Source organism: Caballeronia calidae, assembly GCF_900044055.2.
In the GTDB taxonomy this organism is placed as follows: Bacteria; Pseudomonadota; Gammaproteobacteria; order Burkholderiales; family Burkholderiaceae; genus Caballeronia; species Caballeronia calidae.
The window spans coordinates 56847-114517 of sequence record NZ_FCOX02000022.1; the positions used below are offsets into that span (position 1 = coordinate 56847).

Annotated in this window: 43 protein-coding genes and 1 pseudogene (2 of these 44 cut by a window edge); 28 read left to right on the forward strand and 16 right to left on the reverse strand. The window is 60.5% G+C overall.

Annotated features, from left to right (window positions below; translation table 11 throughout):
• Both AWB78_RS20565 and asnB read left to right on the forward strand, forming a co-directional pair.
• A protein-coding gene (locus tag AWB78_RS20565) for a glycosyltransferase family 4 protein (protein WP_062607568.1) crosses the window boundary here: on the forward strand, positions 1-327 show its 3' portion. The gene continues 807 nt to the left of window position 1, outside the view; only the last 327 of its 1134 coding nucleotides appear in the window; its start codon lies beyond the left edge, outside the window; the stop codon is at positions 325-327.
• Positions 328-373: 46 nt separating this feature from the next.
• Positions 374-2395: an asparagine synthase (glutamine-hydrolyzing) gene (gene asnB / locus AWB78_RS20570; RefSeq protein WP_062607570.1), complete on the forward strand. Its 2022-nt coding sequence runs from the start codon at positions 374-376 to the stop codon at positions 2393-2395.
• 377 nt (positions 2396-2772) lie between these two features.
• On the opposite strand, the gene AWB78_RS20575 is transcribed toward asnB, so the two are convergent.
• The gene (locus AWB78_RS20575) at positions 2773-3915 is read right to left on the reverse strand and encodes an MraY family glycosyltransferase (RefSeq protein WP_062607571.1); all 1143 of its coding nucleotides are present in this window, start codon (positions 3913-3915) and stop codon (positions 2773-2775) included.
• A gap of 787 nt (positions 3916-4702) precedes the next feature.
• Here AWB78_RS20575 and AWB78_RS20580 point away from each other — a divergent pair.
• The 10 genes from AWB78_RS20580 (at position 4703) to AWB78_RS20625 (ending at position 18296) form a co-directional block, all read left to right on the forward strand.
• The gene (locus AWB78_RS20580) at positions 4703-6943 is read left to right on the forward strand and encodes a polysaccharide biosynthesis tyrosine autokinase (protein WP_062607573.1); all 2241 of its coding nucleotides are present in this window, start codon (positions 4703-4705) and stop codon (positions 6941-6943) included.
• Between the two features lie 100 nt (positions 6944-7043).
• Positions 7044-8321: a Vi polysaccharide biosynthesis UDP-N-acetylglucosamine C-6 dehydrogenase TviB gene (tviB, locus tag AWB78_RS20585; protein WP_062607575.1), complete on the forward strand. Its 1278-nt coding sequence runs from the start codon at positions 7044-7046 to the stop codon at positions 8319-8321.
• Positions 8322-8473: 152 nt separating this feature from the next.
• On the forward strand, positions 8474-9685 hold the full coding sequence (locus AWB78_RS20590; protein ID WP_062607577.1) for a glycosyltransferase family 4 protein: 1212 nt from the start codon (positions 8474-8476) through the stop codon (positions 9683-9685).
• Entirely contained in the window at positions 9678-10748 is a 1071-nt protein-coding gene (locus AWB78_RS20595; protein WP_062607580.1) for an SDR family oxidoreductase, read from the forward strand. Before AWB78_RS20590 ends, AWB78_RS20595 begins: the two co-directional genes overlap by 8 nt.
• Entirely contained in the window at positions 10745-11908 is a 1164-nt protein-coding gene (locus AWB78_RS20600; RefSeq protein ID WP_062607581.1) for a glycosyltransferase family 4 protein, read from the forward strand. The genes AWB78_RS20595 and AWB78_RS20600 overlap by 4 nt, the downstream gene beginning before the upstream one ends.
• A 13-nt stretch (positions 11909-11921) precedes the next feature.
• Entirely contained in the window at positions 11922-13085 is a 1164-nt protein-coding gene (locus AWB78_RS20605; protein WP_062607583.1) for a glycosyltransferase family 4 protein, read from the forward strand.
• Complete coding sequence (locus AWB78_RS20610; RefSeq protein ID WP_062607585.1) at positions 13085-14104, forward strand: hypothetical protein; 1020 nt, start codon at positions 13085-13087, stop codon at positions 14102-14104. Before AWB78_RS20605 ends, AWB78_RS20610 begins: the two co-directional genes overlap by 1 nt.
• Positions 14105-14151: 47 nt before the next feature.
• Positions 14152-15237, forward strand: a complete 1086-nt coding sequence (locus AWB78_RS20615; RefSeq protein ID WP_232477768.1) for an EpsG family protein — start codon at positions 14152-14154, stop codon at positions 15235-15237.
• Positions 15238-15242: 5 nt separating this feature from the next.
• Positions 15243-16253, forward strand: a complete 1011-nt coding sequence (locus tag AWB78_RS20620) for a polysaccharide deacetylase family protein (RefSeq protein WP_062607590.1) — start codon at positions 15243-15245, stop codon at positions 16251-16253.
• 93 nt (positions 16254-16346) lie between these two features.
• A complete protein-coding gene (locus tag AWB78_RS20625; RefSeq protein ID WP_062607592.1) occupies positions 16347-18296 on the forward strand; it encodes an acyltransferase family protein in 1950 nt (649 codons plus the stop codon).
• 431 nt (positions 18297-18727) lie between these two features.
• Here AWB78_RS20625 and murJ read toward each other — a convergent pair whose 3' ends face one another.
• Positions 18728-20113: a murein biosynthesis integral membrane protein MurJ gene (murJ, locus tag AWB78_RS20630; RefSeq protein ID WP_062607595.1), complete on the reverse strand. Its 1386-nt coding sequence runs from the start codon at positions 20111-20113 to the stop codon at positions 18728-18730.
• Positions 20114-21330: 1217 nt separating this feature from the next.
• On the opposite strand from murJ, the gene AWB78_RS20635 reads away from it, so the two are divergent.
• Positions 21331-22539 carry a glycoside hydrolase family protein gene (locus AWB78_RS20635; RefSeq protein ID WP_062607598.1) on the forward strand — a complete coding sequence of 403 codons (1209 nt, stop codon included), beginning with the start codon at positions 21331-21333 and terminating at the stop codon, positions 22537-22539.
• Between the two features lie 69 nt (positions 22540-22608).
• Here the strand turns inward: AWB78_RS20635 and AWB78_RS20640 are convergent, their stop codons facing one another.
• The 3 genes from AWB78_RS20640 to AWB78_RS20650 all read right to left on the reverse strand — a co-directional run bounded on the left by AWB78_RS20640 (position 22609) and on the right by AWB78_RS20650 (position 27110).
• Positions 22609-23784 (reverse strand): GDSL-type esterase/lipase family protein, encoded by a 1176-nt coding sequence (locus AWB78_RS20640; RefSeq protein ID WP_062607601.1) that lies wholly within the window; start codon positions 23782-23784, stop codon positions 22609-22611.
• A gap of 328 nt (positions 23785-24112) precedes the next feature.
• Positions 24113-26500 carry a penicillin-binding protein 1A gene (locus AWB78_RS20645; protein WP_062607603.1) on the reverse strand — a complete coding sequence of 796 codons (2388 nt, stop codon included), beginning with the start codon at positions 26498-26500 and terminating at the stop codon, positions 24113-24115.
• Between the two features lie 82 nt (positions 26501-26582).
• The gene (locus tag AWB78_RS20650; protein WP_062607606.1) at positions 26583-27110 is read right to left on the reverse strand and encodes an Lrp/AsnC family transcriptional regulator; all 528 of its coding nucleotides are present in this window, start codon (positions 27108-27110) and stop codon (positions 26583-26585) included.
• Positions 27111-27263: 153 nt separating this feature from the next.
• Between AWB78_RS20650 and AWB78_RS20655 the strand changes: the two genes are divergently transcribed.
• A complete protein-coding gene (locus AWB78_RS20655) occupies positions 27264-28280 on the forward strand; it encodes a 1-aminocyclopropane-1-carboxylate deaminase (protein WP_062607665.1) in 1017 nt (338 codons plus the stop codon).
• Positions 28281-28284: 4 nt separating this feature from the next.
• On the opposite strand, the gene AWB78_RS20660 is transcribed toward AWB78_RS20655, so the two are convergent.
• The 4 genes from AWB78_RS20660 to AWB78_RS20675 all read right to left on the reverse strand — a co-directional run bounded on the left by AWB78_RS20660 (position 28285) and on the right by AWB78_RS20675 (position 31663).
• Positions 28285-29157 carry a nucleotidyl transferase AbiEii/AbiGii toxin family protein gene (locus AWB78_RS20660; RefSeq protein ID WP_062607608.1) on the reverse strand — a complete coding sequence of 291 codons (873 nt, stop codon included), beginning with the start codon at positions 29155-29157 and terminating at the stop codon, positions 28285-28287.
• Positions 29135-30148, reverse strand: a complete 1014-nt coding sequence (locus AWB78_RS20665) for a type IV toxin-antitoxin system AbiEi family antitoxin (RefSeq protein WP_062607610.1) — start codon at positions 30146-30148, stop codon at positions 29135-29137. The genes AWB78_RS20660 and AWB78_RS20665 overlap by 23 nt, the downstream gene beginning before the upstream one ends.
• Positions 30149-30231: 83 nt before the next feature.
• On the reverse strand, positions 30232-30552 hold the full coding sequence (gene ppnP / locus AWB78_RS20670; RefSeq protein ID WP_061178916.1) for a pyrimidine/purine nucleoside phosphorylase: 321 nt from the start codon (positions 30550-30552) through the stop codon (positions 30232-30234).
• Between the two features lie 259 nt (positions 30553-30811).
• Positions 30812-31663: a class II aldolase/adducin family protein gene (locus AWB78_RS20675; RefSeq protein ID WP_062607612.1), complete on the reverse strand. Its 852-nt coding sequence runs from the start codon at positions 31661-31663 to the stop codon at positions 30812-30814.
• A gap of 766 nt (positions 31664-32429) precedes the next feature.
• Here AWB78_RS20675 and AWB78_RS20680 point away from each other — a divergent pair.
• From AWB78_RS20680 to AWB78_RS20700, 5 genes are all read left to right on the forward strand, one after another.
• Positions 32430-33161, forward strand: coding sequence for a Crp/Fnr family transcriptional regulator (locus tag AWB78_RS20680; RefSeq protein WP_062607614.1), 732 nt, complete (start codon positions 32430-32432; stop codon positions 33159-33161).
• Between the two features lie 623 nt (positions 33162-33784).
• A complete protein-coding gene (locus AWB78_RS20685; RefSeq protein ID WP_062607616.1) occupies positions 33785-35050 on the forward strand; it encodes a flippase in 1266 nt (421 codons plus the stop codon).
• Positions 35040-36128, forward strand: a complete 1089-nt coding sequence (gene glf, locus AWB78_RS20690) for a UDP-galactopyranose mutase (RefSeq protein ID WP_062607618.1) — start codon at positions 35040-35042, stop codon at positions 36126-36128. The genes AWB78_RS20685 and glf overlap by 11 nt, the downstream gene beginning before the upstream one ends.
• A gap of 124 nt (positions 36129-36252) precedes the next feature.
• A complete protein-coding gene (locus tag AWB78_RS20695) occupies positions 36253-37140 on the forward strand; it encodes a DUF707 domain-containing protein (protein ID WP_062607620.1) in 888 nt (295 codons plus the stop codon).
• A gap of 36 nt (positions 37141-37176) precedes the next feature.
• Positions 37177-37887 carry a TylF/MycF/NovP-related O-methyltransferase gene (locus AWB78_RS20700; RefSeq protein WP_062607621.1) on the forward strand — a complete coding sequence of 237 codons (711 nt, stop codon included), beginning with the start codon at positions 37177-37179 and terminating at the stop codon, positions 37885-37887.
• A 434-nt stretch (positions 37888-38321) separates the two neighbouring features.
• Here the strand turns inward: AWB78_RS20700 and AWB78_RS49565 are convergent, their stop codons facing one another.
• A complete protein-coding gene (locus tag AWB78_RS49565) occupies positions 38322-38564 on the reverse strand; it encodes a galactose oxidase early set domain-containing protein (RefSeq protein ID WP_332460110.1) in 243 nt (80 codons plus the stop codon).
• A gap of 1266 nt (positions 38565-39830) precedes the next feature.
• The gene (locus tag AWB78_RS46655; protein ID WP_157697581.1) at positions 39831-41270 is read right to left on the reverse strand and encodes a glycosyl hydrolase; all 1440 of its coding nucleotides are present in this window, start codon (positions 41268-41270) and stop codon (positions 39831-39833) included.
• Positions 41271-42791: 1521 nt separating this feature from the next.
• Between AWB78_RS46655 and AWB78_RS20715 the strand changes: the two genes are divergently transcribed.
• From AWB78_RS20715 to hldE, 8 genes and pseudogenes are all read left to right on the forward strand, one after another.
• A complete protein-coding gene (locus AWB78_RS20715) occupies positions 42792-44330 on the forward strand; it encodes a mannose-1-phosphate guanylyltransferase/mannose-6-phosphate isomerase (protein WP_062607625.1) in 1539 nt (512 codons plus the stop codon).
• Between the two features lie 329 nt (positions 44331-44659).
• Positions 44660-45268 (forward strand): annotated as a pseudogene (locus AWB78_RS20720) (sugar transferase); the annotation flags it as partial.
• A gap of 49 nt (positions 45269-45317) precedes the next feature.
• A complete protein-coding gene (locus AWB78_RS20725) occupies positions 45318-46358 on the forward strand; it encodes a glycosyltransferase family 4 protein (RefSeq protein ID WP_062607629.1) in 1041 nt (346 codons plus the stop codon).
• Between the two features lie 139 nt (positions 46359-46497).
• Entirely contained in the window at positions 46498-47637 is a 1140-nt protein-coding gene (locus AWB78_RS20730; RefSeq protein WP_062607630.1) for an acyltransferase family protein, read from the forward strand.
• Between the two features lie 188 nt (positions 47638-47825).
• Positions 47826-49097 (forward strand): flippase, encoded by a 1272-nt coding sequence (locus AWB78_RS20735; RefSeq protein ID WP_062607632.1) that lies wholly within the window; start codon positions 47826-47828, stop codon positions 49095-49097.
• 81 nt (positions 49098-49178) lie between these two features.
• Complete coding sequence (locus tag AWB78_RS20740) at positions 49179-50282, forward strand: glycosyltransferase family 9 protein (RefSeq protein WP_062607634.1); 1104 nt, start codon at positions 49179-49181, stop codon at positions 50280-50282.
• A gap of 22 nt (positions 50283-50304) precedes the next feature.
• Positions 50305-50889, forward strand: a complete 585-nt coding sequence (gene gmhA, locus AWB78_RS20745) for a D-sedoheptulose 7-phosphate isomerase (RefSeq protein WP_062607635.1) — start codon at positions 50305-50307, stop codon at positions 50887-50889.
• Positions 50886-52223, forward strand: coding sequence for a bifunctional D-glycero-beta-D-manno-heptose-7-phosphate kinase/D-glycero-beta-D-manno-heptose 1-phosphate adenylyltransferase HldE (gene hldE, locus AWB78_RS20750; RefSeq protein ID WP_062607637.1), 1338 nt, complete (start codon positions 50886-50888; stop codon positions 52221-52223). The genes gmhA and hldE overlap by 4 nt, the downstream gene beginning before the upstream one ends.
• A 281-nt stretch (positions 52224-52504) precedes the next feature.
• Here hldE and AWB78_RS20755 read toward each other — a convergent pair whose 3' ends face one another.
• The 4 genes from AWB78_RS20755 to AWB78_RS20770 form a co-directional block, all read right to left on the reverse strand.
• A complete protein-coding gene (locus AWB78_RS20755; RefSeq protein WP_062607639.1) occupies positions 52505-53395 on the reverse strand; it encodes a polysaccharide deacetylase family protein in 891 nt (296 codons plus the stop codon).
• Positions 53396-53610: 215 nt separating this feature from the next.
• Positions 53611-54801 carry a glycosyltransferase gene (locus tag AWB78_RS20760; protein WP_062607641.1) on the reverse strand — a complete coding sequence of 397 codons (1191 nt, stop codon included), beginning with the start codon at positions 54799-54801 and terminating at the stop codon, positions 53611-53613.
• A 389-nt stretch (positions 54802-55190) separates the two neighbouring features.
• The gene (locus AWB78_RS46660; RefSeq protein ID WP_157697582.1) at positions 55191-55715 is read right to left on the reverse strand and encodes a hypothetical protein; all 525 of its coding nucleotides are present in this window, start codon (positions 55713-55715) and stop codon (positions 55191-55193) included.
• Positions 55716-56162: 447 nt separating this feature from the next.
• On the reverse strand, positions 56163-56360 hold the full coding sequence (locus tag AWB78_RS20770; protein WP_157697583.1) for a hypothetical protein: 198 nt from the start codon (positions 56358-56360) through the stop codon (positions 56163-56165).
• Between AWB78_RS20770 and AWB78_RS20775 the strand changes: the two genes are divergently transcribed.
• Positions 56359-57612, forward strand: coding sequence for a hypothetical protein (locus AWB78_RS20775; RefSeq protein ID WP_157697584.1), 1254 nt, complete (start codon positions 56359-56361; stop codon positions 57610-57612). The two genes, AWB78_RS20770 and AWB78_RS20775, sit on opposite strands and share 2 nt — an antisense overlap.
• 54 nt (positions 57613-57666) lie before the next feature.
• On the opposite strand, the gene AWB78_RS20780 is transcribed toward AWB78_RS20775, so the two are convergent.
• Positions 57667-57671, reverse strand: partial view of a glycosyl hydrolase gene (locus tag AWB78_RS20780; RefSeq protein ID WP_062607649.1) — the 3' end only. 1111 nt of this gene lie beyond the right edge of the window; only the last 5 of its 1116 coding nucleotides appear in the window; the start codon falls outside the window, past its right edge; it ends in the stop codon at positions 57667-57669.

Consider the following 57671-nt stretch of genomic DNA (forward strand, 5'->3'; position numbering starts at 1 on the left):
TGTCTCTCGGCGATGGACGTGTTCTGCCTGTCCTCGCGCACCGAGGGATTCCCGAACGTGGTCGGCGAAGCGATGGCGATGGCGCTGCCGTGCGTCGTCACCGATGTCGGCGATGCGGCCATGCTCGTGGCGAACACGGGCGTCGTCGTCGAAAAGGAAAACAGCGACGCGCTCGCGGCGGGACTGTCCCACGTGGTCGACATGACATCCGACGAGCGCGTGCGCCTCGGTCAGATGGCGAAGGCGCGCATCCATGCCGAATTCACGATGATGCGCGCGCGCGAGCGTTTCGAAGATATCTACCTGCGGCTCGTCGCAGAAAAATGAGCATCGCATAAGCGTGGCCTCTGGCCGCAATCGAAGGAGAACGAACATGTGCGGTATCGTCGGCTTTCTGGGTGGTCGCGGCATCGGACCCGGCGACTCGAAGACAACGGTCCGGAAGATGGCGCTCGCCATCGCCTATCGCGGACCTGACGACGCGGGCGACTGGACCGATGACCTGCGCGGCATCGCGCTGGGACATCGCCGGCTGGCGATTCAGGATCTATCGGCGGCGGGGCATCAGCCGATGGCGTCGGCCAGCGGACGTTATGTCATCGTCTTCAATGGCGAGATCTACAACCATCTCGATCTGCGCGAGCAGCTCGAGGACGCGCAGCGCGCGCCCGTGTGGCGCGGCAGCTCCGACACCGAAACGCTGATGGCCGGCTTCGACGCATGGGGCATCCAGGCGACCATCGAGCGCGCGGTCGGCATGTTCGCATTCGCCGTGTGGGACAGGCAGGAATGCCAGCTCACGCTCGCCCGCGACCGTATCGGCGAGAAGCCGCTCTACTACGGCTGGCAGGGCCACGGCGACGAAGCCGCGTTCGTGTTCGGCTCCGAGCTCAAAGCGCTGCGCGAGCATCCCGCGTTCGAGAACAACGTCGATCGCGGCGCGCTCACGCTGCAGATTCGCCACGGCTGCGTGCCCGCGCCGTATTCGATTTTCGAGGGCATCTACAAGCTGGAGCCGGGCAAGATCCTTTCCGTGTCGATGGAGCGGCGCGAGCCGCGCGTCTGGTCCTACTGGTCAGTCGTCGAGGCGGCCGTCAACGGCACCGCGCGCGGCTTTGCGGGCAGCGCGGAAGATGCTGTGGACGAACTGGAGCAACTGCTCAAGGACGCGATCCGCCAGCAGATGTTGTCCGACGTGCCGCTCGGCGCGTTTCTGTCGGGCGGCGTGGATTCGTCGACGATCGTCGCGCTGATGCAGACGCAGTCGTCGCGCCCGGTGAAGACGTTCACGATCGGCTTCAACGAAAGCGACTTCGATGAAGCGAAGCTCGCGAAAGCCGTCTCCACCCATCTCGGCACCGAACACACGGAACTGTATGTGACGGCGCGCCAGGCGCTCGACGTGATCCCGCGGCTGCCCGAACTGTATGACGAGCCTTTCGCCGATTCATCGCAGGTGCCGACCTTCCTCGTGTCGCAACTGGCGAGGCAGCACGTGACGGTTTCGCTGTCCGGCGACGCCGGCGACGAGCTCTTCTGCGGCTATCAGCGCTATCGGACCGCGCCCGGCATGTGGGACAAGATGACCGTGCTGCCGGCGCCGCTGCGCAAGCTGGCGGCATCGGGCATCGTCGGGATTTCGCCCAAGCGCTGGAACAGCATGGCGGGCCTCATGGAGCCGATTTTGCCGTCGTCGCTGCGCGGCGTGAAGGTCGGCGACAAGCTGCACAAGGGCGCGCAACTGCTGTCGTGCAAGACGCGCGACGAGGTGTATCTGCATCTCATGTCGCAATGGAACGACCCGGCCGCGCTCGTGATCGGCGGCCGCCAGCCGCCCACGCTGATGACCGGCAACGCGCCGGCCTTCACCGGCCTCGACGACGTGCAGCGCATGATGGCGCTCGACATGATCACCTATCTGCCCGACGACATCCTCACCAAGGTCGATCGCGCCGCGATGGGCGTGTCGCTCGAAACGCGCGTGCCGTTCCTCGATCATCGCGTCGTGGAGTTCGCGTGGCGGCTGCCGCAGTCGATGAAGGTGCGCGACGGGCAGACCAAATGGGCGCTGCGCCAGGTCCTCTACCGGCATGTGCCGCGGGCGATGATCGAGCGGCCCAAGCAGGGCTTCGGCGTGCCGATCACGCACTGGCTGCGCGGCGAGCTGCGCGACTGGGCGGAAGCCTTGCTCGACGCGTCGCGGCTGCGTCGCGAGGGCTTCTTCGATGCGGACATCGTGCGCGCGAAGTGGCAGCAGCATCTGTCGGGCGAGCAGAACTGGCATCGGCAGCTGTGGAACGTGCTGATGTTCCAGTTGTGGCTGGAGCATCAGCAGGCTTCGTCGATTCCTTTGTTCACGTCCCGCTCGGCCGATCTCGCGGGCGTGGCGAGCTGAGACGCCGCACGCTGCAACTCAAGCAGGACAGCGAAGGCCCTGGTCGATCAGACCAGGGCCTTTTGCTTTGCCTCGTGGGTCTGCGTCGCGGCGTCGCCGCGTCGCGCGATACTCGCTGTCTCGCCGAAGCGGCTGGCTCACATCGAGGTACAAAACGGCCTTGATCGCTCGCGAACAAGGCCATTCATTCAGCGCCGATGCATCGTCGCGTATCGGGCCGGATTCGGATCATTTTCTCCCGCTGCGAATGCAGAGCCGATATCCGCGCACGTAACCGCACATGCGAAAGACAAGGATGCAAAAGACAAAGGCCCCGGTCGTGCTGACCGGGGCCTCTTTTCGGGTTTTACCAATCACCGGCGCGCGCCGCGCCGGAATTACGACCTTTCGGATTGCTTGTGATGGGTCTGCTCGGGAACGGGGGCGGTGACGATGCCCTGACTGCTGACGAGCCAGCGCGGCGTTCTGAACCGCACGATCGCCGTGTACAGCCAGACGTACGCGACGACGAACACGACGGCCGTGACCGCGAGCACCACCGGGTTGTGCCAGAAGAGCGAGGCGGGCACGATGCCGATCATGCTCAGCACCCACAGATACGGCGACGTGCGCGCGTTTCTGCGCTGACGCTGACGCGGGTCCGTGCCCTTGCGCACGACGCGCTTGAAGATCAGCGTGTGAAGATGGATGCCGTCGGGCGCGCCGACCGGCCGGCCCCGCACGATCCTGCGCCGATAGATCGAGAACAGCGTTTCGAAGGCCGGATAAATGGCGACGACGATCGGATACCACGCGCAGATGTTCGGGTGCCTGGCCACGAGCAGCACCAGCAGTTCAGCGATCGTGAAGCCGATGAAATAGGCGCCGCCGTCGCCGAGGAAAATGGATGCCGCCGGATAGTTCCAGATCGCGAAGCCGCCGATGGCGCCGATCATCGTGAGCGCGACGCTCATCACGAGCCAGTCTCCGACCTCGTGCGCGACATAACCGATCGAGCCGAAAATCAGGATCGATACGACCGCGGCGAGCCCGTTGAAACCATCGATGATGTTGACCGCGTTGGTGAGCCCCGCGACGGCCAGCACCGTCAATCCGATCGCGATGGGCGCGACGGACAGGATCGGATCGATGAGCGGCAGGTCCACGCGGCCGATCACGCCGTTCAGCAGAAACACGCCCACGAGCGCCGCCAGCATCGCGCTCAAAAGACGCGCCCTGACGCTCACGCGCTTGGTCAGATCCTCGATCACGCCGCTCGCGAACGCGGGCGCAGCGCAGAGCAGCAGCAACATGGACTCGCCGAGCGGATTTCCGTCGAAGACCGTGCCGCCGAGCGTGAAGGTCACGCAGGCCGCGACCATCAACGCTATTCCGCCGATTCTCGGAACCGGATAGGAATGATTCTTTTGAACACCTTTCAAATCATGATCCAGCGAGAGCGCCCCGTAGCGTCCCCCGAATCGAACAATAAGTAGCGTCATGCAGAAAGAACTGATGAAGCCAAGCGCAAGGTTTAACATTTTTCTCACTCACGAAGAGGGCGCATCTCTTTTCGAATATCAAAACCCGAAAACGTATGTTAGGTACAACCCCAGTCATTGTCCACGGGTTTATGGCGCTTTAATGTGTGAAACCGAGCCAAGTATGATTATATTGGGATTTCCCCCGATTATTCATACAAACGGCATTTAAAATCGAAGAGAAATATCGCTTCCAGAAACGAGTTTCTGAAATTCGTGATTGATAAACCGTAATTCGTCGGTGCGCAAACACACCTTCGGCTGCGGTTTTATCGAGTGTCGGTACGTTCTGCTGTGGGAGCCGTGCTGTCAGCCCTTTTCTACCGCCAGCAAGGGTCTGAAGCCTGTTGTCTGGCAGCGAAAAAATGTCCGGAAACCGCCTGCAGGCTGAACTGGCTTTCTTCTAATAATTAGCAGGCCGATTAACAGCGATTATATGTGCGGTGCCGCGCATACAACAAGGTGCGCTGTGATAATTTTCGATCTGGTCAAATGGCCCGCATACTCGACGGATTTTCAAAAGCGCGCAAATGAGCGGGCGCTTGCGCTGAAAGGTTCGTTAAACAACAAAAATCGTCTGGTGGTATTTCTCTTTTTTTGAGTCGTGTGTTTCAATACGACTGCAATGCCGGGGCGGGATTTTAACGGCTCCGAATGGCAGCTCAGAAGTCATCAATACAAATATTGGGTTTGCGCTTTTCTTGAAAGGCGCGCTGCTGGTGTTTCGATCCGCATCCGGTGTGCTCTTCGCGCGCCGGTCCCATAAGAGCCAGTAACGAGACGTTCCATGAAAGTTAAAAATCAGGCGTCAGTCTTAACGGCCGAGACCGACAACGAGATCGAGCTCACCTCGATCCTCGAAACGCTAGGCCGCCACTGGAAGATGATCGCGGCGACCGTGGCGATCGTTTTCAGCCTCGGGGTGGTGTACGCATTCTTCTCATCGCCCATCTATCAGGCCGGCATGCTCGTCAAGGTCGACGAATCGACCGCCGCGCCGCAGGGCGATCCGCGCGACATGGTGAGGACGGCCGCGTCGATGTTCGATCAGCGGGCGACGGCCGAAGGCGAGATCCAGGTCATGGGCTCGAAGTTCGTGCTCGGCCCCGTCGTCGATGCGCTCAAGCTCTATATCCAGGCCGCGCCGCATCGCTTCCCGATCGTCGGCGGCATGATCGCGCGCATGAGCGACGAAACGTCCACGCCGGGCCTCTTCGGCCGCGGCGGCTACGCGTGGGGCGCCGAATCGATCGACGTCTCCGCGTTCGACGTGCCGCGCAAATACGAAGGCAAGGAATACACGCTCCGCTATCTCGGCAACGGCCAGTATCAGGTGCGCGGCCCGGGCGTCGAGACGGGCGTCGGCGGCCAGATCGGCGCCGTGCAGCGCTTCGATACCGATGCGGGCCCGATCTCGCTGCTCGTGAGCTTCATCCACGGCGAGAAGGGCGTCGAGTTCGATCTCACGCGCAACTCGCGCACGTACGCCATCGACCGGCTGCAGAACTCGCTGCTGATCGCCGAGCAGGGCAACAAGTCCGGCGTGATCAGCACGACGCTCGAAGGCAAGGACCCGGTGCTCGTGGCGGCGACGATCAACGAACTGTCGCGCATGTACGTCAAGCAGAACGCCGATCGCCGCGGGATCAACGCCGAGAAGTCGCTCGAGTATCTGGAGCAGCAGCTTCCGGACGCCAAGCGTCAGATGGAAACGGCGGAGGACAATTACAACGCCTACCGTAACAGCCGCACGCTGTTCAACCCGGACGAGGAAGGCCGCATCGTCATGCAGCAGGCCTCCCAGGCGGATGCCCAGTTGCTCGACCTCAAGCGTCGTCGTTCGGACCTGGCGATCCACTTTTCGGCGGCGCACCCGAGCGTCGTGGTGATCGACCAGCAGATCGCGGCGACCGAGAAGTACATCAACGACCTCGCGGCGCGCGTCAAGGCGATGCCGGCGGCCGAGCAGGGCGCGCTTCGCCTGCAGCGCGACGTGCGCGTGACGACCGACGTCTATTCGGCTCTGCGCAACAACATCGAGACGATGCGTCTCATCAAGGCTGGCCGCGTGCCGACCGTGGAACTGCTCGACCGCGCCGAAGTGCCCGAGCGTCCCGTCAAGCCGGTCAAGGCGCTGGTGCTCGTGATGGCGGCCGGCATCGGCCTCTTCCTCGGCATCGTGCTGGCCTTCGCTCGCGATTTCCTGTTCAAGGGCGTGCTCGATCCGAAGGAACTGGAATCGAAGACGGGTCTTTCGGTATTCGCGACCATTCCGGACAGCGAGCGCCAGAAGGAGCTGGCGAAGCGCATCGCCGACAAGGCACCGGAGCAGCTCGCGCTCGCCTCGCGTTATCCGACCGACCCGGCCGTGGAAGGGCTGCGCATGATGCGCTCGTCCCTGCACCACGCGCTGATGGACGCGCCGAACAACGTCGTGATGCTGGCCGGCCCGCTGCCGGGCATCGGCAAGTCGTTCGTGTCGGCGAACCTGGCGACCCTGCTGGCGGCCGGCGGCAAGCGCGTGCTGCTCGTCGATTGCGACCTGCGCCGCGGCCACCTGAACCAGTACTTCGGCCTGCCGCGCGGCAAGGGGCTCGTGGATATCGTCAACGGCTCCAGCACGCTCGAAGAGACCGTGCACCGCTCGGTGCTGAACAACCTCGACTTCGTGCAAGCCGGCTTCTATCCGCCGGACCCGGCCGAGCTGCTGCTGTCGAACGCGTTCACGGAATCGGTGAACCGTGCATCGGAGGACTACGACATCGTGCTGCTCGACGCACCGGCGATCCTGGCGGTGTCCGACACGGCGATCATGGCGCCCGTCGCGGGCTCGATCTTCCTCGTCGCGCGTTATGGGGATACGCGCTCCGGGGAAATCTCGGAGTCCGTGAAGCGGCTGGAACAGTCGGGCGCGAGCGTCACCGGCGTGCTGCTCAACGGCTTCAAGGTGCATTACGGCAACTACGCCCAGGCGCGTCAGTACGGGGGCTACGCCTACGCTGCCTACAAGGCCGACAAGGAAGACTAGAGGCTGACTCATCGGGCATCCGCTCCTGTTGGACTCTGAATCAAAAAGTACTACTAATCAAACCAAACGTCCTGAGTGTGTAAAACGAGGAGAAGTGAATATGTTCTCGCCGCATGAGTTGAAACTCGGCATTGTGGGTCTGGGCTACGTGGGCCTGCCGCTCGCCGTGGAATTTGGCAAGCGCCATCCTGTCGTCGGATTCGATATCAACCGCGCGCGCATCAACGCGCTGCGCGAAGGCCGCGATGTCACGCTCGAAGTCGACGACGCCGAGCTGGCCTCGGCCACCCTGATGCAGTACAGCGCCGATGTCGAGGATCTGCGTAGCTGCACCGTGTTCATCGCCACGGTGCCGACGCCGATCGACCACTACAAGCGTCCGGATCTCTCGCCGCTGATCGGCGCGTCGACGACCATCGGCAGCGTGCTGAAGAAGGGCGATGTGGTCATCTATGAATCGACGGTTTATCCCGGCGCGACCGAAGAAGAGTGCGTGCCGGTGCTCGAAAAGATGTCGGGCCTGAAGTTCAACGAGGACTTCTTCGTCGGCTATAGTCCGGAGCGGATCAACCCGGGCGACAAGTCCCACCGTCTGCCGGACATCAAGAAGGTCACGTCCGGTTCGACGCCCGAAGTGGCCGATTTCGTCGACGAGCTGTATCGCGGGATCATCGCGGCGGGTACGCACAAGGCGAGCAGCATCCGCGTGGCGGAAGCGGCCAAGGTGATCGAGAACACGCAGCGCGACGTGAATATCGCGCTCATCAACGAGCTCTCGATCATCTTCAACAAGATGAACATCGACACCGAGTCGGTGCTGCTCGCGGCCGGCACGAAGTGGAACTTCATCCCGTTCCGTCCGGGTCTCGTCGGCGGCCACTGCATCGGCGTGGACCCGTACTACCTGACGCACAAGGCGCAGGCGATCGGCTATCACCCGGAGATCATCCTCGCCGGGCGCCGCCTCAACGACAGCATGGGCAACTACGTGGTCTCGCAACTCGTGAAGACCATGACCAAGCGCGATATCGCCATCTCGGGCGCGCGCGTGCTCATCATGGGCCTCACCTTCAAGGAGAACTGCCCCGACCTGCGCAACACGCGCGTGGTCGACATCATCGCCGACCTCAAGGAATACGGCGTCCAGGTGGACGTTTACGACCCGTGGGTGTCGAAGGAAGAGGCGCATCACGAGTACGGCATCGATCCGATCGATCAGCCGGCCAAGGGCGTCTACGACGCGATCGTCCTCGCCGTGGCGCACCGCCAGTTCGCCGATGAAGGCGCGGACGGCATTCACGCCTACGGCAAGGCGCAGCACGTCCTGTGCGACCTCAAATATGTCCTGCCGCCCGAGGCGAGCGACATGCGTCTCTGAGGCTGGAGCGTCATCGGAAGACGGGCGGGGCCAGGGAATGACGGCCACATCCGGTTCGGCCGATGCAACCCGTCGCACAACATCGCCGCGGTTCGGCTCTCGACGTTCGGGGGTTGCCCGCGGCGATGTCAACCGGACGTTCGGAGTCTGCAATGAAGATGCCCAAGGTAGTTCTGTACGCCAACACCGATTGGTATCTATATAACTTTCGTCTTTCGTTCGCTCGCAAACTGCGCGACGCGGGTTTCGAGGTCATCCTGTTGTCACCGGACGGCGAATACGGCCCCAAGCTGCGCGATCTGGGCTTTCGCTGGCATGCGGTGCCGATGAACCGTCGCAGCCTGAATCCGCTTCGCGAGCTCGCGCTCGTGCTGTGGCTCGCGCGTTTCTTCCGCCGCGAACAGCCGCAGCTCGTGCACGGCTTCACGATCAAGAGCGCGGTGTACGGCTCGTTCGCGAGCAAGCTGGCCGGCGTGCCGGCGCGCGTGAACGCGGTGGCGGGCATGGGCTACGTCTTCACGAGCCGCGACCTCAAGGCGCGGCTCCTGAAGCCGGTCGTGCGCTCGGTGATGCGCTCGGCGCTGAACGGCCGCGGCAGCATTCTCGTCTTGCAGAACCCGGACGACATCAAGTTGTTCGAGGCCGCGCGCATCGTCGAGAAGAACGGCATCCGGCTCGTCAAGGGATCGGGCGTCGATCTGACGCGCTTCAAGGTGCGCGAGGAATCGCCGGAAGACGCGACGAGGCCGCTGCGCGTGCTGCTGGCGGCGCGGCTCGTGTGGGACAAGGGCATCGAGGAATATGTGGAGGCCGCGCGCATGCTGCGGCGCGAGAACCGCACCGTGCGCTTCCTGCTCGCGGGCTCGCCCGATGACGGCAATCCGGCGTCGGTGAGCACGGCGATGGTGCAGGGCTGGGTGAAGGAAGGGCTCGTCGAATGGCTCGGCCACGTGAGCGACATGCCGAAGCTGTTCAAGGAAGTGGATGTGATGGCGCTGCCGAGCTATCGCGAAGGGTTGCCGAAAGCGCTGATCGAAGCCGCCGGCTGCGCATTGCCGCTGATCACGACGGATGCGCCGGGCTGCCGCGAAGTGGTGAGCGAATCGGGCGTCGACGGTTTGCAGGTGCCGGTACGCGACGCCCGCGCGCTCGCCGATGCGATCCGCACGCTCGACGACGATCGCGCGCTTGCGAGAAAGCTCGGCCTCGCCGCACGCGAAAAGGCGCTCGAGAATTTCGACGAACGCATCGTGATCGAGAAGACGCTCGCCGTGTATCGCGAGCTGGTGCCCTCGATCGTGATTGAAGGCGAGCGCCGCGAGCATGCCGCGCCCGTCGGTCAATTTGGAGACTTTCATGTCTGATCGTTACGAATCGGTCCGTGAACAACTGAAGCGCCGCCCGCAGAAGTGGCTGATCACGGGTGTCGCCGGCTTCATCGGCTCGAACCTGCTCGAGGCGCTGCTCAAGCTGGATCAGGAAGTCGTCGGGCTCGACAACTTCGCGACCGGCCATCAGCGCAATCTGGACGAGGTGCGCTCGCTCGTGACGCCCGTGCAATGGAGCCGCTTTCACTTCATCGAGGGCGATATCCGCAATCTCGACGACTGCCGCGCCGCGGTGAAGGGCGCCGCGCACGTGCTGCACGAGGCCGCGCTCGGCTCGGTGCCGCGCTCGGTGAACGACCCGATCACGACGCACGAAGTCAACATCAGCGGCTTTCTGAACATGCTCGTCGCCGCGCGCGACGCGAAAGTGGAAAGCTTCACGTACGCTGCGTCGAGCTCGACCTACGGCGACCATCCCGGGCTGCCGAAGGTTGAAGATCGCATCGGCCAGCCGCTTTCGCCGTATGCGGTGACCAAGTACGCGAACGAACTGTACGCATCGGTGTTCGCGCGCACTTACGGCCTGAACGCCATCGGCCTGCGCTATTTCAACGTGTTCGGCAAGCGCCAGGACCCGGACGGCGCGTATGCGGCCGTGATCCCGAAGTGGACCGCCGCGCTCATCGACGACGAGCAGGTGACCATCAACGGCGATGGCGAAACGAGCCGCGACTTCTGTTTCATCGATAACGTCGTGCAGATGAACATCCTCGCGGCGACATCGGACGCCGACGCGCGCAACCAGGTCTACAACGTCGCGGTCGGCGACCGCACGACGCTCAATCAGCTGTACGACGGCCTGAAGCGCGTGCTCGCCGAAAACGGCGTGGTGAATGACGGCAGCGCGGTATACGCGCCGTTCCGCGCCGGCGACGTGCGCCATTCGCAGGCCAATGTCGACAAGGCCGCGCAACTGCTCGGCTACGCGGGCGCGATTCCGCTCGCCGACGGTCTCGCCATCGCGATGCCCTGGTACATCCGCTTCCTCTCCGGGCGGCGCGTGCCGGCCGAAGCCGACATGGCGACGAGGCCCGCATGAAGATCGTCGTTTTCATCTACTCGATGCACGGCGGCGGCGCGGAGCGCGTCACCGCGAATCTCGCGAACGAGTGGGCGGCGCTCGGCTGGGACGTGACTGTCGTCACGCTGACGGCCGGTGAAGGCGACGTCTATCCGTTCCATCCGGGCGTGAAGCGCATCGAGCTGGGTCTCGCGGGCGGCGTGGAAGGCGGCGGCTTCGCGCGCACGCTGATGTCGAACGTGAAGCGCGTCCTGGCCTTCCGCAAGGTGCTGCGCGAGACCAAGCCGACCGTCGCGCTCGGCGTCATGGCGACCGCCAACGTACTCACCGTGCTCGCGGGCATCGGCCTGCCGTACAAGATCATCGCGAGCGAGCACACGCATCCGCCGCGCGCGCCGCTCACGCCGTTCTGGGAGCGCCTGCGCCGCCTGACCTACCGTTTCGCGGACAAGGTCGTCGCGCTCACCGACGAAACCCGGGAATGGATCGAGACGCATTGCGGCTGCAAAGACGTGAAGGTGATTCCGCCGCCGTTCACGCTGCCGATCGCGCGCACGAACCCGGTCATCGAGCCGAAGAACGTCGTGCGCAATGACCGGCGCGTGCTGCTCGCGGTCGGCCGGCTGTCGCCGGAAAAGGGCTTCGACAGTCTCATCGACGCGTTCAGGAAGATCGCCGGCACGCTGCCGCAATGGGATCTCGTGATCGTCGGCGAAGGACAGGCTCGCGCGAGCCTCGAGCGCCGCGTCGACGAGGCGAAGCTGCACGGCCGCGTGTTCCTGCCGGGCCGCGCGGGCAACGTCGCGGACTGGTACGAGCGTGCGGATCTCTACGTGCTGAGCTCGCGCTTCGAAGGCTTCTCGATGACCCTCGTCGAAGCGATGGCGAGCGGTTGCGCCGCGGTGAGCTACGACTGCGATTCCGGGCCGCGCGTGATCGTCACGCCCGGCACGAACGGCTTGCTCGTGAAGCCGGTCGGCGATGCGAACGCGCTCGCCGAAGCGCTCGAAACGCTGATGAAGGACGACGCCGAGCGGCATCGCATGGCGCTTCGCGCAACCTCCGTCAACGAGACGTTCGCGCTGCCGAAGACCATCGCGCTGTGGCAGGAAGTGTTCGAAGAGTCCGGCGTGGCGGTTCCGCGGCGCGCGAACCTGCGCGTTCCCGGCAAAGCATGAGGAGCCGCAGCCGATGAACATCATGCTCGTGGTCAGTTCGATGGGAAGCGGCGGCGCGGAGCGCGTCGCGGCATCGCTCGTCAATGCCTGGGCGCAGCGCGGCGATACCGTGTCGCTCGTCATCACGTACAGCGGCCGCGGCGCGTGCTTTTATCCGCTCCATGAGAACGTGCGCTGCATCTTTCTCGCGGATCGCGTGAAGGCCGGCGCGCGCATGCTGCAATATCCCGCGCGTTTTCGGGCGCTGCGCGCGCTCATTCGCGAGAGCGCGCCGGACGTGATCGTGTCGTTTCTTTCGAACGTGAACATCACGACGATCCTCGCCACGCGCGGGCTCGGCATTCCGGTGATCGCGAGCGAGCACATCGACCCGTCCGCCGACGGCCGCTCGCAGCTCATGAGTCAGATGTGCCGCTTCGTCTATCCGAGCGCGGATCTGCTCACGCTGCTCACGGACAACATGGAGGCCTCGTTCCGGAAGATGGTGCCGTGCGTGAAGGGCATCGAGGTCGTGCCCAATCCGCTGCCGGACGAGCTGCTTCTGCTGCGGCCCGAAACCGTCGAGAAGAGCGCGCGCAGGCGGCTCGTCGCGGTGGGGCGGCTGAATACGCAGAAGCAGTTCGATTTGCTGATCGATGTCTTCGCGACGCTCGCGCCCGAGTTCCCGGGCTGGGACTTGTGGATCTGGGGCGAAGGCCCGGAGCGCGCGGTGCTCGAAGCGCAGGTCGCGCAACTGAAGATGGGCGAGCGCGTGCTGATGCCCGGCAAGACGACGACGCCCTGGGAAGAGATGGCGCGTTCCGATGCCTTCGTGCTGTCGTCGCGCTACGAAGGCCTGCCGATGGCGATGCTCGAAGGCATGGCGCTCGGTCTCGCGACGGTCGCGTTCGACTGCAAGAGCGGCCCGCGCGAACTGACGCGCGACGGCGAGGACGGCGTGCTCGTGCCGCCCGGCGACAAGGCGGCGCTCATCGACGCGCTGCGCCGCGTGATGTCGGACGAAGCGCTGCGCGCCGAGCTCGGACGCAAGGCGGCGGCCTCGGTGCGGCAACGCTACTCGTCGCCGGCGATCCTGCGCCAGTGGGACGGCATCTTCGCGCGGCTCGGCGCGCGCGCACGCGGCGACGAAGGCAAGAGCGCGGCTTACCCGCGCACGGTCACGGGAGAAAAAGCGTAATGGTCGACAGGCGGCGCGTGATCCACTCTTTGCTGATCGGAGCCGTGGCCGGCGGTGCGGGCGCGCTGGGACTCGACGCGCGCGCGGCGATGAAGCGCGATGTCGTCACCGACAAGTCGTTCGGCGTGAAGGGCGACGGCAAGACCAACGACCGCGTCGCGCTGCAGACGGCCATCGACCGGTCGGTGGACCAGACGCTGCTGATCACCGGGAAATGCCGCATCGACGCAAGAGGGCTCGATCTGCGCCGCGACAGCCATGTGCGCTTCGCGCCGGGCGCGTCGATCAAGCTGCTGCCGCACGACACGTCGTTCTACTCGATGTTCCGCATCTGGGACGTGAACAACGTGCTCGTCGAGAACGCGGTGCTCGACGGCAGCAAGGAGCTGAACGCCGCCAAGCCGGCGTTGCGCGAGAACGGCCACGGCATGGGTTTTTCGATCGCGGGCAGCACGGAGGTGACGCTGATCGCGCCGAAGACGGTCGGCTGCTGGGGCGACGGCATCTATATCGCAAACAGCTACAACGTCGCGCACAAGTACAGCAGCGGCATCCGCGTGGTGAAGCATCATGCGGACCGCTGCCGCCGTCAGGGCGTGTCGATCATCAGCGGGCGCAATATCGTGTTCGAGCATCCGCTGTGGGAGAACATCGGCGGCACGCAGCCGGAAGCGGGCCTCGACGCGGAACCGAACAGCAACGCCGACATTCTCGAGAACATCCGCATCGTCAATCCGACGACGCGCAACTGCCGGTACGGGATCATCGTCTGGCTGGAAGAGATCGTGGGGCCGGTGCCCAAGCATATCGACATCGACATCACGAATCATCGCGATGAAGGCGCGAGCGATGCAGCGTTCGCCGTGTCGTCGCTCAAGCTGAACGGGCGCATGGTGTCGGGGAAGATCGCGAGCCATTCGCCGACATGGGTGAGCCCGCGGCTCACGACCGTCGAGAGCATCGACTATGACAAGGCGGGACCGAAGATCGTCGTCAACAACCTGAGGCTCGTGCCGTGAAAGCCGCGCCTGCACACAATAACTAAAGCGGAAAAAAGGCCAAAACGATGCAAGCAACGACCATGGACAACACCGCGCAGCAGCGCGCACCGGCGAGGCGAGTGACCGGATTCGCGTACTTCATGACGCCCTCGGGATGGGCGTTCCTCGTGCTCGCAGCCACCGCGCTTTCGATCGTCGCGTTTCGCGAGCGCAGCGTCGGCCTGATCTTCGACCAGGAAGCGTACATCCAGTACTTCCGCTCGACGGACTGGCACTGGCTCGTGCAGTTCTATCGCAACCGCGAGTCGGACTTCGGCTTTCTCGTCAGCCTCATCACCGAGGAGCTGGGCTGGCGTTCGTGGGTCATCCTGCTCAATTCGTTCGGCGTGACGCCCGAGGGCGGCATCCGCACGACGGTGATCCTGCTCAACCTCATCGTGATGTATGCGCTGCTGCAGACGCGCCGCCCGCTCGTGGGGCTCGTGCTGTGGCTCGTGATTCCGTATGCGCTCGCCACGGTCGGCCTGTTTCAGATCCGTCAGGGCTTCGGCCTCGCGATCGCGATGCTGTTCGCATTCCGCTTCAACCGGCCGACGCTCGGCATGGGACTCGCGAGCTTCGTGCACACGACCTTCGCGGTGCCCACGGCGTTCCTGCTGACCGCCGGCTTCTTCGGCGAGAAGAAGGGGCGCGCGATCGTCGCGGTCAGCGTGGCGGCGGTCGTGCTGGCATCGGCGGCGAGGTTCCTGTTCGCGACCTACGGCGGCCGGCGTATCGACGAGTACACCGGCTATCAGGAAAACTTCACGATCAAGCTGCTCGCGCTGCTGTTCTTCTACACGATGGCGTCCGTGATGGTGCTCTACTCGACGTGGCGCTCGCCGGACACGAAGGAACAGAGCAGCCTCACGCGGCTGTCGATCATGCATGTCGGCCTGTTCGTGTATCTCATCGTCGCCTTCTTCGTGTTTCCGTTCGCGAAGGGCCGCGTCTGGTATTGCGTGCCGCTGCTGCTGCCTTTCCTCGCCCCGCAGATCAAGTTCAAGAACGCGATCGTGCTCGCGATCACGGTTGGCGTGTATGTGGCCGTCGCCGCCGACGTCACGAAGAGCTATTTCGAAGGCGTCTACCACTACTTCCTGATGCCCTGACGACGATGTCCTACTTCCTGATTTCGCTCGATTTCGAACTGATGTGGGGCGTGCGCGACCATCGCACGATCGCCACATACGGCAAGAACATCCTCGGCGTGCGCGAGGCGATTCCCGCCATGCTCGCGATGTTCACGAAGTATCGCGTGAAGGCGACATGGGCGACGGTCGGCATGCTGCTCTTCGATAACAAGAAGGAGCTGCTCGCGAACCTGCCCGACGTCCGGCCGACGTACACCGATGCGAAGCTGAGCCCGTACGTGAACGGCTATCTCGATTCGATCGGCGACAACGAGAAGAGCGATCCTTACCACTACGGCCTGTCGCTCGCGCGCCAGATCGTCGACACCGAAGGCAGCGAGCTCGCGAGCCATACCTTTTGCCATTACTACTGCCTCGAAGCGGGCCAGGACAAGGCGCAATTCGCGGCGGATATGGAAGCGTCGGTCGCGTCGATCCGGCGTCTCGCCGATCCGCCCGCGAGCATCGTGTTTCCGCGCAATCAGGTGAACAACGCGTATCTCTCGGTCTGCGCGGCGCAGGGGCTCGTCGCTTACCGGGGCACCGAGCGCAACTGGATGTATCGCGAAACATCGCGCGCCGATGAAGCCGCGCTGCGGCGCGCCGCGCGTCTCGCCGATGCCTACGTCAATCTTTCGGGCGATCACGCTTTCGATCCGCGCCCTTCGCGCGGTCTCGTCGATGTGCGCTCGAGCCGCTTTCTGCGCCCGTATGCGCGCAACAAGCGCGCGCTGGAGTGGCTGCGCATCCATCGGATCAAGCAGTCGATGACCTCGGCGGCGCGCACCGGAAGGTCGTTTCACCTGTGGTGGCATCCGCATAACTTCGGCGCCAATCTCGCCGAGAATCTGGCCGTGCTCGAAGCGGTGCTCAGGCATCACGTTCATCTGAGAGACACCTACGGCGTGCAGCCCGCGACCATGGCAGAAGTCGCGCGGGCCACGCAGTCCGAAGAGAACCGGCTTGCGGAGATGGAGTTCGGTCTGTTCGTTTGAAAGAAAGTTGACTCACGCGGTACGACGCGATGGCGAACGCCATCGCGGCGCGCCGTCACGCGCGCGGCACGCACGAAAAGGAGAAAAGTCGCGATGAACTTTCGTAACGATATCAACGGACTGCGCGCGTTCGCAGTCCTCGCTGTGGTCCTCTTTCACTTCGACGTGCCTGGCTTCAAGGGCGGTTTCCTCGGCGTCGACGTGTTCTTCGTGATTTCCGGCTACCTGATGACGGACATCATCTTCAGGCGGATCGCGAAGGGCAAATTCTCGGTGATCGAGTTTTACGCGGACCGCGCGAGACGCATCATTCCGGCGCTCGCGTTTCTTTGCTTCGCGCTCACGGTGTTCGGCTGGCTCGTGCTTCTGCCCTCGGAGTTCCGTGCGTTCGGCAAGGCGGCGGGATCGAGCCTCGGGTTCTTCTCCAACATCGTCTACTGGCGCGAAGCGGGCTACTTCGATGTCCGCTCGCACCTGAAGTGGCTGCTGCACACGTGGTCGCTTTCGGTCGAGTGGCAGTTCTATCTGCTGTATCCGCTCGGCATTCTGCTCGTGCGCAAGCTGTTCGGGCAACGCGGGACGGTGGTCGCGCTAGTCGGCGCGGCGCTCGTCTCGTTCGGGCTGTGTGTCTATCTCTCCGATCCGACCAAGTGGCCGACGGCCGCGTTCTTCCTGCTGCCGACGCGCGCCTGGGAGATGCTCGCGGGCGGTCTCGTCTGCCTGTTCCCGATCCGGCCGGGCCGCCCAGTGCGCCGGGCGATGGAGTTCGCCGGGATCGCGATGATCATGTACGGCGCGTTCACCTTCAACGAAGACAATGCGTGGCCGGGCATCCTCGCGCTCGTGCCGGTGCTGGGCACGGCGCTCGTGCTGCTCGCGGCGCGCGGCAGGTCGATCTTCACGGGCAACCGGCTCGCGCAGTTCATCGGCAAAATTTCGTATTCGGTTTATCTGTGGCACTGGCCGTTCGTCGTCGCGCTCACGTACTTCGACAAGGACGGCTCGCTGCCGTGGCGCGTGGGCGCCATCGCGGGCGGTTTCGTGATGGGCTGGCTGTCGTATGCGCTCATCGAATCGAAGACGAGAAAGCCGAGGGGCGGCGAGACGCGCGCGTTCCCGAGGTTCATTACGCTGCGCCCGATTCTCGTGTTCGCGACGCTGCTCGCGGTCGGCGGCGGCAGCATCTACGCGAGCCAGGGCGTGCCGGAGCGCTTCGACCATTCGGTGTTCGTCGCCGACAGCGAGACCTACGACACGAATCCGCACCGCACGAAGTGCCACATGATGATCGATCCGTGCGACGTCGCGAGCAAGCAGAAGCAGAGCCGCGTGGTCGTGCTCGGCGACAGTCACGCGGAGGCGATCGCCGAGGCGGTCGTCGCGGCGGTGCCCAAGGGCAAGGACGGCGACGTGCTGCTGATCACGATCGAGGGCTGCCCGACGATCTACGGCATCCGCCGCGGCAACGGAGACTGCTTCGATCAGGACCGCAAGTACATCGATATCCTGAGCCGCGACGAGACGGCGAAAACGCCGGTCATCATCGCGAATCACTGGTCGCAATACTGGTCGAGCCCGGGCATGGCGGATTTCTCGTTCGTCAACCTCGACCGGCCGGGGCAGCGGCCCGCGCCGTTCTCGACCGAGCGTTATCGCGATCATTTGCTCTCGACCGTGTGCCGGATCGCGAAGATTCGTCCCGTCTATCTGGTGGAGCCGATTCCCGAATTCGACTTCAATGTGCCGCTGACGCTTGCGCACGAGAAAGTGAAGGACCCGAACGCGCCGGATCTGTCGATCACGCTGTCCGATTACGTCGCGCGCAACGGGGCGTTGTTGCAGGCGATGGATCAGGCGCACGAGCAATGCGGCATCCATCTGCTCGACCCGCGCCCTTACCTGTGCCCGGACGGCAAGTGCATGGGCTCGCACGACGGCCGGCCGCTGTATTCCGATTTCCATCACATGAGCGAATACGGCAATCGCTTCCTCGTGCCGATGTTCAGGCGGGTGTTCGATCAAAATCTGGCGGCGGGTTCGTAGCCTGCGACTGGCTGGCGAGATTGCCGAGTGCACGGCCTCCTTCGGGAGGCCGTGTTCGTTTCATGAGGCGTTTCGGGTCGTTCGGGTTGGGCGTCGAGGAAAGGACGTGTGCGTGCGCGTTAGACCAGGCGTTTCGGGTCGTTCGGGTTGGGCGTCGAGGAAAGGCCGCGTGCGTGCGCGTTAGACCAGGCGGTTCGAGTCGTTCGGGTTTGGGATCGAGGAAAGGTCGCGTGCGTGCGCGTTCGACCAGGCGTTTCGGTCGTTCGGGTTCGGCGTTGAGGAAAGGCCGCCTGCGTTTGCTTTAGACGAGGCTGTTCGGCTTCGGATCGGGAAAAGACGGCGCAAGGCGCGATGAGCGAGCCTTGCAGATACCGTATGGGACTTTGGAAGAAAAGCCGGGCGAGCTCACCGCTCGCCCACGCAGGCCACGCTTACAGCGACGTGCCCGCTCCGGCGTTCGGACCGGCGCCCGTGAAAGGCGGTGCGAAGCGCGTCCAGAAGATGTACGACGCGAGCACGGCGATCGCGCCGATGCCGGTCGCGAGCAGCACGCCCTGCGCGCCGTAGAAGCGCACCAGGATGACGTTGCCGATGACCTTGGTTCCGAAGCCGATCAGCGAAATGACGGAGATGGCGCGATAGCGCGTCTCGCTCGCGAACAATTGCACGAGCACGCACATGCCGAAGTAGAACGGCACCTGCAGCAGCCCGTAGCGGAAGAGCGTCGTGACGGCGATGGTGTCGTCCGCCGTGAACGCGCCCTTCTGAAACAGCAGCTTCACGACGTAAGGCGCGAGCACATACGCGATGATGCTGCCGACGAGGCCGACCGTCGCCATGATGCCCGACCATTTCAGCGCGGTGCTGCGCGCGCGGGCGTGATCGCCGCGATGGAGAATCTCCGCGAGGATCGGCAAGGTCGCGCGCGTGATGGCGAGCGCGCCCATGCTGAGCACGAGCGAGAGCAGACGGCTCGCGTAACCGAGCGTGGCGATGGCGCCGTCGCCCTGCTGCGCCATGAAATACTGATCGAGCGGCAGCCAGAGACTCGCGACGACCGCGCCGACCGTTAGCGTGCCCATCGAGCGGATCGTCTCCGGCCACTGCTTCGCGCGCGCCGAGACGCGCGGCAGCGCCGACATCGTATCGGCGCGCTTCGCCAGCACGCGCAGCCACGCGGCCTGCACCACGAAGCCGAGCGACGTGCCCACGACGAGCGGCATGATCGACGTGTTATCGCGTGCGGCGAGCACGAACAGGAGCAGGCCGATGGCCGGCACGCATTCGAGCAAGGTGTTGATGTGCCTGCCCGAAGCCTGCAGCCGCGACGACGATATGCAGATCGTGAAGGTCAGCACGCCGACCGGCGTCATGCTGATGATCATCTCGCGGCACATGTCGCGCGTCGATTCCGCGAGACTGCCCGCGACGACGTCCGCCAGATACGGCCAGAAGAGCCAGAGCAGAAGGCAGAACGCGAGACCGATGACGAGCCCGATGCCCTCCAGCTCACCGAGAAAGCCGTTTTGCTGGGTCTTGTCTTCCCTGAGCGACACGAGCGCGGGAACGAGCAGCACGCTCAGGACGTTCGTCAGCATCGTGGGCAGCCAGGTGACGAGCGTGAGCGCGAACTGATACGCGTCGACGGTGCCGCTGATCCCGTAGCGATATGCGATCGCCATTTCCTTCGACGCGCCGATGCACTTCCCGGCGATCACGAAGATCAGTAGAACGACGGCGCTTCTCGCGATTCGCTTGTGATCCTGATGCACGCCGCCGAAGCGTCGTCTTACCGATTGCACCGCTGCGCTCAGCACTGTACTCCTCCTGCGTGGGAGCCTTACGTCGCGTGGCCCGACGTCAGGACGAACTCGTCATGCAACTCAATGCCGCGAAGGCCTGAACGCTCTTCGCAAGTGAAGGAGCATGCATCAAAGCGGCCGGAGCGAATGTTGGCAAGGGCACCCGTCGTTGCCGATAGCGCCGCGCGGGTCACGGGCGGTCCGTATCCGCGCTCCGGAAGTCCGACGCGGAACAAATGGCCGATTTCGAAGGCAAGAATTTCCGCAATAGCTGTTATTTGTCTGCGGATTATCTCTTTATGCTTTGATCTGATTATTACCAATTGCCGCGAACGCTTGTCGCAGCGTGGACGAGACGAATGTCTGGCTGAGCTTCGTATAAACCCGATAGGGGTAACCACTGTAGGGTTTTTACTTTAAGCCCGGAAAAAAGTTTTAGCGCTGCACTTACAAAATCTGATTCATCGGCTGAAAGCGAGTGAAAAGAGTCTGATTGATGGTTGCGGTGCATTCACGATCATACTAAATGAGGAAAAAGCTCGTTTCGTAATAAGAATGATGAAATGGAAAATCTCACTATCGAGCGAAATGATCCGAATGTTTGTAATCGTTTCGACAGGCAGTGGCCTTGCCAGCAAAGGCTTGCAGGGCGGCGCGGAGCGATCCGACACGATATCTTTACCCGTTTTTTTTAATTCCGCGCCGCCTTTCGTCGGATGAATATTTAATCGTCTTATCGAATGTTTTTTCGCTGCATTTCATCCGGTTTCATATTAACAATGAACGCGGAGAAGATTATTTAACTCGCCGGCGATTAAAGCGGAAAATGCAACGCTAAAAAACGCGGGAAACGAAAAATGAAAAGTTACAAGCGTACATTCTGTAACAAGTCCACCGTAGAAACACCTTGTAACGTTCTGTAGTATAAATAAAAGACGGTAATAACTGCCGTCGAAACCGGTAGTCTCATCGGTCCGTTCGCGGACCCATCGGGACACGGGTAAACGAGTTCTTCCGGAATATCTGGTTTCTCCAATCCCGAAGTTCGTCTGTATTCGCCGAGATGCCCGTCGGAGTCGTCATGCGCGACTGCCGAGCGCTGAGCGGTGCGATCGTTTGCACCTGCTTTTTATGCGTCGGGCATCTCATCGCCCATAAAGAAACGTCGCGTGCGGCCGATGTCGCAGGAACGGGTTCACCCGTCGAAATCGCCACGACCCATTGGAAAGAAAATGTTTTCGAACAACAACCAGGCAGAAAACACCGTAGTCGACGCTCCCCTCGCAACCCGTCGCAAGCTGCTGACCTCGCTCATCGCGGGCGGCGGTGCGCTCGTGCTCGCCGCATGCGGCGGCGGCGGCGACGGTGCGACGCCTGATTCCGTTGCAGATCGCTGGAGACGACGCAAGCACTCGAGCGCCGACTCGACGGCTGCGGCAAGCGACGCCGCACCCGCTTCGTCGGCCAGCGCCACGACCACCGCGAGCGCGCCCGCTGCGGCGAGCTCGACCACCTCTGCCGCGGCCGACAACACCGCCGGCACCGTCTCCGCTTCGTCGTTCGGCGTAAAGGCCGACGGCAAGACCAATGACCGCGCCGCGCTGCAGGCCGCCATCGACGGCACCGTCGGCCAGATCCTCCTGATCTCGGGCCAGGTCCGCATCGACACGACCGGTCTCACGCTGCGCTCGAACAGCCACATCCGCTTCGCATCGGGCGCTTCCATCAAGCTGCTCGCGCACAACGCGGACATCTACCAGATGATCCGTATCGTCGACGTGAGCAACGTCACGGTCGAAAACGCCTACCTCGACGGCAGCAAGGAGCTGAACTCGGCGTCGGGCGGCGAGCACGGCATGGGCTTCACGATCATGGGCGCGACGAACGTGACGCTCACGTCGCCGACCACGATCAACACGTGGGGCGATGGCATCTACATCAACGACAGCCAGACGAAGAAGGGCACGCCGACGTACAACCTGCGCGTCGACAACCACAAGGCCGACGGCTGCCGCCGTCAGGGCGTGTCGATCATCTCGGGCGACACGATCACGTTCAACAGCCCGACGTGGCAGAACATCAACGGCACGGCGCCGGCGTGCGGTCTCGACTTCGAACCGAACGACAACTCGGCCGTGTTCAAGAACATCACGATCAACAGCCCGACGACGGCGAACTGCAAGGGCGGCGGCATCAACGTGTGGTTCGGCTCGCTGGCGGGTCCGCAGCCCAAGACGGTTTCGATCGCGATCACCAACCACGTCGACACGACGAGCCAGGGCGGTTCGTTCGCGGTTCAGGGCCTGTTCCTGGACGGTTACACCGTGAATGGCCAGATCAGCAGCTCGAATCCGAAGTGGAAGTACCCGCTGATCGTCGAGCAGTGGGACAACGGTGGCCCGAGCATCAACGTCACCAACCCGACGATCGTCAAGTCGTAATCGGCGACGCCATGAAAAGCGCCATGCGGGAAGTATTTCCGCATGGCGTTTTTTGCTTTTTCGCGGCGCTTACTTGAACCAGTCGAGCTTCACGGAATCGGCAATGGCCTGCAGTCCCGCCTGATTCGGATGCAGATGGTCGCCGCTGTCGTACGCGCCGCGCATCGTGGCCGGGTCGGCGGGATCGCCGAGCGCCGCGGCCTGATCGAGCACGGCGTCGCATCCGCTGTCGGACGTGGCGACGAACGCGTTGACCGATTCGCGCGACGCCTCGATATCCGGCGTCCACGAATCCACGCCCCGAAACGGCGTGAGCGTCGAGCAGATCACGCCGACGCCCGCCGCATGCGCGCTCCGGACGAGTTCGGCGAGCGCGTTGTTGAGACTGTCCGCCGACGGCGGCGCGCCCCCGATGAGGTTATTGACCGCATCGTCGGAGATGATCACCCACTTCACGTTGTACTGATCCAGCACGTCGCGCTTGAAGCGTCCGAGGCCCGACTCGCCCGAGTCGTTGGTGAAGAAGTCGTTGCCGGCGATGCCCTGGTTCAGCACGCCGACCGTCATGCCCGACGCCTGCAGGCGTTTCGCCAGCAGGTTGGGCCAGCGGCCGTTCGTGTTCGGCGCGGATGCGGAGCCGTCCGTGATGGACGCGCCGAACGCGACCACCGCGCCCGTCGCACTGGCGTTCTGCACGACGACGTCGGTGAGGAAGTAATACGACTGCGCGCCGAGTGCGTTGACGACGCCGCCCTTGAATTCCGGGTCGGTGCTGACATCGCCCGGGGCGATATACACGTCCTGAAAGCCTTCGGCGTGACCGGTCGTTTCCATCGGCGTCTGTTGCGGCAGATAGGCGCTCACGACGATGTCCGCGAGCGCCGGCACCTGGAACGCAAGCGGATCGCTCATTTCCGAGCCGCCCGGCGGAATCGTGACGAAGGTTTGCCCGTTGAAGGTGACGGGCCGGTCGCTGCCGGACACGGTGCGCTGGCCGCTATCGCGCAACGCGACGTGCACGTCGCCGATCACGAGCGGCTTGTTGCCGTACAGATTGGAAAACCGCACGCCGACCGCCGTGCCGCTGATGCTTGTGTGCACGATCTGCCGGATCGTCTGATTATTGAAGCCGCCGTCGCCGGTGCTCATCGGCGCGGCGGACCATGTGCCGGTCCACGGCAGGGTAGCGCTGACGGTCTGCGCAAAGCTCGACGATGCGAAGGGCAGTGCGAGTGCGGTGGCCACGAGGGCTCGCCTGAGGCGAGGAAATCGCTTGTTCACTTCGTTCTCCGATACCAGCCGGGTGTTTTTATTGGACGTTGCGCATCACGCCGCGCACGTCCTTCGAATGGGGAAACTCAGCAGAACCGGTTCTTGTCCGGATTGACTGGCGCGTGTGGCCACAGCGCGCCGGCGGGTGCGGCGAAATCTTGGGTCAGCTCGTTTCGCCTAATGGAATCGAACCATCGTTACGCCGCGCGTTATGTACGCGGGCGCTCATATCGGAGGAAAGGCGGGAAAAGGACGATCGTGCGGCGGCGCCATGCGGCCAGCCGCCTGCACGCGATGATCGTTACTGCTGTGTATCGGAAGCCGCTTCGGCCGGAACCGGAGCCGGAGCCGGAGCCGGTGCCGTGGCCGCGTCGCTCGCGCCTTCGCCCGGCGGCGGCAGGATCGGCGGCATCGTCGTGAAAACCGGCGCTTGCGGCGGCGCTTCGGTCACTTCCGCGACCGGCTCCGACGCCGCGCGCTTCGCGCGCACCGGACGTTGCGCCGCCGTTTGCGCCGTCTTCGGCGCGCCCGGCTTCGGCGCCTTCGAGAACGTCTCGTCGAACCACGCGTGCACGCGCGTGACCATCGTCTGCCAGACGCCCGGCGTTTCCTGCGTGTCGAAGCGCGCGCGTGCGTCGATCAGATGCGAGCGCAGCGAACGCTGCATGAAGTCGCCGACGATCGGCAACGCGCTGTGCGCGCCTTGCCCCCAGTAATCGCTGCGCAGCGTCACGCGGCTGTCGTTGAAGCCGACCCACGCGCCCGCGACCAGTTGCGGATGCATCAGGATGAACCAGCCGTCGGCGTTGTCCTGTGTCGTGCCGGTCTTGCCCGCGACATCCGCGCGAACGCCGAAGCGCGTGCGGATCGCCGTGCCGGTGCCGCGATTGATCACGTCGCGCATCACGTCGACGAGCTTGCGGGTCGCATCGACCGACAACGCGCGCTCGGGCGTGCTTTCGAACTGCGCGAGCACGTCGCCGTCCTTGTTCTCGATGCGCGTGACGAGCAGCGGCTCTATATAACTCCCGTCGTTCGCGATGGTGCCGTACGACGACACCATTTCCTTCAGCGTGACCGGGCTCGTGCCGAGCGCGAGCGACGGCACCACGTCGAGATGGCTCTCGCGCACGCCCATGTCGCGCGCGAGCCGCGCGACGCGTCCCGGCCCGACCTGTTCCATCAGCTGCGCGGTGATGCGGTTCTTCGAGTACGCGATGCCGTCGCGCAGGCTCACGGGGCGGCCCGAGGGCGGCGAATCGTCGGTCGGACGCCAGGTTTCGGCGCCGCGCACCGGAATTTCCACCGCCTGATCGATGAACGTGTCCGTGGGCTTCGCGCCGCGCTCGAACGCCGCGCCGTAGACGAAGGGCTTGAAGGTCGAGCCGGGCTGGCGGCGCGCCTGCGCGACGTGATCGAACGGGTCCTGCGTGAAATCGCGGCTGCCGACCCACGCCTTGATCTGGCCATTGCGCGGATCGAGCGCGACGAACGCGGCCTGCACGCGCGTCTTGCTTTCGCACAGCGCCCGCATGAACGCGCGGTCCGAGCCGAGATGCTTGAGCGCATCGGGGTCCGTCGCGCCGCTCGTGCGCATCGCGCGGTATTGATCCGTCTCGCGGATGAACGCATGCGCGAGGTCCGCGTTCGCGCCCGCGCAGCCGCCGCGCCCGCCCCACGCCGCGTTGGCGATCGACTGAAGCTGATTGCCCTGCCACGCGAGCGCGTTGGTCGCCATCGTCTGAAGGCGTGAGTCGATGGTCGTGCGCACGACGAGGCCATCGGAATAAATGTTGTAGTCGTTGTCGTCGGCCCACGCGATCAGCCACTTGCGCAACTGCTGCGCGAAGTGCGGCGCGCGGCCGGGCTCTTCCGTCTGCCGCTCGAAATCGATGCGCAGCGGGCGCTTCCTGAGCGCGTCGAGCTTCGCGGCCTGCAAGTGGCCGAACTTCACCATCTGCCCGAGCACGATGTTGCGCCGGTCGAGCGCGCGCTCCGGATTGATCACCGGGTTGTAGTAGCTGTTGCCCTTCAACATGCCGATGAGCGTCGCGCTTTCGAGCACGTCGAGCTGGCCCGCGGATTTGTCGAAGTAGGTGCGCGCGGCCATTTCGATGCCGTACGCGTTGTACAGGAACGGCACCGTGTTCAGATACGTCTCGAGGATCTCGTCCTTCGAATAGACGGCTTCGATCTTGAACGCGGTGATCGCTTCCTTGAGCTTGCGCGTGAGCGTCTGCGAGCGGCCGATTTCCTCGGGATACAGATTGCGCGCGAGCTGCTGCGTAAGCGTCGAGCCGCCTTGCCGGTCGCCCGAGAACGTGCGCAGCGCCGCGCCCGCCGTGCGCCTGAAGTCGATGCCGTGATGCTCGTAGAAACGCCGGTCTTCCGTCGCGATGAGCGCGTCGATCACCTGCGGGGAGATTTCCTTGAGGCTCACCCATTCGCGATGCGTCGGCTTGAACTCGGCGAGGAGCTTGCCGTCGGCGGAATAGATCTGCGCGGGCTGGTCGACCTTTGCGCGGCGGATATCGCGGATGCCGGGCGTGAACGGAATCAGCACCAGCACATAGATAAGAAGGAGCGCTGGCAGCAGGAGCAGCGTGCGGGGACGCAGATGCGGACGCAGCCGCGCTGCGAGGCGAGCCAGAACCGCCTTGGCCAGGGCTTTGATTTCAGACGCGGTCACAACGAAACGGGATGCCCAGACATGGAAAACCCTGAATCGTAGCGTAATTTTTCAGCAAATCTTGCGCAGTGTGTCTTCGGGGCTACGCCGTGCGCGTGCCGGCCGATTCGCCGATGGGGAATGCCGTCGTCGAAAGAATCTCGCGCAGCACGATGAACGTGCGGATCTGCCGCACGCCCGGCAGATAAAGCAGCTTCTCGGCATGGAGACGGTTGAAGCTCTCGCTGTCGCGCGTGCGGATCAGCATGAAGAAGTCGAATTCGCCCGTCACGACGTGGCATTCCATGCAGCCGGGCACTTTCTGCGCGGCTTTTTCGAAGGCGGCGAAGGAGTCCGGTGTCGAGCGATCGAGGATCACGCCGATCAGCACGAGCATGCCGGCGTCGAGCGCTTTCGGGTCGAGCAGCGCGACGGTCGCGCGGATAAGACCGGCCTCGCGCAGCCGCTCGACGCGCCGCAAACACGCGGGCGGGCTCAGATTGACCTTCTCGGCGAGCGCGACATTCGAGATCGACGCATCGCGCTGGAGCTGACGCAGGATCGCGCGATCGACGCGGTCGGTCTGAGCGCTTGCCGGACGCGGCTTTGCGGCGGATGCGGTTCTTTTCATTGCGTTGAAGGCGAATTTAGCGAAATAAAAGAAAGTGTCCGATTTCGGACATCATGAAACGTTAGGCCGAGCGCCTTTTTTTCGCAACCCGGATGGCCGCGAGAATCTCTACGATTGCGTTCATGCAGTCCCACCCTCACGAGGATGCCGATCATGAACCTGCAACGTTTTCCCCGTTATCCGCTCACCTTCGGACCGACGCCCATTCAGCCGCTCAAGCGCCTTTCCGCGCACCTCGGCGGCAAGGTCGATCTCTACGCGAAGCGCGAGGACTGCAACAGCGGCCTCGCGTTCGGCGGCAACAAGACCCGCAAGCTCGAATATCTGATTCCCGAGGCGATCGCCGAAGGCTGCGACACGCTCGTTTCGATCGGCGGCGTGCAGTCGAACCAGACGCGCCAGGTCGCGGCGGTCGCGGCGCATCTCGGCATGAAGTGCGTGCTCGTGCAGGAGAACTGGGTCAATTACTCCGATGCGGTGTACGACCGCGTCGGCAATATCCAGATGTCGCGGATGATGGGCGCGGACGTGCGCCTCGTCGCCGATGGCTTCGATATCGGCATCCGCAAAAGCTGGCAGGACGCGATGGAAAGCGTGCGCGCGGCGGGCGGCAAGCCGTTCCCGGTGCCGGCCGGCTGCTCCGAGCATCCGCTGGGCGGGCTCGGCTTCGTCGGCTTCGCGGAAGAAGTGCGCGCGCAGGAAGCGGAACTGGGCTTCAAGTTCGATTACATCGTCGTGTGCTCGGTGACGGGCAGCACGCAGGCGGGCATGGTCGTCGGCTTCGCGGCGGATGGGCGCGCGCGGCGCGTGATCGGCATCGATGCATCGGCGAAACCGGCGCAGACGCACGAGCAAATTGTGCGCATCGCGAAGCACACGGCGGGACTCGTCGATCTCGGGCAGGACATCACGCGCGAGGACGTGATTCTCGATACGCGCTTCGGCGGCCCCGAATACGGCCTGCCGAACGAAGGCACGCTGGAGGCGATTCGTCTGTGCGCGCGGCTCGAAGGCGTGCTGACCGATCCCGTCTACGAAGGCAAATCGATGGACGGCATGATCCAGATGGTGCGCAACGGCGAATTCCCGGAAGGCTCGAAGGTGCTGTACGCGCATCTCGGCGGCGTGCCCGCGATCAACGCGTATAGCTATCTGTTCCGCAACGGCTGATTGTCTAGAACGCCTCGCGGAATGCGTAAAACAGCGCGGCGATCGTTTCCGACGTATCGGCTTCGAAGACCGGCATGCGCGAGCCGAGCATGTGCGTGAGAATCGGCGGCGCGGGATCGTCCGGGCGCAGGATCGCGAGAATCTGCGCGCGGATGTCGGCGTCGCCTGCAATGGCCGCCATGTCGCGGCCGAGCAGCGCCGCGCCCGCGATATCCGGATCGTGGCCGTGCCGCTCGACGAGATCGAAGGCATCGGAATAGAGGCGGTCCAGGTTGCCCGCCTGCGCGTAACGCGCCATCAGAAAGAGCAGGTCGATCGCGTCCTTCCGGTCGGCCGCGTGCCGGTCCTGCCACGCGACGATCTTGAGCATCGCCTGCGCGGGCAGCGACGCGACCGGCACGACGCAATCCTTCGCGATCCGCACGGGAATCGCCGCGTCGAGCGCCTGCCGGAAGCCCGCGACGTTCATCCGCACCGACCCGTCCGGCGGCCACGCGATTTCTCCGTGCGCGTCCTGCACGCCGCCGAACGGCACGATATCGAGCCATGTGCGCTCGCCGGTCTTCGGCACGCTGTAATTCAGCCGATGCGCCGAGCCCTTCGGTGCCTTGAAATTGCCCGATGCGAGCAGCGCGCGCCGCAACGCGTCGTGGCCGGTCCAGCTTTGAATCGAGATGCCGATATCGACGTCGGCGGTTGCGCGGATCGCTTCGATATCGTGGACGTGCGTGAGCAGGATGTCGCGCGCGCTCGCTCCGCCGACGAACCACGCGATGTTCGTCAGATGCGACGCGGCGACGACTTCGCGCAGCATCGCGGCCGTCGACGCGACGATCGGCCGGTGCGGTAGCAGTTCAAGCGGCGAGATAGCGCTCACGCAGCATCCTGGCGGTTTCGAGATTGCGCGGGTCGCCGCTCGCGACGAGATCGGCGTAGACGATGAGCGGCGCGACGACGTTCGGCGGAAGTCCGTCGACGGGCGCGAGCGCGATGGGCGCGCGCAGGAATTCGACGTTTCCGGCGGGGTCGGGGCGCAATCGCGCTTTCATGATCCACTCGCGCGGCACGGCATCGGCGCAATAGGCGGTGACCGTCGCGGGTTTCAGATATTCCGTGAGTATCGCAGCGGCGGGCTCGCCGCCGAACTGGCACTGACCCGGCAGATCGGGGACGTCGCGCCACCAGTCGTTCGACTCCGCGCGATAGCGCCCGATGACGAGCGATTCGCGCAATTGCCGCGGATACAGCGTGACCCATTCGTCGATCAGGCGATCCTTGTCGGCGAATTGCAGGCCGCGTCCATCGGGCCGCTCGAATACATCGCGATGATCGACGAGCGCGCGCACGGCGTTCTGCACCGTGCCATGACTGACGCCCGCGTTTTGCGCGATATCGCGATAGCCGCGTTCCAATAGCGCAGGCGTAATGAGCAGGGCGAGCGTGACGCGCAGTGTGGATTTCGTCCACGTTCTGGCGCGGCGCGCCCGGCTTTCCGCTACGCGCGGCCGGCCCGAAACGATCACGACGCTACCGTCTTCGATGAGGCTCGCATTGCCGGCGAGATCGAGCGCATCGACGCCCAGTTCGCGGCATGCGCGGATCATATTCGCGGAGAGATGCGTGGTGACGAGCGTGGGCTTCGCGCCGTTCAATGCGCCGATGGCCGATAACGCGCCGTATCGGTCGATGTTTTCCCGCACGACGACGGGACGCCTGAAGCGCGCACCGCCGATGCGGAACTCGATGGCGGCGTCGAAATCACCGCGCGCCGGCGCCTTGACGCGCCGGGCGGCGAGGCCGGTCGCATCGGTGAAGGCGGCTGCGGCGGCTTCGACGAATTGCTCGATGGGGTGATCGGCGGGCGGCATAGGTGGATCGATTGTCCAATTTCAGTCAGTGTACACGAAACGTGGACAGCGTGAAAAATTGGACAAGCCGCTTGCCGAGACCATCAGAGATAGCTGCAGACGTAATCAAGCGTTTCGATCACGTCGATATCGAAGCGGCTCTTGCCCGGCACCGAGAACGATTCGCCTGCGCCATACGTCTTCCATTCGTCGCTGCCGTCGAGACGGATGCGGCATTGGCCGGCCTGCACTTCCATGAGCTCGGGCGCGTCGGTGCCGAAGTTGAGCGTGCCGGGCAGGATCACGCCGAGCGTCTTCTTCGTGCCGTCGGCGAAGAGAACCGTGTGCGACACGCACTTGCCGTCGAAGTAGACGTTGGCGCGTTTGATGACGGAAACCTGATCGAATTGCGTTGCGGCGGTCATGGCGGTGGTCCTCGAGTGGTTTGTGAGAGATGGTCCGCCATCATACAAAAAAGGGCGATGCGGATTTCGCCGCATCGCCCTTTTTCTGCCAGGCGCTTCCGGATCAGCGATTCACCATCCGCTTCGGCATCAGCAGCACCAGCACCAGCAATCCGCCGATCGATGGGTTCACGAAGCCCGCGAGGTTGCCGGACGAGTTCTTATAAATGAAATCGCCTCGCCTTTCTCCGAAGGCGAGGTATTGCTGAGAGCGGGAAGCTCAGTCGAACATGTCGGGCTGCGTGGCGACGAGGTCGTTCCAGATGGTCTGGAAGTGCAGCCAGCCGATGTAGTCGCTGCCGACATGCTCGCGGCTATAGCGTGCGCGGTCTTCCGGCACGAGCTTCGGCGTGATGCCCGTCGCTTCGATCATCAGCTGTTGCTGGCAGCAGCGCTCGAGCGCGATGAACCAGAACGCCGCCGAATCGATGCTGTGACGGCTCGCCGTGAGCAGGCCGTGATTCTGATGGATCGCCGCCTTCACGCCCTTGAACGCATTGGCGACCTTGTTGCCGCCCTTCACTTCGACGGCGACCTTGCCCGCCTCGTCGCCGATCACGACGTGATCTTCGAAGAACGCGCAGGCGTCCTGCGACATCGGAATCAGCGGCTTGCCGAGCGCCGCGAACGCGGTGCCGTAGACGGTATGCGCATGGCACATCGCGACGATGTCCTGATGCTGCTCATGCACGGCGGCATGCAGCACGAAGCCCGCGCGATTGATCGCATGATTGCCCTCGACCACGTTGCCCTGGTGATCCGCGCAGATGAGGTTGGAGACCTTCACTTGCGCGAAGTGAACGGCCATCGGGTTGGTCCAGTAGAGCGACGGATGTTCCGGATCGCGCACGGTGAGGTGGCCCGCGAAACCGTAATCGAAGCCCTGCTGTGCGAACGCACGGCACGCGGCGACGAGACGCTCCTTCAGATACTGGCGATGCTCGGCGTGGCTGGAAAACGCCGGCAGCTCGGGGAAGATCAGGCCTTCCTGTTCCGGCTGATAAATCGAAACGCGGCCCTTGAGGTCGATGGCCGTTGCGGTCTTCCCGGGGGTCTCCATGACGTCGCTCATGTTCTCGCTCCATGCGGATGAAAGTGGGTATGTCATGCATGGTGCCGCGGGCGAAGGCTGAATACAAACGAAGGTTGTTCAAGGATGCATGAGTGAGATTCATACATTCGGCAATTCGGCCCTGCTGTGTCTTCGTTTAGGCAATGCAACGTTTTTGTCCACTCGGCACTTCCGGCCCCGATCGCGCCAAGTCCGGCTTACGAATCTCGACGATTCCCGCCGAGGGCCGTCGCACAAGGCTTCCAGCGTGATCGATGGCGAATCGCCCGATGAGTATCGGCGGTGTATCGACCACGTTTGCAACATTTTTGGCGCACGGCCTGTTTCCACTGCGACAAGGGTTTCGAGCCGCCAATGATCAGCGTTTTGCCTTCTGAAGGCATCGCCGGGATCTCGCACTGACAGGGCATTCGACAGAGGAAAACGTTTGGCATTGGCCTGCCCCGGAAGGCACACCCTATGAAGGTCGCTTTTCACGATTGAATCAATTTTGTTCGTACTTGAGCGCACGTTCGCGGCCGTTGCGGCTGGGATCGAGCAAACCCTCACTGGTATAAGGATTGGCGCGCGCTGGCATAGCTCTCGCTAATGTACGACCACGCACGAAGATCACCGCGATCGCTTAACCAAAAACAACGAGCGATGACTTCATGTTACGGGGCTGGTCGCAACAGGGTTCGATGCACGCCGTCAGATGCCTGCATGAATCCTGTTGCGAGCCAGAAGAAAGTAATAGCGCGAAGCGCACACGCACGAGACTAAAAAAATGCTCACACTTCAATCAGACCTGCATGGCAACCATCTGTTGGGCGCACTTCCGGCGCAAGAATGGCAAGCCATGGCACCGCATCTCGAACTGGTTCAGTTGCGCACAGAGCAGTTGTTGTGCGATTCCGGCCAACGCATCCACCACGTGTATTTCCCGACCACGGCGATCATCTCGCTGCTGCACACGATGGAAGACGGCGGTTCCGTCGAGGTCGCGGCGGTGGGACGTGAAGGCATGTCGGGCGTTCCCGTGCTGACGGGCGGCGACACCATGCCGACGCGCGTTCAGGTGCAGTGCGCGGGCTTCGCGTATCGCATGAGCGCAGGCGCGTTGCGCGAGCACTTCGGCCGCTCGGACTTCCTGCGCCGCGTGATGCTGCTGTACATGCAAGCCCTGCTCACGCAAGTGGCGCAGACGGCGGCATGCAACCGGCATCACTCGCTCTCGAAGCAACTGTGCCGCTGGCTGCTGATTCAGACGGACCGCACGCCGTCGGATCAACTGCGCGTGACGCAGCAGATGATCGCCGACATGCTCGGCGTGCGTCGCGAAGGCGTGACGGAAGCCGCGGGAAAGTTGCACGACGCCGGCCTGATTCATCACAGCCGCGGCTGCATCAAGATTCTGGATCGCGCCGCACTGGAAGAGCGCGCATGCGAATGCTACGGCATCGTGAAGCGTGAGTTCGACCGGATGCTGCCCCGCCGCCAGATGGAAGCCATCGTCTGAAGCGTGCTGGACGCGGGCGCGGCTGGCAGCAGCCGCCCGCCCCCGCGGTAGCACGCCGCAAAGAGCAATTCGATCGAGAGAAATCAAACGAACGTCCGATCGGATTCTTATCCGCCCGACTGAGTTATCGCCGCGCTTCGGCGATGGCAAGGGATCGCCGGTAGCTCTCTCTCAACCGCCTTGTGTTCGCGAAGCATGTCTTCAGAGGCCCGCGCCAGATGGTGCGCCTGCGCCTAGATCGCGATAGTCTTGTCTCCGGCCCGCGAGCGGTTCCTCATTCTTCCTACCGTTGCCTGCGCGCCGGTTACTTCCGCCGCAGTGCGAACTGAAGTTTCCAACCTTGGTCAGACGCGAGATGTTCCGGGTTTCCCGTGCCTGAGAGCGGGTTCGGCAACGCCTGATCCGGGCGCAGACACAGTCCCACTCGCCCCAGGCGTGGCTTCTCGATGATCCCACCTGGATTCCGCAGCCAAAAGCGTGATGGGGGCGGACATGGGCATCTGGCATCGCCTGGTCTCGCCGTCGGGGAAACGCTATGCGCATTTCGTGAGAGACTCCGTTGACTCGTGTACAACGAAGGGTCTCCAAGCGATCTCCATCATGTACTGACGACGAGATAAGTCATGGCGAGTCGACTCCGACGGAATATCGTTGCGCTGGCAGTTCTGCAAGCGGCGAATATGCTGCTGCCGCTTGCAACGTTCCCGTATCTGTTGCGCGTTCTCCGTCCGGAAAACTTCGGCGCCTACGTCTTCGCGCAAGCCATCGTTGGCTATCTCGTGCTCTTGACCGAGTACGGGTTCAACTGGTCATCCACGGCCCAGGTCGCGCGGGCCCAGCATGATCGGTATGCGGTATCCCGGATTTTTTGGGCGACACAAGGCGCAAAGGCCCTTATCGCCGTGGCCGGCTTCGCCATTCTGCTGCTAGCCGCTTTCTTCGTGCCAAGGCTACGCGCAATGTTGCCGGTTTTGCTGGCTACGTATCCGCTCGTCATTGGAACCGTTCTGTTTCCGCAGTGGCTTTTCCAGGGGCTGGAACGGATGACGTTCACCACCATCTCCGTCCTGAGCGCGCGCTTGCTCCTGCTGCCCCTGACGTTCGTTCTGGTGCGGTCGTCGGCTGATACGTGGATTGCTTCGCTCATCAACTCGATGAGCATGGTCGTTGCCGGCGTCGTCGCGACGATTCTGATAGCGAAGAACCGGATGGTCATGGCGTTGATGCCGAGCAGGGCGGACGTCATCGAGGCACTGCGTGAAGGCTGGCACACGTTCATCTCCACGGCAGCGATCAGTCTCTACACGACCACGAACAGCGTGGTGCTCGGATTCGTTTCCGGAGACGTCGCTGTCGGCTATTTCGGCGTAGCCGACAAGGTTCGGAACGTCGCGCAAGCGCCGCTCGGACCGCTTTCCAACGCAATCTACCCGCGCGTGACGGCGCTCTTTTCCGAAGACTCGGAAAGGGCGTTTGTACTGGTGCGCAAGATGCTTTATTTGCTGGGCTCGACGATGTTGCTGGCTTCGGTCGCGCTTTGGGCCGGCGCCGAATGGATCGTTCGTATTGCAATGGGCCCCGGATACGAACCGGCCGTCATCGTGTTGAAGTGGATGGCGCTCATGCCTTTGCTCATCTGCCTGAGCAATGTGCTTGGCGTTCAGGTGATGCTTCCCCTTGGCATGAAAAAGAAAGTCAGCGAGATATTGATCGTCGCCGGCTTGTTCAACCTCGCCTTGCTTATTCCGCTTGCATCGATCTACGGCGCTCAGGGCGCCGCAATGTCGGCGCTTGCCACCGAATTTCTGGTCACGACCTTAATGGCGCTCTATCTGATCAAACGCAGAATTCCGGCTTTCCATACGAGGATGCGCAGAGATGAAATATGACTTCCTTATCGTAGGCGCCGGGTTTGCAGGCGCGGTCTGTGCCGAACGCCTGGCGGCACACGGCAAGCGCGTGCTCGTCGTAGATAAGCGCAATCATATCGGCGGCAATGCCCATGATCATAAGGATGCGAACGGCGTGCTGATCCATCCGTATGGTCCGCACATTTTCCATACGAATAGCAAGCGCATATTCGAATACCTGTCCGGTTTCACCGATTGGCGCTTCTACGAGCATCGCGTGAAGGCCTGGGTGGATGGCGACCTCTATCCGATACCGATCAATCGCACGACGATCAACAAGTTATACGGTATTGATCTGAGCGAACAGGACACGGTGGCGTTCCTCGAGTCTGTGCGCGAAGCGCGCGATACCGTCACTACCAGCGAAGATGTGGTGCTGAGTAACGTCGGACGTGATCTCTGTGACAAGTTCTTCCGGGGCTACACGCGCAAGCAATGGGGACTCGATCTGTCCGAGCTGTCCGCGGGTGTCGCCGCGCGAATTCCGACGCGTTCGAACGACGATGACCGGTATTTCACCGACACGTTTCAATTCATGCCGGCGCAGGGCTACACCGCGATGTTCGAGAAGATGCTTGCCAGTCCGGATATCGAAGTGCGCCTCTCGACCGACTACAACGAGATGAAGGCGATTATCGAATATGGTCATCTTGTGTACACTGGACCGATCGATGCCTATTTTAACTACCGCTTCGGCAAACTTCCGTACCGCAGCCTGCACTTTCAACATCTTCATCTGAGCGACGTGGAGCGATTTCAGTCGACAGGTACGATCAACTATCCGAACGATCACGAATACACGAGGATTACGGAGTTCAAGCATCTCACCGGTCAACAGCATCAGGGAACGTCGATTGTGAAGGAATATCCGCGAGCTGAAGGTGAGCCGTACTACCCGATTCCACGGAAGGAGAACGAGGCACTGTTCATGCGCTACAGCGCACTCGCGGAGGAAGCGGTCGATGTCACTTTCGTGGGCAGGCTCGCGCAATATCGCTACTACAACATGGACCAGGTTATCGGTGCGGCCCTCAAGGCTGTCGAAGGACTCATATAAACAGCTGTCAGCAATCGTTGTTTCATGGTTTTCGCGCGAACGGCCTCGGTCGGATGCAAGTGTTCGCCAGTGACTGTCTTCTTGTTTCCCGCAATCTGGCTCTGACGTCATAGGGGATTGAGAGATGAAAAAGTATCTGGTCATTCTCAGGTGTGGAGACAGTTCCTTGCATCCGCAATGGTTCACCGGTGGGGATGCCCCGAGCTTCGATCTGGTGCTGAGTTATTACGGGAAAAATGAAGACTACGCAGACGGTTTTGCCAAGACCATACATCGATTCAAAGGGTCAAAGTGGGAAGGTATCCAAGACTTCATGTTGCACAATGCGCCGTTGATCTCGGAGTATCGTTATATTTGGCTCCCGGACGACGATATCCTGACCGATGTTCGAACGCTGAATGAGTTCTTTGAGTATGTGGAACGGGAGAATTTTGCGCTCGCGCAACCCTCTCTCGACGAGAGAAGCTATTTCGGTCACGCAGCGACACTGCAAAACAGGGCGTTCGAATTTAGAGAAACAAACTTTGTTGAGGTAATGGTGCCATGTTTTTCGTCGCATGCTTTGCATGCGATAAAGGACAGCTTCGAAAACACCAAATCAGGTTGGGGCCTTGATTTCGTGTGGCCCGCACGGGTGGCCTCATTGGGAAAGGTCGGGATTATCGACCGGGTTTCCGTGTTCCATACGCGCCCCATCGGCTCGGCGGGGCACGGCACAGGAGACGGGGCGAAGACGAGCCCATGGTCTGAACTGAACCAGGTACTCTCGCGCTACGGACTGCGCGCGTCGATAAAAGTCTTGCAGGGCAAGCGGAGCATCGTGGGAAAAACGTATGCGAGTGGGCGACTGGGCAATCCCGTGTTTTTCATGCATGCAGTGAAAGGCAGTCACCCCGTGCGACGGAAGAATCTCGTCAATTACATGGGCCTTCTGAAGGAGTATCTCCCGTGGCTCCACTATACCAAGCGAAAAACCCGGCCTTCGCGAAGCCAATCGAGTCCTTCTAAATGATGCGCAGGCTGATTACTTTTGAATGGAGCGACGAAAATGCATAGCTTTCTAAAATTGCCGCTAACCTTCGTAAGTAGGCCGCTCAGGTATCTAATAAGATCTGAAATTAACTCTTCCTTAACGCTCAGAGATCAGAATATCCAAGCCGCACTCCAGAGAAGAGCGCTGGAGGAAACTATCGATTATGTAGAAAGAAAGATGCTCGGAGTGGACTCCGTGACATCTGCGCATGAACTGCTATCGAAAGCCCTGTCGATGGTAAAAGGCGATGGCTTGGTCTGTGAATTTGGCGTGTTCAGCGGGAAATCGATCAACCATATTGCGAGCCACGTAGACCGCGTGGTCTATGGTTTCGACTCTTTCGAAGGTCTTCCTGAGCGCTGGAGAGATGGGTTCGACCGAGGCTTCTTCAAAGTGGACAGACTGCCAAAAGTCGAAAAGAATGTGGTCTTGATTAAAGGATGGTTTGATAAAACCTTGCCCGAGTTCGTTAAAAATCAGACCAAGGATGTGGCTTTCTTGCATATAGATTGTGACCTTTATTCATCGACCAAAGTCATATTCGAGAATCTTGGAGGGAGAATAAAGCCGGGGTGCATCATCGTATTCGATGAATACCTTAATTATCCCGGATGGAAAGATGGAGAGATAAAGGCGTTTCATGAGTTTCTGGAAGCACATCATCTCGCTTATGAATACATCGGCTACAACGCGAAGCACGAACAAGTCGCTGTTGTTATAAAGTAACTGGCAGTGGTGCTATTGCGTAACGAGATAGCGTCACATCGACTCGCAGTCGCTGTCGGAGATCTCATAGCGTGGCATTGCTTTGCGCGCAACCACGCCTGCCGGGTCCACCCCGCTTCTAAGCACTCTGCAGAAATTCTGCTGCTTGTAGCTGGGCCGGGCTGTCGGCGAGAGCAGGTAGTCTCGTGTCAGGCGCGGTCCGAAGGGCGCTGCCTGACGGGTGCCGGCATGACAGTTCACGCATCGGGTAGTGGAAGGCGGTAAGCGGCGGTCATCGTCCCGAAGATGTGCCGCCAACGCGCACTCTCCCGTGAAAATCGCGCGTCCGATATCGGCGGAAGAGCATGACTGCGCCGCGCTGCTTGCATGTATCGCGCTCATGAATGCGTGTCCAATCGCAGCGCGAAAGGTCCGGCTTAGTGCTACCCGCAATGTCATTGATGCTGCGTCAGCGTCTTCGAAATGCTCGGCACCTTCTTCACATTCAGGGCGAACAACATGTAATAGCCTGGCACTGCTACGCCGGGATCCAACGGCACCTTCACGAGGAACTCACCGCCCGTGTCAACAGTGAAAACCACAGGAATACGCCGCTGTTCGCCGTTGAGCGAATGGGTCACCGATGACAGCCGCATCAACGCGAAGGCCTGCGCGTCGCTGCTTGCCGTTACTGCGATCGCTCCGGCGTGAGGACAGCGGTATCGTCGGAAAAAGGTTGAGCGAAAGTCTGGTCACCCAGCACGACCACTTGACCGTTCGGCAGCACGACACCGTCGACAAACGCGCCTGTAACTCATCGGGCCGATCGCGGTCGCCGTGCCAGTGTTAATGTCGATGAGCGTGGCGTTCGCGGCGGACGTCGATTGTTCGTAGCTCGGCGCACCGCAGTGCGGACAGCGAATCGGAGAGCGGATCGATCCCGATCGACGGGAATCGAACCTGACGGTTATTACTGATTTGGGGAATGCGGTCCTGAACGGCGCTAAATAACGCTCCGTGAAGAGGGCACCGACCCACAGCCCGTGTAGATCGTTGTGGGGCCGTTACGCTCTGCGGCAAATAATCATTGAGTCGCCGCTTCCTTCCGTTTTGATCCACCAGCGGGAAATCGCCGAGGAAAGTCGGTGGCCCAACGACGCCTACCATGCCGGCATGCTGTGCATAAAGCGGAGAAGCCGCTCCGGAAAGAACCGCAAGCGTCATATCGCGCAGGAAGCCGCGGAGACGTCTTTCTTGTCCGCAATGAACTCCGTGGCCGAGCGAAGGTCTCGATGGACATTTGCAATGTCCTCCGTCATAGTCGTGGCGCTCTTTAAACTTGCACCACCGGATTTCAACTCGTGCCGCCCCGATACATCTGGCACGCGTCCGTGGCTCTGCGGATTCGCGTGCAAACCTCGCACTACGCGAACTGTGAGAATTCGCGTCTGTTCCACTTCCAGCTATATGCTTGAAGGTACTAAGGAACGTTTCGAGAATTGTTGTCGCATTAGAGAATGCCGATATCGATACGAATCTTGCTTCCAATAGCGTCGAACCCCGCTGCGGGCGCGTCTGCCTGTTCGGTATCGGCGCCGGACACCGAGAAAACTTGTCAGTCTCGACTGGAGAAATCCGTTGCTAGGACCGGTTTGTAAGACGCCGATGGCATAGATAGTGCCTCGGTGCGCCGGGTCTTCATTGATGCTGCAAGCGGAGTCTTAACGTAACAACGGAGTTGTGCAGCAGGGCGATCAACCCGCCCTGCTTGCAGTGTAGAAGTGACCAGCGAGCTGTTCGCCCGTTGCGGTTGGGAAGCAAATCGTCGTTCCGCATCCGCCGGGAAGACGTCGCAGTCGGAGATCTTCATCTCACACACAGACACACGATCCTGAGAGGACAACGTGTCCGCGCGTCAAGTGCTTATGCGAATGCAAGTCTGCCCGGGCGTTTCGCAGCTCTTTTCATTTCGGATGGGAAGCTACGAAAGACTTGTAGGCGCTATATGCCGCTTTTTGGGTCTTTCCGTCGTTTTGGATCACTCCGTAAGGACCCTCGCCGTCATCAGGATCGTCGTAGAGCTCATACATCTGAATCGACTCGAGGCCATAGGTGGACGCAATCGATGCGTATTGCGACATCATGGAATTGCCGGTCAGGTACGTCGCCACTTGGGAGTTGCTGCCCATGTCGGGGCGCACACCATACTCCGTGAGCCAGATCGGCTTGCCGAAGTCACGGAGCGTGGCCAGTACGTTGTAGCATCCCGTGCCGCCGCACGCGTTTTGAATGTCACCGAAATCCGAGTACCAGTGCCACGCGGTGACGTCCCACGAGACGACCGGATGCCCGCTCGTACCGTCTGGCTGCGTGCCTTGCATGAGCATTTGGTCGAAAGCGAAATGCAGCCAGCCTAGCCCGCCCATGACGATCTTGGCTTGCGGGTCCACAGACTTGACGCCTGCAATCATGCCTCGAATCGCACCGCGGGCAACGACGAACCGGCCGTTGTCATAGTCAGTGGGACGCGTGCCATCCACATTGCCGACCAAAGCGTCCAATTCCAGCTCATTTCCGATCTCGTAGTACGGTGCATGCATCTCGGTCGCTGTTTGTTGCGCCAGCGTGTATCCGAAGTTGTAAGCCGAGGTTTCGTCATTGAACGACATGTCCATCACGATATCGGGATAGAGCGTCACACCACCGGCGGCCATCGTCTTGGCGGCTGCGGCGAGTCGTGCGGCACCTGTACGGTCACCGACGTCATTGCGATAGATCTTGACGCCCAGGTCTTTCAGCTGTGCGAGCTGCACCTCTGTGCTCGAATTGTCGTACGAGCCGCCTTGCGTGATATGGCCGTTGATACCGTAGAACAGGCTGCCCGTCACCGAAGCCTTGGTGGAGCTCGAAGGTGCAGCAGTCGATTGGGTTACCGAGACATTCAGGTTGATCGTAGTGCGGATGCCATTTTGAGAACTGGAAGCGACTACTTGCCAGGTATGCGAGCCGGCTGACAGCTTCGACGTATCGACCGATACGGAGAATTGTCCATTGGAGGGCTGTACGGAAGCACCGATCTGCTTTCCGCTGGCCGAGTCGTACACCGCGACGCTAACCCACTTCGATCCGGCCGTTCCCTTGACCGTCACCGTGCCTGAAACGTTGGCGTTCGCGGCCGGTGAACTGACGGTGAATGCCGAGTAGCTTCTTCGTGTTGCATTTTGGACTGCGCTTGTGTCCGAGCTGTCCGACGCATCTCCACCACCACCGCAAGCCGACAACAAGACGCCGCCGGCGATCGCTGCTGCGATCAGACGGGCTTTAGGTGCCCACGAAGACTGATTGTTGACCCGATTGATGGGAAAGACGGTCGTGAAACGGAAGGGAAAGTTTGAGCGATTCATCAATGAGGAGTACTGAAAACGATAGTGAATTAAAAGGGTTTAACCGAGGGCACGATCGATGCATGCATCGAGAACGTCATATCGGGCGATGACGTTTCGTGTTCGACCGCTGTATTAAACGTATCGACGACGAGGCAGCAGGGCGAGAGTCGTCATCCGACGACGCTACCGTCATCGGACACTCAATAGCTTGACAGGCATTTTTGACCGACTGCCGCGCTAACCCCGCTGCGGCCCATATAGCCGCAAACGTTTGCATTGAAAGCCGAAAAAACAAGCCGACTTTCTCCCCTTCGCGCCTTCTTACACACCATTAATCATATGATTGGGCACGTTCTATAGTAAGATAATAACATGAAATAATATTTGCCGCTATATCATCAGGTGTAAGTAATATCTGCGGGACAATTTACCGAATGCGTCGCTTGATGGCTTATTCATATGAACTAATCTGGCGTGTACAAGGGTTTTCCCGGTCTTAGGCTTAGCGAAAGTTATCGGTAGTTCGAAGCAACTGTCGCAGCCACCGAACGTTCGTCTCGCAGAAACCGATCGAGAAAAAATTGCCGCACCTCTCGCTCGCACGCCAAGAGTTCCGTGCGGTAAGAAGGCCGGAGCCTATAATCCAAGCCGACTGAATTGGGCCGCCGCCGAAATCGACACTTACATTCTTGTATTGCGTTCGCGCTTAAGTAAAGGCGAGAACGGTTCGTTATGGGGTACGGAAACCGAAGCAAACAGCGAGCGACGCTTGAGGTCGAAGGGGGCGGAATATAAACGTGTGCACGGTCGGTCATATCGGAAGCACGGCAATATGGGTATGCCGCTGCTCGGGAACATGAGGTAAGTCTGAAGGCATCTACACCAATCAAGGACTTCATTAAAATGATGAGCTTTATTACCCATTTCGCGTGCTTGATACTTGGCGTGTTGATCGGAGTCTTCGTCTGCGCGCTATGCGTCGCGCGATCGAGAACACCGAGGGACGAACACGATCAATAAAATCGCGGTGGTGAAGCGAGTTACTCTCGCGCGAACACACGTTCTAACGTTCGTTAAATACAGGGCTACAGAAGAAAAGAGCCTGGTTAGAGCAGCGCTGCATAAGCCGCCTCGGCGGAGAAGCACGAAACTGACCCGTCGCGTGCCGGTCGCATCCGCCAGAACATAACGGTAGCCTTGCCCCGCCGCGCATAGAGCGCGAACCTCGTTCAGCGCGCCGGTACAGACCCGACCGCGCTTTCCGGCGGAACAGGAACTTGGCAGGATTGACCAAGGTGTTGGCGAGAAATTTTTCCCTCATGAAGTATCCTAAGTGCTTGGTCGCATCCACTCGTACGAAGTAACCCGACAGTGCGATCTATCATGTTTCAGGGTGTTCCCGATTACTCTATATAAGCTGCACGGAGCAGCTTCGCTGTTCACCGCCTGAAAGCGGGCTTTCGTTCTGTCGAATCGATGACCTAAAGCGGTCGAGCAAGAGCGTCAATGTAATTCCTAACACCAATTAGGAGTGCATAAATGCTGAATACAACGGCCCAGGATCATGCGACGGAGGGCACAACTGAAAGCGCAATGCTGGCATTTGCCAGTCAGCCGTGTCGCAGGCTGGTTCCGGTTATTCTTGCTGGCGGCTCGGGGACGCGGCTGTGGCCGATGTCGCGTGGGCAGTTCCCGAAGCAGTTGATCGGCGTGGTCGCGACCACCTCACTGCTTCAGGCCACCGCCACGCGAATGAGAGGATTTGCAGGCGACTTCGACGTCGATGTGCAACCGATCATCGTTTGCGGCGAAGAGCATCGCTTCACGACCGATGAGCAAATGCGCTCCTGCGGCGTCGAAGCGACCATCATCGTGGAGCCGGTGAGGCGTGACACAGCTCCCGCGCTTACGCTGGCCGCGCTCCAGGCGATGAAGGACGGGCAGGATGCAATCATCGTTGCGATGCCCGCCGACCATTCGATCGCTGATAGTGCTGCTCTTCACCATGCGATTTCCGTCGCCGCCGTATACGCTCAACGTGGCATGATCGCGACGCTCGGTATTCCACCTACGCGGCCCGATACCGCCTTCGGCTATATCCGCATCGGTGACGCGCTCGATGACGGCGCGCACCTCATTGAGCGCTTCGTCGAAAAGCCTGCGCCGGAGCTTGCCGCGCAATATGTTGCGTCGGGCATCTATTGGTGGAACAGCGGCATCTTCATCGTGCGCGCAAGCGTGTGGCTCCGTGCGCTCGCCCGCTTCAACGCCGAGATGTATGCCGAGTGCATCGCTGCGCGAAAAGGAGGCCACGACGACGGGAAGTTCATCCGTCCCTGTCCGGCAGCATTCGGCCGTGTGCCATCCGACTCGATCGACTATGCAGTGATGGAGCGTCTCAGTGAACAGAACGCGCCCTGCGAGGGAGCCGTCGTTCCGCTTGTCGCTGGATGGTCGGATCTCGGCTCGTGGGATGCGGTCTGGGAAGCGATGGAAAAGGATAAGTTTGGCAACGTCGCAAGCGGACGAGTGATCTTCGAAGGCGCGACGTCGAGCTACGCGCGGTCCGAAGGCGGGCGACTTGTCGCATGCGTTGGCACGAGCAACCTCATCGTTGTCGAGACCGATGACGCGGTGCTTGTCGCGGACCGCTCGTGTGCACAGGATATCAAGGGACTCGTCGAACGGATTCACGAGCAGCACGCGCCCGAAGCGGAAACGCATCGAAAGGTGCGCCGCCCGTGGGGATTCTACGATTCGATCGAACACGGCGAGCGTTTTCAAGTCAAGCGCATCGTCGTGACGCCCGGTGCGCGACTATCTTTGCAAATGCATCACCACCGTGCAGAGCACTGGATCGTCGTATGCGGTACCGCGCTGGTGACTCGTGGCGACGAGCAATTCCTGTTGTCGGAAAACCAGTCGACATACATTCCGATCGGCGTTCGACATCGTCTTGAGAATCCGGGAAAAGTGCAACTCGAGATTATCGAGGTCCAATCGGGCGCCTACCTGGGCGAGGACGATATCGTACGTCTCGAAGACACGTACGGTCGAGCTTCCGCCGCATACGGATGACTCGACAGCAGCGTCATTCCGCCTGGGAATGATAGCCGGCGGTGCGAAGACGGCAAGGATCTCGTTCAAACGCACGCCGATTCATGAACTCGATATGAAACATTGATTTAACGTCACATAACTTTGAACCGGGGACAGCAATGGCCTTAGTCGACAAGGTTTGGGAATCAGGTTCAAACGAACACGAGAATCTCTCCTGCTCGAACGCCTTGCATTCGGGTGGCAGGGGACTGTCCGGTTCGGGCATCGACGGTGGGTCCGAGTACGCAGGCGCTAGCGAATCGATTCCATCGGACGGGCTCGCCGAAAACGCCGCCGAGCGGTTTTCTGCCAGCAACGTCGCCAAGCGCGCCATTGATATCTTCGGATCGTCGACATTGCTGATCCTGCTGCTTCCGTTCTTTTTAACCATAAGCTTCATCGTGTCGAGAGACGGTGGAAACCCGATCTTTGGCCACAGTCGGATCGGGCGGGACGGTCGGGTATTTCGGTGTTACAAGTTTCGCTCCATGATCAACGGCGCCGACGCGGTGCTTGCCGATCTCCTTGCGAGAGATGCCGAGGCGCGAGAGGAATGGAATCGAGACTTCAAGCTCAAGAACGATATCCGGATAACGCCCATCGGACGGATTCTACGTCGCACGAGTCTTGACGAGCTCCCACAACTTTGGAACGTGCTCGTCGGTGACATGAGCCTGGTCGGTCCCAGGCCAATCGTAGAAAAGGAGTTGCCGCGGTACGGCACGGACGCGCGTTATTACTTGATGGTGAAGCCTGGTATGACAGGGCTATGGCAAGTCAGCGGAAGAAATAACGTCGACTATGCGACGAGAGTCTCGCTCGACGTTTCCTACGTAAAAGAGCGCTCCGTCTTGCTCGATGTGACGATTCTTTTGCGAACCTTCAAGGTTGTTTTCGAGAAGGATGGGGCTTACTGATAAGCGTGTGTCTTGACACTGCCTCCAAAATTCAACGCGATGATCGACAATGATCTTCATTAACGGAAAGTATCGACTCACGCGCCTGACGGGTGTCCAGCGCGTGGGCCATGAGCTGACTAATCGGATCGTCGATGAATGTCGGAGGAGAAATGTTGCCTGTGAGGTGTTGACACCCCCGCAGTGGATTGCGCGTTCGAAGCTCAGGCCCGTTATCGCGGCATTGTGGGAGCAGCTGATTTTGCCGCTCCGTGCTCGTCGCGGTGCGCTCGTCAACCTGTGTAATACCGCGCCGGTTTTTGCTCATGGACGTCAGTTGGTGCTTCTACATGACGCTGCCGTATTCGACGTTCCCGAGAATTACTCGAAGTTGTATCGGCGTTGGGCGATCTTCCAGATGAGACTGTTGGCGGCCGGTTCAAGTCGGCTGGCATCCGTATCGAATTTCTCGAGGGGCCGGCTGGCGTCCGCGCTCGGTAAGCACAATGACGACTTCATTCTCGTTCGGGAAGGCGCGGGTCACGTTTTGAGAAACGGTCGATCGGACGATGTCTTGAGCAGGTTAGGAGTGGAGCGAAAGTCTTACCTCTTGGCAGTCGGAAGCCGCCAAGCGGGAAAGAATCTGCATAACCTGCTTGCCGCCGTGAGCCGGATCGATACCGATCATGTGCTCGTGGTCGCCGGTGGAACCGACTTGAGTCTTTTCTCGTCAGCCGTCGACGTCGACGCGAAGAAATGCGTGTTTGCAGGATACGTGAACGAAGACGAGCTCCGATCCCTCTACACGCACGCGGCTTGCTTCGTCCAGGCATCGACGTACGAAGGCTTCGGCCTGCCCACCATAGAAGCGATGGCGCTGGGCGTTCCCGTAGTGTGTTCGAACGCGGCATCGCTTCCCGAAGTGTGCGGCGACGCCGCGCGGTATTTCGACCCGCATTCGCCCGAAGATATGGCAAGGGTCATTGAAGAAGTGTTGCAAAGCGAGGTGATAAGAGGAGAGTTGATCGAGAAGGGAAAGCGACGCGTGCAATTCTATGACTGGGGATTGGCCGCAGAGGAACTGGTCGAAGATGTCTTGACCCGAATCTGATTCATGTACACCAGGAAGGTGGCCTCACCGACGACGTGGCATGACGAATCGTTGCTTCGAGGAATTCTAGTGAATAACGGTTCCTTGCTTCAGGAGGGGTGTACCGTTGAGAACGACACAAGAAGTGCAGCCGCATCGTATGTCCCACGTGGACGCCATCCGTGCCGTAGCAGTGTTGCTCGTCATGTGGACGCACTACGCGGAGGAGTTTTCCGCGATTGCGGGCTCGCAACAATGGCTGAATGGCCTTCAACAATATGGAGGCTTCGGCCGCATTGGCGTTGTCGTGTTCTTCGCACTCAGTGGTCTCCTGATTCCAAAAGGCTTGACCGGGTCGACTGTCGACGGCACGCGTCGATTTCTCATTCGACGCTTTTTCCGGCTCTATCCGGCCTTTTGGCTGTCGATACCCTTGGGGTATCTCGCTTACTGGACGCTCTTCAACAGGAAACTCGACGTCGCGGGCTGGCTGGCAAACGCCACGATGATTCCTGTCGTGCTTGGACAGCCCGAAGTGATGGGCCACTATTGGACACTTGAAACGGAGCTTGCGTTCTACCTGCTGTGCCTCGCACTGTTCTGGCTGGGAGGCGTGCAGCACATGCGCGCCCTTTGCATGACCTGCATCGGGCTTTGTGTCGCTTTTGTTATCACCTCCGCTTTCAAGATCGTTCCCGCCACTGCGCTAGGCCAGTACAAGGGCATGCTGTACCACCTGTCGATCATGTTCTGGGGCGCATGCTTCCGAAAAGCGTACGATGCGCCGAATGAAAGAATGACCTTCAATTTGCCGGGCGCGTTGGCATTGCGAATAGAGTGGTCCTACAAGACGTGGTTGCTTGCGATGACGGCTTTGATAGCTGGAACCGCCATGCTGACGGGCGCCGTCGCGTTTGTGCATAACGACAGCCAGCACATGATCAATTCGATCAGCTATGTGCTCGGGCTCGCGCTGTTTGCATTGCTGGCGACCGTATGGAAGATACATCTGCGCCTTTTCGCGTGGCTTGGCGAGATCAGCTATTCGATCTACCTGCTGCACGGCATACCCTTGTATTGTCTCTATTGGGTATGCGAGCGCGCTGGCTGGGTCGGCGCGCCGCTCGGCGTGTACATGATCGCTACAACGGTGCTGGCGGTCGGTCTTTCGTGGCTGAGCTTTCGGGCGGTCGAAGCACCTTGTATCCGGTTCGCGCACGCGTTGACGTCGTCGCGCCGGGCGAAAGTGCCGAATGCCGTCTATAACAGTGGTCCCGCTGCGGACGACACGGGTCGTTAATGGCCGAAACCATAACAAGCTCCACCATGACGCCTCTGCTAAAAAACCTCCATTCGATCCGCGCGCGAGGTAACCTTTCTAAGGCGTTGCCGGCCAAGCCCATTTCGAATCAGGCGGCTGCCCGGCGAGTTCGCCACCTTGCGTCATAACCATCAAAACTACGCTGCGATAAATCCGGGGACCGTCGCATGGCTTCTTTTCGAAAGAACTTAACGATTCTGATGACGTTGCAGGTGTCCACATACCTTGCACCGCTGCTGACGTTGCCTTGGCTCGCGCGCGTCCTGGGTCCGACCGACTATGGACGCCTTTCGTTCGCCATGGCCTTCACCGCCTATTTCATTTCGATCACGAATTACAGCTTCTCGTTGACGGCCACACCGAAGATTGCCATCAATCGCGAAAGCCGCGAACTGCGCTCGAAGGTCTTTTGGGAAACCATTCTCACGCAAGCGGCGCTGGCGGCCGCCGGCTTTGTGGTGTTGATCGCGTTGACATCCATCGTTCCCTACCTCGAGGAGAATCGCGAACTGTTGTTGATCGGCTACGGCCAGGCGGTCGGCGCCATGTTGCTGCCGACATGGTACTTCCAGGGTATCGAGGAACTGGGTATGGAAAGCGCGCTGGTATTCGCAGGTCGCGCGTTGAGCGTTCCTGCAATGTACATCTTCGTTCGCGAGCGCGACGACCTGATTACTGCCATGGTGGTGAACGCGCTGGTGCCGCTGGTCTCGGGTATCGCCCTATGCACGTATCTGTACTTTCGTCGGGAGCTCGACTTTGTGAAGGTGTCGTTCAAGACTATCCTCGCTCGTCTGAAGGAAGGCTGGAGTGTGTTCATTGCCACGTCGCTGGTCGACATCTATGCATCGAGCAACATCGTGCTGCTCACCTTCATTGCAGGCAACGTCGCAGGCGGCTATTTCGCCGCCGGTGACAAACTGATCCGCGCGGCGACGAACATACTTCAGCCGCTCAGGACCGCTGCCTATCCACGCGTGAGCTTCCTCATGCACCACGCAAAGGACGATGCATTCGCATTTCTGCGCAGAATGTTGGTCGCACAAGGCATCGTGGTGTCGCTGATCTCTTTGACGATATTTTTCGGTGCTCCCCTCGCAGTAAAACTGTTGTATGGACCGCAGTTCTTGCCAACCGTGGAGGTGTTGCGTTGGATGGCGTTCGTGCCGTTGATGGTTGGGCTATCGGATTTGTTCGGTGTTCAGACGATGCTTCCGCTCGGCATGAAGTCGCAGTTCAGCCGGGTGCTCGTCGCGTCCGCCGTGCTGAATTTTGGCTTGCTCGCCGTGCTTGCGAAGTTCTTCAACGAGCAGGGCGCGGCAGCTACGGTCCTGATCGTCGAGGCGCTGGTGGCCGTCGGAATGGCCGTCACGCTGCACCGCGAAGGCGTGCCGTTCCTCAAGCGCCCCATGGTCGAAGGCGCTGGTTCCGGAACGTAACGTGAGCCGTGTGAGTGCGATGTTGTCGCGTGGTGAATTTGCCGTCAGTCGTGTAATTGACTTGATCTATCGGAATTTGATATGAAAAGTGAGCGCGGGCAGGGCCTTATGAAGCGGGTCGATCTTTGTGTGGGTGGCGTCTTCCTATACGTGTTAGGCGCGATTCGCAAGAAGAGGAGCATGCCGTCCGAATACTCGACGGTGGGAATCTTTGCATTCGCCGCGATCGGCGACTCGATCTTATCGTCGTTCTTGATCTCTGAAGTAAGAAGACTTGCGAACGTCTCGAAGGTCATCGTCTTCGCTTCAAAAAGTAATGCGGGAATATATGACCTGTTCAAGGGGTTCGATGAAATTTCGATCGTTCCGGTGACAAATCCATTCCAGGCCATTCGACTCGTGAGACAGTTCAACGTCGATATCCTGATCGATACTTCACAGTGGCCCAGGATAGCTGCGATCCTCGCGGCCTTTACGCGTTCGAAATTTACGATCGGATTCAAGACGCGTCAGCAATTTCGTCACTATGCCTATGACGCCTGCGTCGAGCACAACAGCACTGTGCATGAAGTGGACAATTTCAGGAAGCTATTGAATCCGTTGGGGGTCGAGTCGCGGGAGTACCCGCGAATAACCAAAGACGTTCAAGCAACGGGGGCGTCGCATATTACCAGCGATAAATATATCGTTTTTCACCCTTGGGCGGCTGGCACTAATAGTGCCATGCGCGAGTGGCCCGTCACTTACTGGTGCAACCTCGCTGAAATGTTGATCGAGACGGGCTATACCATCGTCATTACAGGGGGGCCCGGTGACGCTGATCGCGCGGAGGAATTGCGGAAGCTGATCGGAGGCGCGAGCGTAATAAATGCCGCGGCGAAGTTTGGGTTTTCGGGGGTGGCCGAGATAATCCGTGGGGCGGCGTGCGTGATCTGTGTGAACACCGGAATCATGCATTTGTCCGCCATGCTGGATACCCCCATGATCAGCTTGCACGGTCCCACGAATCCCTCGCGATGGGGACCCGTGTCCAAGGAAAGAGGTGTTCTCGCGGTATCGGAAAGAGAGGGGGGGATGTATCTAAACCTGGGGTTCGAGTATCCGAAGAAGCCGAAGTATCTGATGGACAAGATCAGCGTTGATGCAGTCGTCAATGCTCTCCGAAAGGAGTATTCCATTATCTAGCGGGTATTGCTGAGGGGGCGATATGTCAAATATATTTCTGGCTAATCTGGACGAGCACGCAGCATTGATTTCCAAGCTGGCCAGTCTGAATGACGAGATCTGGGCGGCTATCGACATCATTGCGACTTCCATGGGCTCAGGCGGGAAGTTGATGCTATGCGGAAATGGAGGCTCAGCGGCCGATAGCCAGCACCTGGCAGCTGAATTCACGGGGCGGTTCATCAAGGATCGCCGGCCGCTTCCGGCGCTGGCACTATCCACGGACACGTCCGCGCTCACCTGCATCAGTAATGACTATTCATACGACGATGTCTTCAGCAGACAGGTCGCCGGACTGGGACGCAAGGGCGATTGCCTGATCGGCATTTCGACGTCAGGGAATTCCGCGAATGTATTGCGCGCGGTGGAGTCGGCAAAGGACATGGGCATTCGCACCATTGGGCTTCTCGGCCGTGACGGCGGCAAGCTGGCGAAACTCTGCGACATGAGCATCATTGTCCCGTCTTCCGTCACGGCGCGTATCCAGGAAGCACACATCCTTATCGGCCACACGATTTGCGGCGCCGTGGAAGTGGCGCTCGGACTAGCGAATTTGGAGCAGCCATGAACATGCCGGAGACACGGAATCACCCGCCGTTCCTCGCGCAACCCGATTTTTCGCAAGCGCGTGTCCTGGTGGTCGGCGATGTCATGCTCGACCGATACTGGCACGGACCGGCGCTTCGTCTTTCACCGGAGGCGCCTGTCCCTGTGGTCCATGTCCAAATGGAGGAGACGCGGATAGGTGGGGCCGGCAACGTAGCGTTGAACGCGGCCGTTCTCGGGGCACATACTCGCCTTCTTGGTCTTGCAGGGCAGGACGCTCAGGCCGATCAACTCGAACAGATGCTGATCGCCGGGGGGGTCGAATGTCTGGTGCAGCGGGTCGAGGGTAGCAGAACCATTACGAAACTTCGCATTCTTTCCCGCCACCAACAACTGATAAGGGCGGATTTCGAAGATCCGTTTCTCAACTGGAATTTCGCTGAGTTACTGCTTGCTTTTGAGCGACAGCTAAGCGATGTCGACGTAGTCATCCTGTCGGACTATTCGAAAGGCGCCTTGCGCCGGTCAGCGGATCTCATTGTCGCCGCGCGCAAAGCCGGAAAGCCTGTAATCGTCGATCCAAAAGGAACGGATTTCGAGCGCTATCGCGGCGCCACGGTCATTACGCCAAACCTGTCGGAGTTCGAGGCGGTAGTCGGACGTTGCGAGAACGAAGCCGATATCGAACGCAAGGGCGAGGCACTCCGTGACACGCTCGACCTTGAAGCAGTGCTCGTCACTCGAAGCGAGAACGGGATGACATTGCTCGCTCGCAACCACGCACCGCTGCATTTGCCGACGCGCGCGCGGGAAGTATATGACGTGACGGGCGCGGGCGACACCGTCGTCGCGACCCTGAGTGCTGCATTGGGCGCAGGCGTTTCGCTTCCGGAGTGCGTCGCACTTGCCAACGTTGCGGCGGGTGTTGTCGTGACCAAATTGGGCACCGCCACAGTCAGTCCCGTCGAGCTTCAGCAAGCGCTCAGCTATGAGGCGGCGTTCGCGGCCGGAGGCATTTTCGAAGAAGACGGTTTGCTGTGTCAGATAAGCGGTGCTCGAACAAGAGGTGAGCGTATCGTATTGACGAATGGATATTTCGACACGCTTCACCCTGGACACATCGATGCTCTGGAAAAGGCGCGCGCATTAGGAGACAAGCTGATCGTGGCCGTCAATGACGACGCTTCCGTCACGCGTCTCAAAGGAGTACGACGTCCGGTCAATCCTCTCTCTACGCGCATGCGCATGGTGTCGGCGCTATCGTGCGTCGATTGGGTGGTCCCGTTATCCGAGGACACACCCGAACGACTGGTTTCGCGCCTCATGCCGGACGTGCTGGTCATGGGAGGCGACTAGGTCCCGCTCACATCTTCAGGCTTGTTTCAAAGTGGCAGGCAGGCGATTCAAACAAGAGAGCGCTGCCGTCGAGCTCGTTGCGGCGAAGCCTCGTCTTTCGGTCAGACCGAATTTCGAGTAGTCGCTGGGACGAGCTCGTCCACTTGCGTCTACGATAGCTCGAGACATCTCTATCGGAATTGGGCTGTCGTGTGACGTTCGTCAGCATCGTCGACGTGTCGTTCGGCATTCGAACGAATCGAATCAGCCGCACGCTGGAGTATGCTGACGTCGCCGTGACTTCAAAACTGTGGTTTATAGCCCTTCCAGTTACCGCCGAGCCGCAGATGGCGCAGAAACAGTGGGATGCCCGTGAGGTTCGCGGCAAGCCATGAAACGGAGGCGTCGTCCGGGAGTTCGAAGGCCTTGAGCCGGAACGGGTCCGTGTGCTCATCGTTCCAGCCGACGTCGCACGTGCGGGCGGTCTTATATCCCGCTTGTTTCAGCGCCGCGACTTCGCGTGGGCCGTAGTTTCCATTTGTATAGGCGAAATGCTCGCAGGACCCGCCTAGCAGTTCCTCGACTTCGCGCTTCGATCCGGCGATCTCGTCAACGCATTCTTGATCGTCGCAGCGTGTCAGGATCGGATGAAACCTCGTGTGCGATTGGAAGTCGACATATGGGCGCATCGCTTCGAGTTGCGCAGCGTTAAGGCCGCCGATGTATTCGGGACTCGTGTCGCCGTCCTGGCGATAGCCGCGGGCACCGAGTTCGGTGAGTCGCTCCCGATTCGTCAGCCGCTTCAGGCGCTCCAAATCCGCGTTTTTTGTTGCGGGGTCCAGCCACCAGTACGAGCGAGCGTGCCCAACGATGCCACTACATAGATAGATGGTCGGTTTGACGCCATGCTTGATCAAGACGGGCAGCAACAGCTCATTGCGCGCGTGACCGTCATCCAACGTTATTACCGCTCTCGGTCGACCGCGCCCCGGCACGTTGGCCTGGTCGATCGGAATGATGTCGCAAATCTTTTTAAGGTACTCCAAATGTTTGTCGAGGAGGGCGGGGTCGGGGTCGTGATAGAGGAGGAACGCCACACGATCGCGCCAGAGCAATGAGCGCGTTGCCTTGGCGATGCCGCAATATACGACGATGCGCGCAAAGGTCTCTCTTAACAGCGTTTTCGCTTTCATCGATCGCTCTCGGTGGTTGAAGGTCCAACATGATTCGTACAGCAAAAACCGGACTGCGATGAGCCGGATCTCGTCGTGATTGGAATTTTTGCCGCAGCCTTGACGTTTGGCCTGGAAAGATTCTATGCCACGGCCAACTCAGCGCGAACTGATGCCGACACGGTCGACTACGCGTAGTACCGTTTCGACTCCGCGTGCGCATCGGCTCAAATGGTTTAAGCGGGCATCGCGCTCCCATCGCCGATTCGCATGAGCGAAGCAAGCCGTGTCGCGTAATGACGAGACGAATACTCGCTGATGTCATACTCGCGTCCTGTCTGCGACAGGTGTTCGACGAGTTGTGACATCGCTGCTCGAAGACTGGACGGATCGCTCCGGAACATAACCTTGTTGCCGACCTCATTACCGAACGTCGACAAACTGCCCACATCGTGAACCAGAGCAGGAAGGCCGAGCGAAGCCGCCTCGATGATCGCAAGCGGTGCATTCTCGGCGCATAACGACGGTAGCACGAGCGCATCTGCGGACGCGCGCAATTGCGTGAAAAGATCGTCCTGCGCGAGCCGGCCGAAGAAGACTAACTGGCCGCTTGCAACGAGCGATGCGAACCTTTGCTCGATCACGGCGCGATCGGGACCGTCGCCATAGACCTCGATCCGCTGAATATGCGCGAAGCCGGCGGCTTGTGCGAGCTCGATGAACTGCACAAGCCCTTTCTCCGGTGCGACCCGTCCTACGAACGCCAGATTGAGGCGCGGTGATGTGCTCACTTTGAGTGGCGTTGGCGGCAAATCGACTGCCGACGGATTGGGCAACATCACAGTATTGACGATGCCACGCCGACGCAACGCCTGCTGCATGAATGGGCTCGGACACAGGACAGCATCGAACACGCGCTCGGGTTTGATCAATGCACGCATTGCGTGCCAATAGCACTTTCTCAGCGCGTCATGAATCAGCCCCTTCTTGCTCGATCGCAAGCGTAGGGTGCGCAGGGTATTCAACGCCTCGAGCGGCACCGTGTGAGTGCCATCTTTTGTGTAGTACTGCAGCAATGGGTTGTAGTAGACAACGTGATAGTCGTGGCACGTCATGTATGTCGAATAGCCCAACTTTCGCTTGTACCGGGCAATGGTGCCGAGCACCGACGCCGACAACACGCTGTGATAGTTGTGAACCATCACGCGATGCGGCCTGAAGTCCTTGATAGCCTCCTCCAGGGCTTTCGCCGCAGCACTGTTCCACGCCGGCGACGCAGGCGCGTGCGGATCAAGACAACTATTGTCGAAGCATCTGACATCAACGCCCGGCATCGCCCTCAACGACTCGACGGATTGGCGGTAGACCTCCTCGGCACCGCCTTTTTGCACAAAATCGTTGATTACCAACACTCTGCACTGCTGCATGCCTGTCTCCTCGACGTACGAATCTCTCCATACAGCGCAGTGCGCGCGACGGGCGAAGACGCTTGTGGTTTGCAGAAAAGTATTGCGTTACGGCCCAGAGTACGTGTAGATGAACTATCGCCAGGGCGGAAAGAAGACTTTCGCGTCGCTCGAAAGATGCGACGTGCTTCATAGTCATAGTAATAGTTTGGTCCATGACCAGCAACAACGATATTAAGCACGACATTGCTTCTTTCTGATGCAGGTAATTTGTCATCTCAGCCTGTTATCGCCCCTACATGCGACGTTGCAGCGAAGTCGTCGACCCGTCCCTCGTTGTTTATCGGTTGTGCCGCGAGAAGTTTGGATCGGTAGAGAAAGACATCGTTTGCGCACTCGCGGATATCAAGCTACGATGATCTATCGTCCGTTGTAATGCGCCATGCCCGTAACCTTGCTTGCATCTGAGGATCAGCATGAGCAGCATCTTTTCCTTTCCCAGACACCGGTTCTATGCATGCAGGAATTGCCAGAGGCTGGTCGCGTCTGACGCCGAGGTATGTCCGCATTGCGATATGGATCTTGGCCCAGAGAGCCAGGTTGGAGCGGGAGCAAGCCCGTTTGTCCGTTGGAATCGCACGGACGATGTTGCGGGTGCTGCCAACAAGCGCAGTGTTGTAATAAGGCGCTTCCTTGCTTTTGCCGTAGGCATGGTATTCCTCCTGACTCTCGCAATAAGCAAAATCATTTTCGTGGAGGTAGGGGAGCGCAACGAAGCGGCGCCGGTGACGCAAGCGTACAGTGACCGAAATTCGCCGGGCATCGATGGAAGCCCTGACGAGGATGGCCCGAGCGCGGCGCGCCATGACAGCAAGGCAGTGGATCTGGCGGTGGCCGTACCGGACGAAGGTACGGTCGAGTCGAAAGCGATCCATATCGACGCCTCATCGCCCGTGAGCGAATCCACTTCGACTGCTCATACCCGCGATGCGGAGGTGGCCCTTGCGCGATCGTGCGCCAACGTTGGCGCGTGGGCATGCGTTCGGGAACATGCGAGCAAAGCGCTTGCGCTCGATGCTCAACACGCCGAATCGCAGTCCCTACTGGAACAAGCGATCATGCGAACGGGGTGGAGGGCTAGTACGCCAGCAACGGCGCAATCACGTCAGATCCCAACGACACACGGCACGACAAGAGAAGGCACCGCTTCAAAGACGCAAGACAGCCGCCCTCGATAGACCGGCATAACGCGCCGGCGAAACGTAAGACCTTTGGCGGCATGTCGTGAAGCTTCACGCAGGTAGCGACGGCGTGCCGGGCAGAATCAATCCGTCAAAGTGTGCAAGCCCACATACTAACTAACGAATCGGTCGAATGATCCATTAAGTAAACGCGGCCGCCACGTCTCCCTGCAGGACTTCATCATTCTCGTGCCGCGCATCGCTCGGTAATCGATCAATCCAGCGCAGCGCGCGAAATCCCGGCGCGAACTGCAGCTCTTCATAGATAGTCCGATCGACAATGAAAACAGGTAATTCGTCCCTCATCGACCGGTACTTTACTGTATGGGCGTTCGCCATGCCCATTACGTCGGTAGTTATCCTGCCTTCGATCCCTGGCAGCACCGCCGGCTATCTCTTGTGTTTTTTATCACTGCCGGTGGCGCTTGCATGCGCCGGGACGGCTCGCAGTCGCTACATGGTTTTCCTGCTCGTCGCCGTTTTTTCATGGGCGGTGATGTTTCTCGGATCGCAATTGGCGAATGCGATGGCGCCTTACTTTCCGAATTTTACAAAAGTAGTATTGATGGACGAGACCGATCAGTGGACATTTATCTTAAGAAAGAGTCTATTCACACAGTCCATTTATCTCCTGGCGGTTGTGCTTTATGGCGCGTACCTGTACATCTTCTTCAAGCCCTCGTGGGAGCAGTGGCTGCTCGCTTCGGCGACGGTGCTTGCGCTCTACGGAATGTATGAATTCGTATACTTTTGCGTGATGGGCAAGCCAGGCGATTTTCTTACCAATCGCGCGTTTGGTGCTGATTTTCAGAACAGCGGGGGAACCGCGGAAGAAGGCAATGTCATTGGAAGCCTCTTTCAGTCAGTTACGATTCATGGCTTCGAGATGCCGCGACTCAAGAGTCTTACCGGTGAACCGTCGATGTATGCTGTGTCGATGCTTCCCTTCTGGATCTATTTCAACGCGACATCGAAAATTCGCTGGCCTGTCTGGATTCTCGGAGCGTCGCTCGTCATGAGCACGTCATCGACAGCTTTCATTGGATTCTGCGTCTACGCGTTGATCCGGCTCAGTAAGCTTCGCTTCAATCCGGTAAAGGTGATACTCGGGATTCTGTTGCTGGGCGTGGTGGCTTATGTGGCAAGGAACTACATCGCCGACATGTTCCAGCAACTCATCATCGACAAAATGGATGGTAACAACGTATCCGGGGCCGAGCGATCTGATCTCTTCCGCGCGTCTCTCGATCTTTGGATGGACGGATCGCTCGCCAATCAGTTGTTCGGGATCGGCTTCGGATACATAAGATCGACGGATCTGCTCACCACGATGCTTGTCAACACTGGACTGATCGGAACGCTTTCCCTAAGTCTGCTCTTGTTGTACCCGGCCTTCAGGCTGGATTCGGACGTGAGGGGGACGGCGCTACGTCAGTGCTGTGTCGCGACGTGGGTGATGCTGATGGTGTCCGTACCGGAGTTTGCCTATCTCGCGCCGTGGACTTTCGTTGCAATTGCTTATTCACGGTTGCGACAGCAGCGGTTTGCAAGGGCTTACGAAAATCGGCAGATCGATGTCCAGCTGACGTAGGCCTCGAGCGGAGCAGTGAATGAATCGTGGTGCGCTCCGCCGCGCCCTGGCTTGTCAAG

Coding starts and splice junctions, on each gene's coding strand:
- hldE (WP_062607637.1), top strand. CDS start 50,886: ATGAACATGCCGGAGACACGGAATCACCCGCCGTTCCTCGCGCAACCC.
- AWB78_RS20590 (WP_062607577.1), top strand. CDS start 8,474: ATGAAGATGCCCAAGGTAGTTCTGTACGCCAACACCGATTGGTATCTA.
- AWB78_RS20675 (WP_062607612.1), bottom strand. CDS start 31,663: ATGAGCGACGTCATGGAGACCCCCGGGAAGACCGCAACGGCCATCGAC.
- AWB78_RS20725 (WP_062607629.1), top strand. CDS start 45,318: ATGATCTTCATTAACGGAAAGTATCGACTCACGCGCCTGACGGGTGTC.
- AWB78_RS20755 (WP_062607639.1), bottom strand. CDS start 53,395: ATGAAAGCGAAAACGCTGTTAAGAGAGACCTTTGCGCGCATCGTCGTA.
- AWB78_RS46660 (WP_157697582.1), bottom strand. CDS start 55,715: ATGGATCGCTTTCGACTCGACCGTACCTTCGTCCGGTACGGCCACCGC.
- AWB78_RS20625 (WP_062607592.1), top strand. CDS start 16,347: ATGAACTTTCGTAACGATATCAACGGACTGCGCGCGTTCGCAGTCCTC.
- AWB78_RS46655 (WP_157697581.1), bottom strand. CDS start 41,270: ATGAATCGCTCAAACTTTCCCTTCCGTTTCACGACCGTCTTTCCCATC.
- AWB78_RS20730 (WP_062607630.1), top strand. CDS start 46,498: ATGTCCCACGTGGACGCCATCCGTGCCGTAGCAGTGTTGCTCGTCATG.
- tviB (WP_062607575.1), top strand. CDS start 7,044: ATGTTCTCGCCGCATGAGTTGAAACTCGGCATTGTGGGTCTGGGCTAC.
- AWB78_RS20620 (WP_062607590.1), top strand. CDS start 15,243: ATGTCCTACTTCCTGATTTCGCTCGATTTCGAACTGATGTGGGGCGTG.
- AWB78_RS20615 (WP_232477768.1), top strand. CDS start 14,152: ATGCAAGCAACGACCATGGACAACACCGCGCAGCAGCGCGCACCGGCG.
- AWB78_RS20665 (WP_062607610.1), bottom strand. CDS start 30,148: ATGCCGCCCGCCGATCACCCCATCGAGCAATTCGTCGAAGCCGCCGCA.
- glf (WP_062607618.1), top strand. CDS start 35,040: ATGAAATATGACTTCCTTATCGTAGGCGCCGGGTTTGCAGGCGCGGTC.
- AWB78_RS20680 (WP_062607614.1), top strand. CDS start 32,430: ATGCTCACACTTCAATCAGACCTGCATGGCAACCATCTGTTGGGCGCA.
- AWB78_RS20600 (WP_062607581.1), top strand. CDS start 10,745: ATGAAGATCGTCGTTTTCATCTACTCGATGCACGGCGGCGGCGCGGAG.
- AWB78_RS20610 (WP_062607585.1), top strand. CDS start 13,085: ATGGTCGACAGGCGGCGCGTGATCCACTCTTTGCTGATCGGAGCCGTG.
- AWB78_RS20715 (WP_062607625.1), top strand. CDS start 42,792: ATGCTGAATACAACGGCCCAGGATCATGCGACGGAGGGCACAACTGAA.
- AWB78_RS20770 (WP_157697583.1), bottom strand. CDS start 56,360: ATGGCGAACGCCCATACAGTAAAGTACCGGTCGATGAGGGACGAATTA.
- AWB78_RS20655 (WP_062607665.1), top strand. CDS start 27,264: ATGAACCTGCAACGTTTTCCCCGTTATCCGCTCACCTTCGGACCGACG.
- AWB78_RS20580 (WP_062607573.1), top strand. CDS start 4,703: ATGAAAGTTAAAAATCAGGCGTCAGTCTTAACGGCCGAGACCGACAAC.
- gmhA (WP_062607635.1), top strand. CDS start 50,305: ATGTCAAATATATTTCTGGCTAATCTGGACGAGCACGCAGCATTGATT.
- AWB78_RS20595 (WP_062607580.1), top strand. CDS start 9,678: ATGTCTGATCGTTACGAATCGGTCCGTGAACAACTGAAGCGCCGCCCG.
- ppnP (WP_061178916.1), bottom strand. CDS start 30,552: ATGACCGCCGCAACGCAATTCGATCAGGTTTCCGTCATCAAACGCGCC.
- asnB (WP_062607570.1), top strand. CDS start 374: ATGTGCGGTATCGTCGGCTTTCTGGGTGGTCGCGGCATCGGACCCGGC.
- AWB78_RS20695 (WP_062607620.1), top strand. CDS start 36,253: ATGAAAAAGTATCTGGTCATTCTCAGGTGTGGAGACAGTTCCTTGCAT.
- AWB78_RS20605 (WP_062607583.1), top strand. CDS start 11,922: ATGAACATCATGCTCGTGGTCAGTTCGATGGGAAGCGGCGGCGCGGAG.
- AWB78_RS20735 (WP_062607632.1), top strand. CDS start 47,826: ATGGCTTCTTTTCGAAAGAACTTAACGATTCTGATGACGTTGCAGGTG.
- AWB78_RS20635 (WP_062607598.1), top strand. CDS start 21,331: ATGTTTTCGAACAACAACCAGGCAGAAAACACCGTAGTCGACGCTCCC.
- AWB78_RS20650 (WP_062607606.1), bottom strand. CDS start 27,110: ATGAAAAGAACCGCATCCGCCGCAAAGCCGCGTCCGGCAAGCGCTCAG.
- AWB78_RS20775 (WP_157697584.1), top strand. CDS start 56,359: ATGCCCATTACGTCGGTAGTTATCCTGCCTTCGATCCCTGGCAGCACC.
- AWB78_RS20760 (WP_062607641.1), bottom strand. CDS start 54,801: ATGCAGCAGTGCAGAGTGTTGGTAATCAACGATTTTGTGCAAAAAGGC.
- AWB78_RS20685 (WP_062607616.1), top strand. CDS start 33,785: ATGGCGAGTCGACTCCGACGGAATATCGTTGCGCTGGCAGTTCTGCAA.
- AWB78_RS20700 (WP_062607621.1), top strand. CDS start 37,177: ATGCATAGCTTTCTAAAATTGCCGCTAACCTTCGTAAGTAGGCCGCTC.
- AWB78_RS20740 (WP_062607634.1), top strand. CDS start 49,179: ATGAAAAGTGAGCGCGGGCAGGGCCTTATGAAGCGGGTCGATCTTTGT.
- AWB78_RS20575 (WP_062607571.1), bottom strand. CDS start 3,915: ATGTTAAACCTTGCGCTTGGCTTCATCAGTTCTTTCTGCATGACGCTA.